The sequence below is a fragment of the Variovorax sp. Soil_C_12 genome (genome assembly GCF_057657375.1).
Map to the genome: position 1 here is coordinate 56,298 of NZ_JBDGIO010000004.1, position 56,300 is coordinate 112,597.

At 69.5% G+C, this 56,300-nt stretch carries 48 protein-coding genes and 1 pseudogene (2 of these 49 cut by a window edge); 29 read left to right on the top strand and 20 right to left on the bottom strand.

Going from position 1 to position 56,300, the window contains the following annotated elements; genetic code table 11:
* Nucleotides 1-291: the 3' end of an N-acyl-D-amino-acid deacylase family protein gene (locus tag AC3A6X_RS12595; RefSeq protein WP_487842491.1), read on the top strand. It extends 1,308 nt beyond the left edge of the window; only the last 291 of its 1,599 coding nucleotides appear in the window; its start codon lies beyond the left edge, outside the window; the stop codon is at nt 289-291.
* A 394-nt stretch (nt 292-685) separates the two neighbouring features.
* Here the strand turns inward: AC3A6X_RS12595 and glmS are convergent, their stop codons facing one another.
* A complete protein-coding gene (gene glmS / locus AC3A6X_RS12600; RefSeq protein ID WP_487842492.1) occupies nt 686-2,566 on the bottom strand; it encodes a glutamine--fructose-6-phosphate transaminase (isomerizing) in 1,881 nt (626 codons plus the stop codon).
* A gap of 136 nt (nt 2,567-2,702) precedes the next feature.
* On the opposite strand from glmS, the gene AC3A6X_RS12605 reads away from it, so the two are divergent.
* Nucleotides 2,703-3,182 carry an Lrp/AsnC family transcriptional regulator gene (locus tag AC3A6X_RS12605; RefSeq protein WP_487842493.1) on the top strand — a complete coding sequence of 160 codons (480 nt, stop codon included), beginning with the start codon at nt 2,703-2,705 and terminating at the stop codon, nt 3,180-3,182.
* Nucleotides 3,183-3,337: 155 nt separating this feature from the next.
* Here AC3A6X_RS12605 and glmU read toward each other — a convergent pair whose 3' ends face one another.
* Nucleotides 3,338-4,771, bottom strand: coding sequence for a bifunctional UDP-N-acetylglucosamine diphosphorylase/glucosamine-1-phosphate N-acetyltransferase GlmU (gene glmU, locus AC3A6X_RS12610; RefSeq protein WP_487842494.1), 1,434 nt, complete (start codon nt 4,769-4,771; stop codon nt 3,338-3,340).
* Here glmU and AC3A6X_RS12615 point away from each other — a divergent pair.
* Nucleotides 4,770-5,654, top strand: coding sequence for a DUF6279 family lipoprotein (locus AC3A6X_RS12615; protein ID WP_487842495.1), 885 nt, complete (start codon nt 4,770-4,772; stop codon nt 5,652-5,654). The genes glmU and AC3A6X_RS12615 overlap by 2 nt on opposite strands.
* A 78-nt stretch (nt 5,655-5,732) precedes the next feature.
* Nucleotides 5,733-6,665: a glycosyltransferase family protein gene (locus AC3A6X_RS12620; protein ID WP_487842496.1), complete on the top strand. Its 933-nt coding sequence runs from the start codon at nt 5,733-5,735 to the stop codon at nt 6,663-6,665.
* Here the strand turns inward: AC3A6X_RS12620 and AC3A6X_RS12625 are convergent.
* Together AC3A6X_RS12625 and AC3A6X_RS12630 are read right to left on the bottom strand one after the other, a co-directional pair.
* The gene (locus AC3A6X_RS12625) at nt 6,650-7,951 is read right to left on the bottom strand and encodes a lipopolysaccharide biosynthesis protein (protein WP_487842497.1); all 1,302 of its coding nucleotides are present in this window, start codon (nt 7,949-7,951) and stop codon (nt 6,650-6,652) included. The two genes, AC3A6X_RS12620 and AC3A6X_RS12625, sit on opposite strands and share 16 nt — an antisense overlap.
* A 118-nt stretch (nt 7,952-8,069) precedes the next feature.
* A complete protein-coding gene (locus tag AC3A6X_RS12630) occupies nt 8,070-8,771 on the bottom strand; it encodes a Crp/Fnr family transcriptional regulator (protein ID WP_487842868.1) in 702 nt (233 codons plus the stop codon).
* A gap of 157 nt (nt 8,772-8,928) precedes the next feature.
* Between AC3A6X_RS12630 and AC3A6X_RS12635 the strand changes: the two genes are divergently transcribed.
* Entirely contained in the window at nt 8,929-9,318 is a 390-nt protein-coding gene (locus tag AC3A6X_RS12635) for a BLUF domain-containing protein (protein WP_487842498.1), read from the top strand.
* Nucleotides 9,319-9,325: 7 nt separating this feature from the next.
* On the opposite strand, the gene AC3A6X_RS12640 is transcribed toward AC3A6X_RS12635, so the two are convergent.
* On the bottom strand, nt 9,326-9,661 hold the full coding sequence (locus AC3A6X_RS12640) for a DUF2917 domain-containing protein (RefSeq protein ID WP_487842499.1): 336 nt from the start codon (nt 9,659-9,661) through the stop codon (nt 9,326-9,328).
* A gap of 150 nt (nt 9,662-9,811) precedes the next feature.
* Here AC3A6X_RS12640 and AC3A6X_RS12645 point away from each other — a divergent pair, with 150 nt between their 5' ends.
* Nucleotides 9,812-10,795, top strand: coding sequence for a LysR substrate-binding domain-containing protein (locus tag AC3A6X_RS12645; RefSeq protein ID WP_487842500.1), 984 nt, complete (start codon nt 9,812-9,814; stop codon nt 10,793-10,795).
* A 3-nt stretch (nt 10,796-10,798) separates the two neighbouring features.
* On the opposite strand, the gene AC3A6X_RS12650 is transcribed toward AC3A6X_RS12645, so the two are convergent.
* Nucleotides 10,799-11,416, bottom strand: a complete 618-nt coding sequence (locus tag AC3A6X_RS12650) for a 5-formyltetrahydrofolate cyclo-ligase (protein WP_487842501.1) — start codon at nt 11,414-11,416, stop codon at nt 10,799-10,801.
* 9 nt (nt 11,417-11,425) lie between these two features.
* Between AC3A6X_RS12650 and AC3A6X_RS12655 the strand changes: the two genes are divergently transcribed.
* The 7 genes from AC3A6X_RS12655 to otsA all read left to right on the top strand — a co-directional run bounded on the left by AC3A6X_RS12655 (nt 11,426) and on the right by otsA (nt 20,254).
* Nucleotides 11,426-13,447: a lytic transglycosylase domain-containing protein gene (locus AC3A6X_RS12655; protein ID WP_487842502.1), complete on the top strand. Its 2,022-nt coding sequence runs from the start codon at nt 11,426-11,428 to the stop codon at nt 13,445-13,447.
* Nucleotides 13,447-14,001: an MgtC/SapB family protein gene (locus tag AC3A6X_RS12660; protein ID WP_487842503.1), complete on the top strand. Its 555-nt coding sequence runs from the start codon at nt 13,447-13,449 to the stop codon at nt 13,999-14,001. The genes AC3A6X_RS12655 and AC3A6X_RS12660 overlap by 1 nt, the downstream gene beginning before the upstream one ends.
* Before the next feature lie 90 nt (nt 14,002-14,091).
* Nucleotides 14,092-14,775: a glutathione S-transferase family protein gene (locus tag AC3A6X_RS12665; RefSeq protein WP_487842504.1), complete on the top strand. Its 684-nt coding sequence runs from the start codon at nt 14,092-14,094 to the stop codon at nt 14,773-14,775.
* 42 nt (nt 14,776-14,817) lie between these two features.
* Complete coding sequence (locus AC3A6X_RS12670; RefSeq protein ID WP_487842505.1) at nt 14,818-16,095, top strand: multifunctional CCA addition/repair protein; 1,278 nt, start codon at nt 14,818-14,820, stop codon at nt 16,093-16,095.
* Between the two features lie 49 nt (nt 16,096-16,144).
* Complete coding sequence (gene otsB, locus AC3A6X_RS12675) at nt 16,145-16,906, top strand: trehalose-phosphatase (RefSeq protein ID WP_487842506.1); 762 nt, start codon at nt 16,145-16,147, stop codon at nt 16,904-16,906.
* On the top strand, nt 16,903-18,846 hold the full coding sequence (locus AC3A6X_RS12680; protein ID WP_487842507.1) for a glycoside hydrolase family 15 protein: 1,944 nt from the start codon (nt 16,903-16,905) through the stop codon (nt 18,844-18,846). The genes otsB and AC3A6X_RS12680 overlap by 4 nt, the downstream gene beginning before the upstream one ends.
* Before the next feature lie 22 nt (nt 18,847-18,868).
* Complete coding sequence (gene otsA, locus AC3A6X_RS12685; RefSeq protein ID WP_487842508.1) at nt 18,869-20,254, top strand: alpha,alpha-trehalose-phosphate synthase (UDP-forming); 1,386 nt, start codon at nt 18,869-18,871, stop codon at nt 20,252-20,254.
* Here the strand turns inward: otsA and AC3A6X_RS12690 are convergent.
* Nucleotides 20,251-20,568, bottom strand: coding sequence for a hypothetical protein (locus AC3A6X_RS12690; protein WP_487842509.1), 318 nt, complete (start codon nt 20,566-20,568; stop codon nt 20,251-20,253). The two genes, otsA and AC3A6X_RS12690, sit on opposite strands and share 4 nt — an antisense overlap.
* Before the next feature lie 175 nt (nt 20,569-20,743).
* On the opposite strand from AC3A6X_RS12690, the pseudogene AC3A6X_RS12695 reads away from it, so the two are divergent.
* A pseudogene (locus AC3A6X_RS12695) lies at nt 20,744-22,183 on the top strand (aminotransferase-like domain-containing protein); the annotation flags it as partial.
* A 7-nt stretch (nt 22,184-22,190) separates the two neighbouring features.
* Here the strand turns inward: AC3A6X_RS12695 and AC3A6X_RS12700 are convergent.
* Nucleotides 22,191-23,087, bottom strand: a complete 897-nt coding sequence (locus AC3A6X_RS12700) for a LysR family transcriptional regulator (RefSeq protein ID WP_487842510.1) — start codon at nt 23,085-23,087, stop codon at nt 22,191-22,193.
* Between the two features lie 124 nt (nt 23,088-23,211).
* Between AC3A6X_RS12700 and AC3A6X_RS12705 the strand changes: the two genes are divergently transcribed.
* Nucleotides 23,212-23,979: an SDR family NAD(P)-dependent oxidoreductase gene (locus AC3A6X_RS12705; protein ID WP_487842511.1), complete on the top strand. Its 768-nt coding sequence runs from the start codon at nt 23,212-23,214 to the stop codon at nt 23,977-23,979.
* On the opposite strand, the gene AC3A6X_RS12710 is transcribed toward AC3A6X_RS12705, so the two are convergent.
* Nucleotides 23,976-24,902, bottom strand: coding sequence for an ROK family protein (locus AC3A6X_RS12710; RefSeq protein ID WP_487842512.1), 927 nt, complete (start codon nt 24,900-24,902; stop codon nt 23,976-23,978). The two genes, AC3A6X_RS12705 and AC3A6X_RS12710, sit on opposite strands and share 4 nt — an antisense overlap.
* Nucleotides 24,903-24,906: 4 nt before the next feature.
* A complete protein-coding gene (locus AC3A6X_RS12715) occupies nt 24,907-25,101 on the bottom strand; it encodes a DUF2905 domain-containing protein (RefSeq protein ID WP_086924150.1) in 195 nt (64 codons plus the stop codon).
* A 104-nt stretch (nt 25,102-25,205) separates the two neighbouring features.
* Here AC3A6X_RS12715 and AC3A6X_RS12720 point away from each other — a divergent pair, with 104 nt between their 5' ends.
* Nucleotides 25,206-25,439 carry a hypothetical protein gene (locus AC3A6X_RS12720; RefSeq protein ID WP_487842513.1) on the top strand — a complete coding sequence of 78 codons (234 nt, stop codon included), beginning with the start codon at nt 25,206-25,208 and terminating at the stop codon, nt 25,437-25,439.
* 22 nt (nt 25,440-25,461) lie between these two features.
* Here AC3A6X_RS12720 and AC3A6X_RS12725 read toward each other — a convergent pair whose 3' ends face one another.
* Nucleotides 25,462-26,370 (bottom strand): helix-turn-helix transcriptional regulator, encoded by a 909-nt coding sequence (locus tag AC3A6X_RS12725; RefSeq protein WP_487842514.1) that lies wholly within the window; start codon nt 26,368-26,370, stop codon nt 25,462-25,464.
* Between the two features lie 179 nt (nt 26,371-26,549).
* Here AC3A6X_RS12725 and petA point away from each other — a divergent pair, with 179 nt between their 5' ends.
* Complete coding sequence (gene petA / locus AC3A6X_RS12730; protein WP_487842515.1) at nt 26,550-27,158, top strand: ubiquinol-cytochrome c reductase iron-sulfur subunit; 609 nt, start codon at nt 26,550-26,552, stop codon at nt 27,156-27,158.
* 17 nt (nt 27,159-27,175) lie between these two features.
* Here the strand turns inward: petA and hisN are convergent, their stop codons facing one another.
* On the bottom strand, nt 27,176-27,958 hold the full coding sequence (gene hisN / locus AC3A6X_RS12735; RefSeq protein ID WP_487842516.1) for a histidinol-phosphatase: 783 nt from the start codon (nt 27,956-27,958) through the stop codon (nt 27,176-27,178).
* Nucleotides 27,959-28,074: 116 nt separating this feature from the next.
* On the opposite strand from hisN, the gene AC3A6X_RS12740 reads away from it, so the two are divergent.
* The gene (locus tag AC3A6X_RS12740; protein WP_487842517.1) at nt 28,075-28,461 is read left to right on the top strand and encodes a DUF5329 family protein; all 387 of its coding nucleotides are present in this window, start codon (nt 28,075-28,077) and stop codon (nt 28,459-28,461) included.
* Nucleotides 28,462-28,491: 30 nt separating this feature from the next.
* Here the strand turns inward: AC3A6X_RS12740 and AC3A6X_RS12745 are convergent, their stop codons facing one another.
* Together AC3A6X_RS12745 and AC3A6X_RS12750 are read right to left on the bottom strand one after the other, a co-directional pair.
* Complete coding sequence (locus AC3A6X_RS12745; protein WP_487842518.1) at nt 28,492-29,376, bottom strand: TauD/TfdA dioxygenase family protein; 885 nt, start codon at nt 29,374-29,376, stop codon at nt 28,492-28,494.
* Between the two features lie 94 nt (nt 29,377-29,470).
* Entirely contained in the window at nt 29,471-30,469 is a 999-nt protein-coding gene (locus AC3A6X_RS12750) for a class I SAM-dependent methyltransferase (protein WP_487842869.1), read from the bottom strand.
* Nucleotides 30,470-30,588: 119 nt separating this feature from the next.
* On the opposite strand from AC3A6X_RS12750, the gene AC3A6X_RS12755 reads away from it, so the two are divergent.
* Genes AC3A6X_RS12755 through AC3A6X_RS12770 form a run of 4 tightly spaced genes read left to right on the top strand, consistent with a single transcriptional unit; the run spans nt 30,589 to nt 33,353 of the window.
* Nucleotides 30,589-31,380, top strand: coding sequence for an SDR family oxidoreductase (locus AC3A6X_RS12755; protein WP_487842519.1), 792 nt, complete (start codon nt 30,589-30,591; stop codon nt 31,378-31,380).
* Nucleotides 31,377-31,766: a dihydroneopterin aldolase gene (locus tag AC3A6X_RS12760; RefSeq protein WP_487842520.1), complete on the top strand. Its 390-nt coding sequence runs from the start codon at nt 31,377-31,379 to the stop codon at nt 31,764-31,766. The genes AC3A6X_RS12755 and AC3A6X_RS12760 overlap by 4 nt, the downstream gene beginning before the upstream one ends.
* Nucleotides 31,766-32,680, top strand: a complete 915-nt coding sequence (gene ttcA / locus AC3A6X_RS12765; RefSeq protein WP_487842521.1) for a tRNA 2-thiocytidine(32) synthetase TtcA — start codon at nt 31,766-31,768, stop codon at nt 32,678-32,680. The genes AC3A6X_RS12760 and ttcA overlap by 1 nt, the downstream gene beginning before the upstream one ends.
* A 40-nt stretch (nt 32,681-32,720) precedes the next feature.
* Nucleotides 32,721-33,353, top strand: a complete 633-nt coding sequence (locus AC3A6X_RS12770; RefSeq protein WP_487842522.1) for a DUF4136 domain-containing protein — start codon at nt 32,721-32,723, stop codon at nt 33,351-33,353.
* An 80-nt stretch (nt 33,354-33,433) separates the two neighbouring features.
* Here the strand turns inward: AC3A6X_RS12770 and AC3A6X_RS12775 are convergent, their stop codons facing one another.
* From AC3A6X_RS12775 to AC3A6X_RS12785, 3 genes are all read right to left on the bottom strand, one after another.
* The gene (locus tag AC3A6X_RS12775) at nt 33,434-33,730 is read right to left on the bottom strand and encodes a hypothetical protein (protein ID WP_487842523.1); all 297 of its coding nucleotides are present in this window, start codon (nt 33,728-33,730) and stop codon (nt 33,434-33,436) included.
* Nucleotides 33,731-34,393: 663 nt separating this feature from the next.
* On the bottom strand, nt 34,394-34,546 hold the full coding sequence (locus AC3A6X_RS12780; protein ID WP_487842524.1) for a hypothetical protein: 153 nt from the start codon (nt 34,544-34,546) through the stop codon (nt 34,394-34,396).
* A 67-nt stretch (nt 34,547-34,613) separates the two neighbouring features.
* Entirely contained in the window at nt 34,614-35,432 is an 819-nt protein-coding gene (locus tag AC3A6X_RS12785) for a transglutaminase family protein (protein WP_487842525.1), read from the bottom strand.
* Between the two features lie 222 nt (nt 35,433-35,654).
* On the opposite strand from AC3A6X_RS12785, the gene AC3A6X_RS12790 reads away from it, so the two are divergent.
* The 6 genes from AC3A6X_RS12790 to AC3A6X_RS12815 all read left to right on the top strand — a co-directional run bounded on the left by AC3A6X_RS12790 (nt 35,655) and on the right by AC3A6X_RS12815 (nt 51,504).
* Nucleotides 35,655-36,293: a histidine phosphatase family protein gene (locus AC3A6X_RS12790; protein WP_487842526.1), complete on the top strand. Its 639-nt coding sequence runs from the start codon at nt 35,655-35,657 to the stop codon at nt 36,291-36,293.
* Between the two features lie 390 nt (nt 36,294-36,683).
* A complete protein-coding gene (locus AC3A6X_RS12795) occupies nt 36,684-44,018 on the top strand; it encodes an amino acid adenylation domain-containing protein (protein WP_487842527.1) in 7,335 nt (2,444 codons plus the stop codon).
* Nucleotides 44,015-49,027, top strand: coding sequence for an amino acid adenylation domain-containing protein (locus AC3A6X_RS12800; RefSeq protein ID WP_487842528.1), 5,013 nt, complete (start codon nt 44,015-44,017; stop codon nt 49,025-49,027). Before AC3A6X_RS12795 ends, AC3A6X_RS12800 begins: the two co-directional genes overlap by 4 nt.
* Before the next feature lie 11 nt (nt 49,028-49,038).
* Nucleotides 49,039-49,755 carry a 4'-phosphopantetheinyl transferase family protein gene (locus AC3A6X_RS12805; RefSeq protein WP_487842529.1) on the top strand — a complete coding sequence of 239 codons (717 nt, stop codon included), beginning with the start codon at nt 49,039-49,041 and terminating at the stop codon, nt 49,753-49,755.
* Nucleotides 49,752-50,558, top strand: a complete 807-nt coding sequence (locus AC3A6X_RS12810; RefSeq protein ID WP_487842530.1) for an alpha/beta fold hydrolase — start codon at nt 49,752-49,754, stop codon at nt 50,556-50,558. Before AC3A6X_RS12805 ends, AC3A6X_RS12810 begins: the two co-directional genes overlap by 4 nt.
* Complete coding sequence (locus tag AC3A6X_RS12815; RefSeq protein ID WP_487842531.1) at nt 50,551-51,504, top strand: alpha/beta fold hydrolase; 954 nt, start codon at nt 50,551-50,553, stop codon at nt 51,502-51,504. Before AC3A6X_RS12810 ends, AC3A6X_RS12815 begins: the two co-directional genes overlap by 8 nt.
* Here the strand turns inward: AC3A6X_RS12815 and AC3A6X_RS12820 are convergent.
* The gene (locus AC3A6X_RS12820) at nt 51,501-52,436 is read right to left on the bottom strand and encodes a LysR family transcriptional regulator (RefSeq protein ID WP_487842532.1); all 936 of its coding nucleotides are present in this window, start codon (nt 52,434-52,436) and stop codon (nt 51,501-51,503) included. The genes AC3A6X_RS12815 and AC3A6X_RS12820 overlap by 4 nt on opposite strands.
* Nucleotides 52,437-52,536: 100 nt before the next feature.
* Here AC3A6X_RS12820 and AC3A6X_RS12825 point away from each other — a divergent pair, with 100 nt between their 5' ends.
* Nucleotides 52,537-52,980: a VOC family protein gene (locus AC3A6X_RS12825; protein WP_487842533.1), complete on the top strand. Its 444-nt coding sequence runs from the start codon at nt 52,537-52,539 to the stop codon at nt 52,978-52,980.
* Nucleotides 52,981-53,060: 80 nt separating this feature from the next.
* Here the strand turns inward: AC3A6X_RS12825 and AC3A6X_RS12830 are convergent, their stop codons facing one another.
* A complete protein-coding gene (locus AC3A6X_RS12830) occupies nt 53,061-56,207 on the bottom strand; it encodes an efflux RND transporter permease subunit (RefSeq protein WP_487842534.1) in 3,147 nt (1,048 codons plus the stop codon).
* Nucleotides 56,208-56,265: 58 nt separating this feature from the next.
* A protein-coding gene (locus tag AC3A6X_RS12835; RefSeq protein ID WP_487842535.1) for an efflux RND transporter periplasmic adaptor subunit crosses the window boundary here: on the bottom strand, nt 56,266-56,300 show its 3' end. Its footprint extends 1,222 nt past the window's final position; 35 of the gene's 1,257 nt are visible here — the last part of the coding sequence; its start codon lies off the right edge, out of view — the gene reads right to left on this strand; its stop codon occupies nt 56,266-56,268.

Here is a 56,300-nt window from a genome sequence, read left to right on the forward strand (position 1 = left end):
CAGAACTACGTGAGAGATCAGCGCGTCCTGGATATTGTCGAGGCGGTAGGGCGACTGACCTGGACTCCCGCACGGCGTTTCCGGCTGGAGCATCGGGGAGAACTCCGGGCTGGATACTACGCGGACCTAGCAGTCTTCGATCTCGATCGAATCCACTGTCACTCCACGTTGGAAAACCCGAACGTCAAGTCGACGGGTGTGACTCACGTTTTTGTCAACGGAACTGCCGTGATGCGCGACGCTTTGATAACCGAGGCACGACCGGGCAAGGTCCTGCGGCGCGGAGCGTAAGCAGCGCCCACACCATGGGCATCGCGAGAGCGTTGCGCTTCTTTCTGCGAATGGGGCGTTTCGCCCCGCCGACCTAGGGCGCCTGAGCGAATGTCATGGCACAGCTGCAGCTTGAACTGCGCAGAGTGCCTGCGATACGGCCCTCTTGAGGACATGGACCTTCTCCTTCCATGAAGGCCCAGCCAGCGTATCAGTTCATCTTTCCGCAGTGGTCCAGTCGATGGGGTTCACTCCATAGCCAGGTCAATTTCGGTGGCAACCAACAGTCTCGGACATTAATGGCAAAGAACACGTGCATCCGGAGTGTTTACGACTGTATTGCCACGTTTGCGACTCTATTTGCACGTTTACGACTTTATTGGGTGAGAACACGCGTGCGCTCCCGGCGCGCCCTCTACTCCACCGTCACACTCTTCGCCAGATTCCGAGGCTTGTCCACATCCGTCCCCCGCGCACAAGCCGTGTGATAGGCCAGCAGCTGCAGCGGCACCACATGCAGCATCGGCGACAGCGCCCCGTAGTGCTCGGGCATGCGGATCACGTGCAGATCCTCGCCGCTCTCGATGTGGGTGTCGCCGTCGGCCAGCACGTAGAGCACGCCGCCGCGCGCGCGCACTTCCTGCAGGTTGCTCTTGAGCTTTTCCAGGAGCGCATCGTTGGGCGCCACCGCAACCACCGGCATCTCGCTGGTCACCAGCGCCAGCGGGCCGTGCTTGAGCTCGCCGGCGGCGTAGGCCTCGGCGTGGATGTAGGTCACTTCCTTGAGCTTGAGCGCGCCCTCCAGCGCAATGGGGTAGTGCAGCCCGCGGCCGAGGAAGAGCGCGTTCTCCTTGCGCGCGAAGTCCTCGGCCCAGCTGATGATCTGCGGCTCCAGCGCCAGCACCGACTGAAGCGCGACGGGCAGGTGCCGCATCTCCTTCAGATAGCGCGCCTCGTCGGCTTCGCCGAGGCGCTCCTTGGCCTGCGCCAGTGCGAGCGTCAGCAGGAACAGGCCCGCCAGCTGCGTGGTGAAAGCCTTGGTGGAAGCCACGCCGATCTCGACGCCGGCACGCGTGATGTAGGCCAGCTTGCACTCGCGCACCATCGCGCTGGTCGCGACGTTGCAGATGGTCAGCGTGTGCTCCATGCCGAGCGAGCGCGCATGCTTGAGCGCGGCCAGCGTGTCGGCCGTTTCGCCCGACTGGCTGATGGTCACGACCAGGGTCTTCGGGTCGGGCACGGAGTCGCGATAGCGGTATTCGCTCGCGATCTCGACCTGGGTCGGGATCTTCGCGATGCCCTCCAGCCAGTACTTGGCGGTGCAGCCGCTGTAGTAGCTGGTGCCGCAGGCCAGGATCAGCACCTTGTCGATCTCCTTGAAGACGCGCCAGGCAGCAGCGCCCGGCGTGCCGTCCTGGCCGACGCCGTCGAAGAGCTCGGGCACGATGCCTTCGATGCCCTCCAGCGTGTCGGCGATGGCGCGCGGCTGCTCGAAGATTTCCTTCTGCATGTAGTGGCGGTACGGGCCCAGTTCGGCGGCGCCGCTGTGTGCAAGCACGGTGCGCACGGGCCGCTCGACGGGCTTGTGGGCCCGGTCCACGATCCAGTAGCGGCCGGGCTGGATGTCGACCAGGTCGCCCTCGTCGAGGTAGACGATCTGGTCAGTCACGCCGGCCAGCGCCATCGCATCGCTGGCCAGGAAGTTCTCGCCGCCCTCCTGCCCCACGCCGAGGATCAGCGGCGAGCCGGCGCGCGCGCCGACCACGCGGTGCGGCTCGTCGCGGCAGATCGCCGCGATCGCGTAGGCGCCCTGCAGCTGCAGCACGCTGGCCTTCAGTGCCTCGAACAGGTCGCCGTCGTAGTGGCTGTCGATCAGGTGGGCGATGACCTCGGTGTCGGTCTGGCTCGCGAAGACATAGCCCTTGGCCTGCAGCTTCGCGCGCAGCGCCTCGTGGTTTTCGATGATGCCGTTGTGCACCAGCGCCACGCGGCTGGGGCGGGTGGACTCGGCACCGGCGCCGGGGCCATGGCTGAAGTGCGGGTGCGCGTTGTGCACGGCGGGTGCGCCGTGCGTGGCCCAGCGCGTGTGGGCGATGCCGGTGCTGCCTTCGATGCGGTCGTCGCGCACCTGGGCCAGCAAGTCAGCCACCCGGGCGGTGGTGCGGGCGCGCTCGAGGCCGCCCGCATGCACGGCCACGCCGCAGGAGTCGTAGCCGCGGTATTCGAGGCGCTGCAAGCCCTGGACGAGGATGGGAACGATGTTGCGGCCGGAGACGGCGCCGACGATGCCACACATGGGATGAGCTCCTGCTGATGAAGTCCGAGGATGGTAGGCAGGCCGTTGTGAAATTTGCAGTCAAATTTCACCGTATTTTTCTTTCATATTTCATCATGGAAGACGTGAGCAAGAATATTTCACTACACTTGCTGTTATGAAATCCGCGGACATGGATACCGTCGACCTACAGCTGCTCGATGCGCTCCAGCAAGACGCCTCCCAGAGCAACCAGTCTTTGGCCGAGCGCTTCGGCCTGTCGCCCGCCACCTGCCTGCGGCGCGTGCGCCGGCTGCGCGAGGCGGGCTGGATCGCGCGCGAGGTCGCGCTTCTCGACCCCGAGCGCGTGGGCGCCCTGCTTACCGCGGTGATCGAGATTTCGCTGGACCGCCAGGATGCCGCGTCACTCGAGGCCTTCGAGGCGCGGGTGGTCGCCGACGAGGCGGTGCAGCAGTGCTACCGCGTCTCGCCCGGCCCGGACTTCGTGCTGATCGCCACCGTGCGCGACATGCCCGGCTACCAGGCGCTCGCACAGCGCCTGTTCACCACCGATGCCAATGTGCGCAACGTGAAGGCCTTCTTCAGCGTCAAGCGCGCGAAGTTCGATCCACGCGTGCCGCTGTCGCCGGCGTCCTAGTGGTCTGCGCCCGATAGCTGCACAAATAAAACTGCGCCATTTGCGTTGTGGCCAGGCGCGAACCGCAGCGATACCCAGTGGTATCGCGAGGATTCGCAACGATGCCACGGCGCGAATGGAGCGGTTTTATGTGTAGCGATCTCGGGCGCAGACCACTAGTCCTTCGGCGCCTTTCGGGGCCGCTTCCAGTTCGCGTAGCTCGCCTGGCGGCCCCGTGCGATGGTCAGCACGCCCGGCTCGGTGCTCTTGGTCACGGTCGAGCCGCCCCCCACCGTGCCGCCGGCGCCGATGGTGATCGGCGCCACCAGCACGCAGTTGCTGCCCACGTGCACGTCGTCGCCGATCACGGTGCGGTGCTTGTTGGCGCCGTCGTAGTTGGCGGTGATGCTGCCGGCGCCGTAGTTGACGCGCGCGCCCACGCTGGCGTCGCCCAGGTAGGCCAGGTGATTGGCCTTGGCGCCGGCGGCCAGCGTGGAATTCTTGACCTCGACGAAGTTGCCGATGTGCACCTCGGCGCCCAGCCGCGCGCCGGGCCGCAGCCGCGCGAAGGGGCCGACGAGCGCGCCGACGCCGACCGTCACGCCGGCCTTCTCGCCGTCGATGTGGGTGAAGGGATGGATCACCGCGCCGGTCTCGATGCGCGCGTTGGCGATCACGCAGTTGGCCCCCACGCGCACACCGGCGCCCAGCGAAACCGCGCCCTCGAAGACGCAGTTGACGTCGATCTCCACGTCCGACTCGCAGGCCAGGGTGCCGCGCACGTCGATGCGCGCCGGGTCGGCCAGGCGCACGCCCTGCGCCATCAGCGCCTCGGCCTGGCGCCGCTGGTAGGCGCGCTCGAGCGCCGCCAGCTGCGCCGGCGTGTTGACGCCGGCCACCTCCAGCGGGTTCTCGATGCGGTGCGCCACGACGGGCACGCCGTCGATGGTGGCCAGGCCCACCACGTCGGTCAGGTAGTACTCGCCCTGGGCGTTCTTGTTGTCCAGCCGCGCCAGCCAGGGCTTGAGCAGCGCCGAGGGCACCGCCATCACGCCGCTGTAGGTCTCGCGGATGGCGCGCTGGGCCTCGCTCGCATCCTTCTCTTCCACGATCGCCTGCACCTCGCCTTCGCCCTCGGCGGCGGGCGCGCGCACGATGCGGCCGTAGCCGGTCGGGTCCTCGACGCGGATGGTGAGCAGCGCGAGCCGGCGGCCGCCGCTCTGCGCGATCAGCGAGCGCAGGGTGGCGTCGCCGATCAGGGGCACGTCGCCCGAGAGCACCACCACCGTGCCGTCGTCGGGCAGGAGCGGCGCCGCCTGCTGCATTGCGTGGCCGGTGCCCAGCTGCGGCACCTGGCGCGCGAATTGCGGGACCACACCCGCCACACCCTCGCCGAGCGCGGCCTCGACATCGGTGGCACCGTGGCCGGTGACCACCACCACCTTGCGCGCGCCGATGCGCGCGGCCGCGTCGACGACGTGCGCCACCAGCGCGCGGCCACCCAAACGATGCAACACTTTGGGCAGGCTGCTTTTCATGCGCGTGCCCTTGCCGGCCGCCATGATGACGACATCGACCGGTTCCTGGTTGTCCTGCGGAGTCTTGTTCATGCCACTTTCTCGAATGCGTTGGGTCAGGCTGGCGCGAATTATCGGCGTGCTGCTCGCGGCCGCGGCGCTCGCGGCCTGCAGCACGCTCAAGCTGGCCTACAACAACCTCCCCGAGCTGAGCTACTGGTGGCTGGACGGCTACCTCGATTTCGACGGCGCCCAGACCCCACGGGTGCGCGACGACCTGGCCGAGCTGCTGGCCTGGCATCGCCGCCACGAGCTGCCGCAGCTGGTCGAACTGCTGCGAGGGGCCCAAGCGCTGGCGCCCGAGGACATCACGCCCCAGCAGGCCTGCGCGTTCGCCGACCAGATCCGCGAGCGGCTGCTCGCGGTGGCCGTGCAGGCCGAAGGCCCCGGTACCGGGCTGGCCCTGAGCCTGGGCGAGGCCCAGCTGCAGCAGCTCGAACGCAAGTACGCGAAAAACAACGCCGAGTACCGCAAGGAGTGGCTGGAGCGCGGCCCTGCGCGCTGGCAGGAGAAGCGCTACGAGCGCATCGTCGAGCGCAACGAGGACTTCTACGGCCGCCTCGAGCCGGCCCAGCGCGAGTTGCTCAAGCAGCAGGTGGCGCAGTCGGGCTTCGACCCCCAGGCCTTCGACGCCGAGCGCCGCAGGCGCCAGCAGGAGGTGCTGGCACTGCTGCGCCGCTTCCAGGCCGAGCGGACGCCGCCGGCCGAGGCGCGCGCGGCCATCCATGCCTACGTCCTGCGCATCGCCGACCCGCCGCCGGGCCCGTGGCGCGAGCGGCAGCAGGCGCTGCAACAGGAGGGCTGCCGCAATGTGGCGGCCCTGCACAACAGCACCAGCGCGGCCCAGCGCGAGCAGGCGGTGCGCCGCCTGCAGGCCTACGAACGCGACCTGGGCGAGCTGTTCGCCGCTCACTGAAAGCGATCATCGAGACCTATGTCACGCGAACATGTAGAACATTTGTTTACACTCAGCCGCAACACTCCCGCACCCTCCATGAACATCACGCTCTGTACGCTCTTCGAGAAAAACTACCACTACGGCGTGGCGGCGCTGGCGAACTCGCTGATCGCCGCCGGCTACCAGGGCGAGTTGTGGGTGGGCTACCGCGGCGCCCTGCCGGGCTGGATCGTCGACGCGCCGGCCTTCGACCGCGCCAGCGGCCGGCTGAAGGTCGCGCCCCAGCTCACGCTGTGCATGCTGGAGTTGGACACGCCGCTGCACTTCACCTACTACAAGCCCACCTTCATCCGCGAGATGCTGGAAAAGCACGCCCCGCAGGCCGACATCTGCGCCTACATCGACCCGGACATCGTGGTGAAGTGCGACTGGCCGTCGCTCACCGGCTGGTTCACCGAGGACGGCATCTCGCTGGCCGAGGACGTCAACTGGTGCTTCCCGGCGCGGCATCCCAAGCGCCTGCTGTGGGCCCGCTTCTTCGCACCGCACGGCGCCACGCCGCGGCGCGGGCTGGACCGCTACTACAACGCCGGCTTCATCGCGGTCTCGCGCGCGCACTTCGAGTTCCTGGACCTGTGGCGCCGGCTTTGCGACCTGGTGGTCGACTACAACAAGGGCGCCAAGCAGCTCAAGGCCGGCGGCTCGGCCGAACTCTTCCACTCGACGGACCAGGACGCGCTGAACTTCGCGCTGACGGTGTGCGAGGCGCCCCTGAACACCGCGGGCCCCGAGGCGATGGACTTCGCGCCCGGCGGCTATTACCTCTCGCACGCCATCGGCTCGGTCAAGCCCTGGCATGGCGGCTTCATCAGCCAGGCCCTGCGCGGGCGGCCGCCGTCAGCCGCGAGCAAGTGGTACTGGCGCTACGCCAACGCCCCGATCCGCGTGTATTCGGACGGCGAGCTGCGCAAGAGCACGCTGGCGCTGAAGATCGCAGCGGCGATCGGGCGGGTCTACAAGCGCGCCTGAGCGTCCTCGGCAGGTTTGTCCTTGCGCCACTCCACCCAGCGCACCGCCAGCAGCGCGTACTGGTAGCCGAAGTTGGCCAGGCTGGTCGCGATGCCGAACCACAGCACCGAGCGCAGGTCGCTCACGCCCACCAGCCACAGGTAGAGCACCTGGGTGATCAGCGTCACCGCGATGCTGTAGGTCTGCCCCGCGGTCGCCCCGCGCACCGACAGGGTGCGGAAGGCAAAGCCCGAGGCATTCATCACGATGGACGCCAGGAAAACCATCCACACCAGCGGCGTCATGCTCTCGTACTGCTTGCCGAGCAGCAGGATCCAGTACTGGGGGAAGAAGAAGGCGGTCAGCAGCACCGCGCCCCCCATCGCGAAATAGGCGAGATGGGCCTGCGCCACGATCGTGCCCAGCCGAGGGCCCATGGGCGCGCGCGCGATGGCGGGGAACAGCAGCACGTTGGTCACTCGGTCCACCACCATCAGCACCATGGCAAGCCGGCCGAAAGCGCCTACCTCGGCCAGCATGCTGGCGGTGCCGAACAGCGACACCAGGAACACCGTGATCACGCCCTGCACCTGGTAGAACACGCCCGGCAGCACCAGCGGCTTGGCGATGCGCAGGATCTCGCCATCCACCTTCTTCGAGTCGCCGGCGTCGAGGTGTGCGTCCACGATCTGCTGCGTGCGGAAGGTCTTGCGGTAGAACATCACGCTGACGAAGCTGGCCGCGGCGGTCGCGGCCACGATGCCGACCATCGACCAGGAGGTGATCGGCAGCAGCAGCACCGCCCCCACGAAGATGATGCGCACGCTGTGCGAGTAGAAGGCGATGCGGTTCAGCGTGTTGATCTGGCTGAGGATCAGCAGCACCGTGCTGCAGTAATGCTCTCGCAGGGTGAGCAGCACCACCGCCAGCATCAGCAACGAGCCCGCCAGGTAGGGCGCGCCGGACCAGCCGTGCTGCTGCGAGCTGTAGAACCAGTAGGGCCCGATGACGGCCAGCCCCAGCCCCAGCAGCACCCAGCGCTTGCGGAAGACCTGGTGGCACACGCCCACCACCCAGGGCTGCTCGTTGGCGCGCTGGCCCACGATCGGCATGGTGCAGTGGGCCAGACCCAGGTCGCTGATTCCCAGGATCAGGGTCATGCAGGCGATCAGGAAGGTGTAGGCGGCGTACTGGTCCTTGGGCAGCACGTTGACGATCAGCAGGCCGGCGATGCCGCCGATGGCCACGCCGAAGGTTTCGACGCTGCCGACCAGGGCGATCTGGCGCAGACGAGGGAGGAGCTTCACGGATGAGCGGCGACGGTCAATGGGGTTGGCCGGCGGCTGCCGGGTCGGGGCTTCGTCCGCGCGGGCGGACAGGCCTCTACGATACGCGATGGACGTGGCGGGTCAGCTCACGGACCGATCAGATCAGCGGCGTGGCCTGCAGCGGCCGCTCGAAGTAGTCGCCCAGCGTCTCCAGCGCATGCGGCTCGAGGATGCGCAGCCAGCCGGCATCGAGCTTGTACAGGCGCAGCTGCTGCAGCCGCCTCAAGGTCTTGTTGGTGTGCACCAGCGACAGGCCCAGCGCATCGGCGATGTGCTGCTGGTTGAAGGGGAACTGCACCCAGCCTTCGCGCGCCATGCCGAGGCGCTCGGCGCGCCGGTAGAGATGCATCAAGAGCATCGCCACCCGCTCGGCCGCGTTGCGGCGGCCGGCGGTCACGAGGTTGTCGTCCACGATCTTCTCCTCGCGCGCCGCGAGCCAGGTGATGTGGTAGCCCAGCTTCGGCTGGGCATGGAACAGCTCCCACAGCCGCTCGCGGGCGAAGACGCAGAGCGTGACGCCAGTCACCGCCTCGACGCCGTGCGTGTGGCTGTCGGCAAACTCGTCCTGCAGGCCGATGAAGTCGCCCGGCAGCAGGAAGCCCAGGATCTGGCGCCGCCCGTCGCTCAGCGTCTTGTAGCGGAAGGCCCAGCCGGAATAGATCGTGTAGAGCAGCGGGCTGGCGCGGTCCTCCTCGATCACCGGCCGGCCCGCCTCGACGGAGCGCGTGCCGGTGCGGAAGGATTCGATGATGCGCAGTTCGTCGATCGTGACGGGAAGGAAGGCGGGGTTGCAGCGCAGCAGGCAGCGGTCGCAGGGATTGGGACCGGTGGGCGGGTGACTGAGCGCTGGATAGTCAAGGGTCACCTTCGGACTATAGGCGCGCGATCTGTGTCTTTTCACATTTCGCGCGCAGCCGGGCGCTCCTAAACTGCGGGCGCCCTCGATTCCGAAGCGAATGACAGAACTGCACGAGATCCTCTACTTCAGCCAGCTGGCGCCGAACCAGCCCACCGACGTCGTGGGCCAGATCGTGGCCCAGGCACGCGCCCGCAACGCGAGGGAAGGGATCACAGGGCTGCTGGTCTTCGACGGCATGCGCTTCTGCCAGCACTTCGAGGGCCCACGCCGGAACGTGCTGCAACTGATGGAACGGCTTGAAGCCGATCCCAGGCACGTGCAGATGCGGGTGGTGTACGAGGGCGAGCTCTTGCAGCGCCGCTACCACGCCTTCGACCTGGGGCTCGCCCAGGTCGAGGACAGCGAGGACATCGCCGTCGTCCAGCAGTTCGACGGGGTGGAGGCGCTGGCGCGCTTCATGGCGCTGCGCCCCCGCCTGGACATCTGATCCAGGTTCAAGCCCGCTCGACGGCCGATGCGAGGTCCCAGCTGTAGGTGGCGCCGTGGCTGTCCCACGGCTCCATCACGATGCGCTCGCCGGCCTCGACCCGCAACGTCTCGCCCGGTGCCAGCACCAGGTCTTCGCTGCCCCATTGGTCGGTGGCATCGCGTGTGACCCAGACCCGGCCCTGCCGCACGCGCAGAATGCTCGCGCCGGATGCCTTGAGGCTGGTCGCCTCGCCTGCGCCCAGCTGCCATGCACCGCGGCGAACGGCCGGCGGTACGTTGGCCGGACGCTGGGCCAGGACCGGGGACGACGGGAACGTGGAGGTGGTGCAGGCGGCGGACATACGAGGCTCCTAAAGAGGGGGGTTTCTCCATCAGCGCAATTTCGCGCTTCGGGAATGAATGATCTGCCTTGCCCCGTTCGCGGTCCAATGAAAACGCGGTACCCTACTGATTCCGCTTTCGCATCAATCCGGACCCCTCGGATTCAGCCCATGCAGCATTCCCAGACCCATCTGCGTTCCCGCCCGATCTCGGCCGGCCACCTGCGCGCCTTCGAGGCCGTGGCCCGGCACCTGAACTTTCGCGCCGCGGCCGAGGAGATGGCGCTGACCCAGTCCGCCGTCAGCCGGCAGATCCAGTCGCTGGAGGAAGAGGTGGGCGTGGGCCTGTTCCTGCGCCACACGCGCGCGGTCGAGCTCACCAGCGCGGGCGCCCAGCTGCTGCTGGCGGTGCAGCAGGCGCTGCCGCGCATCGACGGCGCGGTGCGGCAGATCCGGCAGAGCGCGGGGCGCAAGAGCGTCTCGCTCACCACCTTCGCCTCCTTCGCCTCGATGTGGCTGATCCCGCGGCTGGAGGCCTTCCAGCGCGACAACCCCGACATCGACATCCGCATCGACGCCACCGACACCGCACTCGACATGGACCTCGCGGACATCGACATCGCCCTGCGCTACGGCCCCGGCGAGAGCATGCCGGCCGGCTCGATCCGCCTGTTCGGCGAGAACCTGACGCCCGTGGCCAGCCCCTGGCTGATCAAGAGCAACCCGCCGATCAAGACGCCGGCCGACATCGCGCGCTTCGCCCTGATCGAGGCCGGCGACGCGCACCGCACCCACCTGGAATGGCTGACCTGGCGGCGCTGGTTCGAGGTGAACGACCTGCAGCGCACGCAGCCCAAGCGCTGGCTCTATTTCAACTACGCCTACCAGATGGTGCAGGCCGCACTCACCGGCCAGGGCCTGGTGCTGGCGCGCAGCTCGTTGATCGCCGAGAGCCTGGCCAACGGCGACCTGGTGGAGGTGCTGCCGCAGCACCGCATGGATTCGCCCATGGCCTACTGGCTGATCGTCGGCCCGCGCAGCACGCAGCGGCCCGAGATCCAGGCCTTTCGCGATTGGCTGGAGGCGCAGGCGGCCACCACGCGGGAGACCATCGGGGAGGTGCCCGATCCGGACACCGTGGATCAGATGGACTGAAGCTCAGCCCACCGGCCAGACCACGCCGTTGTCGTTCAGGATGGCATCCAAGGGCAGGTCGTGCGGCTCGGGCTCGAAGTCATCGAGGAAGCCGTTGGTGAAGCCCAGCCCGACCGTGAAGGGCCGCGGCTCCAGCGCCGCCAGCGTGCGGTCGTAGAAGCCGCCGCCATAGCCCAGCCGAAAGCCGCCGGCGCTGTAGCCCAGGCAGGGCACGAACAGCAGGGTGGGCACGATCAGCTCGGTGTCCTTCGGCTTGGGGATGTCGTAGGCGTCCGGCTCCATCGGACAGCCGGGATGCCAGGCGTGGAAAGTCAGCGTCTTGTGTACCTTGTCGACCACCGGCAGGCCGATGCGGCGGCGCTGCGGCTCGCCCTGCAGCTCGCCGTCTTCCTTCCAGCGATGCAGCGCGGGCAGCGGATCGAACTCGCCCTTGATCGGCCAGTAGGCGCCGATCACGGTGTCGGGCCGGCCCACCAGCCAGATGCGCATCACGCGCTGCAGCAGATCGGCGCGCGCCTGGCGGTCGGGCATGGCAAGACGCTGCTCGATCAGTGCGGAACGTAGCTGTTGCTTGAGAAAGTTGGCAGTTGCCGAGGTGTCGGCACCCTTTGACTTGTCCATAATCCCCCGATGCAGTTCGCAAGCATTTTGGCACCTGCGCGCGGCCGTCTGCGCGCCCCCTTCCCCACTCTCCTTCTTTCGCTCGTCTTCGCCGCCACCGCGCTGCTGCAGCAGGCCCGCGCGCAGAACGGCAGCGACGACGTGATCGTGCAGATGAAACAGGCCGCGCAGCGCGGCGACAAGGCGCGCCTGTCCGCCCTGTTGCCGCAGGCGCGCGGCCACCTGCTCGAGCCCTGGGCCGCCTACTGGGAGCTCAGGGCCCGCCTCGGCGAAGCCAGCGCTTCGGAGGTGCAGGACTTTCTCTCGCGCTATGCCGGCACCTACCAGGAGGACCGCCTGCGCAACGACTGGCTCGTCCTGCTCGGCCAGCGCCGCGACTGGGACGGCTTCGCGACGCTGCACCCGGCCTTCCGCATGAACGACGACGCCCAGGTGCGTTGCTACGCGGTGCTGGTCGACGCCTTGCGCTCGACCATCCCCACCGCCGCCCAGGCCGCGGAGGTGCGCCGCAATTGGCTCGGCCAGCGCGAGCTCGACGATGGCTGCCTCACGGCGGCCGACCGCATGATCTCGGCACGGATGATGTCGCCCAACGACGCCTGGAAGAAGGCGCGCTTCGCGATCGAGGCCAACCGGCCGCAGGCCGCGCGCGCCGCGGTGCTGCTGGCCGCGCCCGATGCGGTGCCGCAGTTCGACGAGCTCAACGCCAGCATGGCGAAGTTCCTGGCCGGCCGCGGCATCGCCCCCGGCAAGTCGCGGCGCGAGCTGGTGGTGCTGGCGCTGATCAAGATGGTCATTGCCGACCCGGACATGGCCGCCTCCCAGCTCGAGAGCAAATGGAGCGTGATGCTCTCGCCCGAGGAGCGCAACTGGGTGTGGGGCGCGATTGGCCGCCAGTACGCGGTGAAGCTCTCGCCGGCGGCCGGCGGCGCCTTCGCCAACGTCACCAAGAACGCGGACCTGTCCGACGACATGCTGGCCTGGAAGGCCCGCGCCGCCCTGCGCACCGGCAACTGGAAGGAAGTGCGCGCCGCCATCGCCGGCATGAGCGAATCGACGCAGGAAGACCCGACGTGGGTGTACTGGAAGGCGCGCGCCCTGCACGCGCAGGGTGGCGACGAGCGCCGGGCCGAGGCGCGCACGCTGTACGAGAGCATCGCCGGCACCCGCGGCTTCTACGAGCTGCTGGCGCTCGAGGAGCTGGGCCAGCGCGCCAGCGCGCCCACCCGCCCCGCGCCGCTCACGCCCGAGGAGCGGGCGGCGGCGCGCAGCAACCCCGCGCTCACCCGCGCGCTCTACGCCATCGAGATTGGCCTGCGCTCCGAGGGCGTGCGCGAGTGGAACTACGCGACCAACCTGCACGACAAGGGCGGCATGGGCGACCGCGAGCTGCTGGCCGCCGCCGACCTCGCCTGCCAGCGCGAGATCTGGGACCGCTGCATCAACACCAGCGAGCGCACCAAGGGCATGATCGACGTCGAGCAGCGCTTCCCCATGCCCTTCCGCGAGACGGTGGTCGCCAAGAGCGAGGAGATCGGCCTCGACCCCGCTTACGTCTACGGCCTGATCCGCCAGGAGAGCCGCTTCATCATGGACGCGCGCTCCGGCGTCGGCGCCTCGGGCCTGATGCAGGTGATGCCTGCCACCGCGCGCTGGACCGCGCGCAAGATCGGCCTCTCCGGCTTCACGCCCGGCCAGATCAACGACCGCGACACCAACATCACCATCGGCACCAACTACCTCAAGCTGGCGCTCGACGACTTCGACGGCTCCATGGCCCTGGCCGCCGCGGCCTACAACGCCGGCCCGGGCCGGCCGCGCAACTGGCGCAACGGGCCGGTGATGGAGGCCGCGATCTGGGCCGAGAACGTGCCCTTCAACGAGACCCGCGACTACGTCAAGAAGGTGCTGGCCAACACCACCAACTATGCGGCCCTGATCAGCGGCCGGCCGCAATCGCTCAAGGAGCGCCTCGGCACCGTGGGCCCGCGCGACGCCGCCGAGCCGGAGCCCAACAAGGACCTGCCCTGATGTGGTGGGACCAGTTCGCCGCCACATTCGCCTCCGAATTCTCGGATGTGGACGACGTCGCCCAGGTCACCCGCATCCTGATTCGCCTGGTGCTGGCCTCGGTGCTGGGCTTCGCCCTCGGCTTCGAGCGCGAGCAGCAGGGCAAGGCGGCCGGCGTGCGCACGCACATGCTGGTGGCCGTGGGCTCCGCCCTTTTCGTGCTCGTCCCGCAGCAGTCCGGCATCGATCCGGCCGACATGAGCCGCGTGATTCAGGGCCTGGTGGCGGGCGTCGGCTTCCTCTGCGCCGGCACCATCCTCAAGCAAGGCCGCGACGAGCAGCACGTGCAGGGCCTCACCACCGCGGCCGGCCTGTGGATGACGGCCGCCATCGGCATGGCCTGCGGCCTGGGCCGCGAGCTGACGGCGGTGCTCAGTGCGCTGCTGGCGCTGGCCGTGCTCTCGCTGGTGCCGCATGTGGTGAAGGCCATCGAGCGCGTCGTCGGTCCGCCGTCCGATGGCAACGGCAAGCGCGTGATCGTGCCCGGCAGCGACGACGACACGACCAAGCGCTGAGCATCAATCCCGCGCGCCTTCGGCATCAATCAGGCGACGGCCGGACGCTAGCATCGCAGGCTTTCCGTTCAAGAACCCCCGGAGGTCTCGATGCTCAAGCTCTATATCGCCAACAAGAATTACTCGTCCTGGTCGATGCGCCCGTGGGTGCTGATGAAGCAAACCGGCATTGCCTTCGAGGAGGTGATGGTGCCCTTCGATTCCCTCGATGCCGACTCGCACTTCAAGAAGACCATCGAGGCCCTCAACCCCGCCGGGCGGGTGCCCGTGCTGGTCGACGGCGAGATCGTCGTGTACGACACGCTGGCGATCTGCGAATACCTCGCCGAGACCCACCCCGACAAGAACCTCTGGCCGCGCGACAAGGCTCTGCGAGCCCATGCGCGCAGCGTCTGCGCCGAGATGCACGCGGGCTTCGGCGCCCTGCGCAACCACTGCGGCATGAACATCGAGGCCGACCTGCGCGTGCAGGGCAAGATCATCCTGCGCGACCAGCCGCAGGTGCGCGCCGAGCTCGCGCGCATCGTGCAGATGTGGAGCGGCCTGCTGGAGGCCCACGGCGGGCCGATGCTCTTCGGCGCATTCGGCATCGCGGATGCGTACTTCGCGCCGGTGGGCGTTCGCATCAAGACCTTCGGCCTGCCCGTGCCCGCCCAGATCACGGCCTACATCGAGCGCGTGCAGCAGTTGCCCGGCGTCAAGGCCTGGATCGACGAGGCACTGGTCGAGAAGCGCTTCGTGGTCGTGGACGAGCCGTACCGCATCGAAGGCTGAGACCGCGCCCCTGCATGACGCCCAGCACCTAAACTGCGGCGCATGCAAACCTACCTCGTCGGCGGCGCCATCCGCGATGCCCTGCTGGGCCGGCCCGGCAGCGATCGCGACTGGGTGGTGGTCGGCGCCACGCCCGAGGAGATGACCGCGCAGGGCTACCTGCCGGTGGGCCGCGACTTCCCCGTCTTCCTGCACCCCGAGACGCGCGAGGAATACGCCCTGGCGCGCACCGAGCGCAAGAGCGCGCCCGGCTACCGCGGCTTCGTCGTCCATGCCTCGCCGGAGGTCACGCTGGAGCAGGACCTCGCGCGGCGCGACCTCACGGTCAATGCCATCGCGCTGCCCGCCGACCGGGCCGGCCCCTCGCCCGACCTCGCCCACCTGGTCGATCCCTTCCACGGCCGGCAAGACCTGCAGCACAAGGTGCTGCGCCACGTGACCGACGCCTTCCGCGAGGACCCGGTGCGCATCCTGCGCGTCGCGCGCTTCGCCGCCCGCTTCGCCGACTTCAGCATCGCGCCCGAGACGCTGGCGCTGATGCGCGAGATGGTCGCCGCCGGCGAAGCCGACGCGCTGGTGCCCGAGCGCGTCTGGCAGGAGCTCGCGCGCGGGCTGATGGAAACCAGGCCCTCGCGCATGTTCGAGCTGCTGCGCGAATGCGGCGCGCTCGCCGTGCTGCTGCCCGAGGTGGACCGGCTCTGGGGCATACCGCAGCCCGAGGCCCATCATCCGGAGGTCGACACCGGCCGGCACCTGATGCTGGTGCTGGACATGGCGGCCCGCCTGGATGCGCCGCTCCCGGTGCGCTTCGCCTGCCTGGTCCACGACCTTGGCAAGGGCACCACGCCGGCCGAGGTGCTGCCGCGCCACATCGGCCACGAGCAGCGCAGCGTGGACCTGCTGCGCGAGGTGTGCGAGCGATGGCGCGTGCCGGTGGAACTGCGCGAGCTGGCCGAGGTGGTGGCGCGCGAGCACGGCAACATCCACCGCAGCGCCGCACTCGGCGCGCAGGCACTGGTGCGGCTGCTCGAACGCTGCGACGCCTTTCGCAAGCCGGGGCGCTTCGAGCAGGCGCTGCTGGCCTGCGAGTGCGATGCGCGGGGGCGGCTGGGGATGGAGGAGCGGCCCTATCCGGAACGCGGGCGGCTGCTCGCGGCCCTGGCGGCGGCGCAGTCGGTGCAGACCGAAGCGATCGCCCGGGAAGCGCAGCAGGCCGGCGCCACGGGGCCCCGGATCGGCGAGGCGATCGCGCGTGCGAGGGTGGCAGCGGTCGCCGCCATGCAGCCGCCGTCCGTCGGCATAGAGACAAAAACCGATTGACGGATTTGGCCGACGTGCTCGGCCGCCCGAGTCTGCTATGGTTTTCCCCATGCAGACGCCCCCCCGCCTCACCCCCGACGCTGCGCTATTCCTCGACTTCGACGGCACCCTTGTGGCGATCGCCGAGACGCCGGAGGCGATCGAGGTGCCCAGCGCACTGATCCCACTGCTCAGCGACCTGCGCGATCTGCTGGGCGGAGCACTGGCGGTGGTGTCGGGCCGGCAGATCGACGTGCTCGACCGCTTCCTTGCCCCCCTTCGCCTGCCGGCCGCGGGCGAGCACGGCGTGCAGCGCCGCAGTGCGGAAGGGGAGATGCAGGAAGCACGACCGCCCGATCTCACAGACGTGCTGGACACGGCCAACGAGCTGGCCCGCGTCTACGAGGGCCTGCTGGTGGAGCGCAAGCATGCGGCCATCGCCCTGCACTACCGGCTCGCGCCCCAGTTGGAGGCGGTGTGCCGCGACGCGCTGCTGCGCACCATCACCGACCAGCCGCAACTCGAGCTGATGCACGGCAAGTTCGTGTTCGAGGTCAAGCCCTCAGGCATCAACAAGGGAATCGCGATCGACGCCTTCATGCGGGAGGCGCCCTTCGTCGGCCGCACGCCGGTCTTCGCCGGCGACGACACCACCGACGAGAGCGGTTTTGCGGTCGTGCAGCCGCGCGGCGGCGTCGCGATCAAGGTCGGATCGGGCCCCAGCCTGGCGCTGCACCGGCTGGATTCCCCGCTCGCCGTGTTCGAATGGCTGGTCGAGGCACGCAAAGTGCTGGCCCAATCGCCATCCGAATCCAAAGGAAAACCCGCATGACGAAAAACCCCCAAGAGGTGACGACGACGGAGGAAGAACAGGAGCAGGAAAGCCGGGCCGGCGACTCGATCGCCGGCGCCGCCAGCGCCAGCGACAAGCCCGCCGCCCACCCGGAAGCCGCCACCCAGCCGGCCGCGCGCGGCGGCTTCGGCCCGCCGGCCGAGCCCTCGCTCAACGTCGGCGTGATCGGCAACTGCTCCTTCAGCGCGCTCATCGACGCGCGCGGCCGCGTGGTCTGGTGCTGCCTGCCGCGCTTCGACGGCGAGCCTGTGTTCAATGCCCTGCTGCACACGGGCGAGGACGCGAGCGCCTGGGCCATCGAGATCGAGGACTTCGCCTCCAGCAAGCAGTGGTACGAGCCGAACACCGCCGTGCTGCGCACCCAGCTCTTCGACAGCGCGGGCCAGGGCCTGGAAATCACGGACTTTGCGCCGCGCTTCCACAGCCGTTCGCGCTACTTCCGGCCGCTCACCATCGTGCGCCGGGTGAAGCCGATCCAGGGCACGCCGCGCATCCGCGTCTCGCTGGTGCCGCGCTTCCAGTGGGGCAGCACGCCGCCGCAGATCACGCGCGGCAGCAACCACATCCGCTACGTGGGCCCGGACTTCGCGCTGCGCCTCAACATGGACGCCCCGGTCTCGCACGTGCTCTCGAAGCAGCCCTTCGTGCTGTCGCGCGAGCACAACTTCGTGCTCGGCGCCGACGAGACGCTGATGGACGGCATCGCCGACACGGCGCGTCATTTCGAGCAGGAGACCATCGCCTACTGGCGCACCTGGAGCAAGCGGCTCGCGATCCCCTTCGAGTGGCAGGACGCAGTGATCCGCGCGGCGATCACGCTCAAGATGTCCCTCTACGAGGACACGGGCGCCATCGTCGCCGCCATGACCACCAGCATCCCCGAAGCGCCGGGCAGCCAGCGCAACTGGGACTACCGCTTCTGCTGGCTGCGCGATGCCTTCTTCGTGGTGCGGGCACTCAACAGCCTGTCCGAGGTCGGCACCATGGAAGACTACCTGCGCTGGCTGGCCAACGTGGTGATCGGCTCGCACGGCAAGCACATCCAGCCGCTCTACGGCATCGGCCTGGAGCGCGAGCTGCCCGAGTCTTTCGTCGAGGGGCTGAGCGGCTACCGCGGCATGGGCCCGGTGCGGGTGGGCAACCAGGCGCAAGAGCATTTCCAGCACGACGTCTACGGCAACATCGTGCTGGGCGCTTCGCAGGCCTTCCATGACCACCGGCTGCTCAGCCGCGGCGGCGTGGCCGAGTTCCCGCACCTGGAGGCGGTGGGCGAACAGGCGATCCGCGTCTACGGCACGCCCGACGCCGGCATGTGGGAGCTGCGCACGCGCGCCCGCGTCCACACCAGCTCGGCGCTGATGAGCTGGGCCGCCTGCGACCGGCTCGCCAAGGTGGCGCGCGCGCTGGGGCTGCCGGAGCGCGCGGCCTACTGGCACGGCCACTCCTCGCGCATGCGCGAGGAGATCCTCGCCAAGTCCTGGTGCGAGGAGCGCCAGGCCTTCGCCGAGAGCTTCGGCGGCCACGAGCTCGACGCCAGCATCCTGCTGATGACCGAAGTCGGCCTGATCGACGCGCGCGACCCGCGCTTCATCTCCACCGTCGACGCGATGGAGAAGTCGCTGTGCGACGGCCCCTACATGCGTCGCTACGAGGCGGCCGACGACTTCGGCAAGCCCGAGACCGCCTTCAACATCTGCACCTTCTGGCGCATCGACGCGCTGGCCAAGATCGGCCGCAAGGCCGAGGCGCGCCAGATCTTCGAGACCATGCTGGCCGCGCGCAACCCGCTGGGCCTGCTCTCGGAAGACACCCATCCGGTCACGGGCGAGATGTGGGGCAACTTCCCGCAGACCTATTCGATGGTGGGGATCATCAACGCGGCGGTGCGTTTGTCGGCGCCGTGGGACTCGTGCATCTGAGCGCGAGAAGAACAAGGAGCTCATGAGTCGTCTTGTCGTCATTTCCAATCGCGTCGCCGACCCCCGCAAGCCGGCTGCCGGCGGCCTGGCCGTCGCCCTGGGCGAGAGCCTGCAGCAGACCGGCGGCCTCTGGTTCGGGTGGAGCGGCAACATCGTCGAGGACGGGCCCACCGGCGAAGGCGAGCTGCGCATCCAGCAGGCCGGCAAGGTCACGCTCGCCACCATCGACCTGAGCCGCGAGGACCACGACAGCTACTACCTGGGCTACAGCAACGACGTGCTGTGGCCGGTGTTCCACGACCGGCTGGACCTGGCGAACTTCGATGCCGGCTTCATCGGCGGCTACCGGCGCGTGAACCAGCTGTTCGCGCGCAAGCTGCTGCCGCTCCTGAAGCCGGACGACATCATCTGGATCCACGACTACCACCTGATCCCGCTGGCGGCCGAGCTGCGCGCCATAGGCTGCCGCCAGCGCATCGGCTTCTTCCTGCACATCCCGCTGCCGCCGCACATCATCATGGCGGCGATCCCGCAGCACGAGTGGCTGATGCGCTCGCTGTTCGCCTACGACCTGATCGGCTTCCAGGCCCGGCAGGACGTGCAGCACTTCGAGCAATACGTGCGCAACGAGGCCAACGGCGAGTTCGTGGGCCGCGACCTGTACCGCGCCTATGGCCAGACGGTGCGCTGCGGCGCCTTCCCGATCGGCATCGACGTCGACGAGTTCGCGGCGCTCACGCACGCCAAGGAATCGCGCGACATGTTCGAGACCATGCGGCGCGAATACTCCAGCCGGCGCCTGCTGCTGGGCATCGACCGGCTGGACTATTCCAAGGGCATCCCGAACCGGGTGCGTTCCTTCCGCGAACTGCTCGCCAACTACCCCGAGAACCGCCGCAGCGCGACGCTGATCCAGATCGCCTCGCCCACCCGCGAGACGGTGGATGCCTACGCCGACATCCGGCGCGAGCTCGAGTCGCTGTGCGGTGCCATCAACGGCGACTACGGCGAGCTCGACTGGATGCCGGTGCGCTACATCCACCGCATGGTGGCGCGCAAGCGCGTGCCGGGCCTGTGTCGCGCGGCAGCGGTCGGGTTGGTGACGCCCCTGCGCGACGGCATGAACCTGGTGGCCAAGGAATACATCGCAGCCCAGGACCCTGCCGATCCGGGCGTGCTGGTGCTGTCGCGTTTCGCCGGCGCGGCCGAGCAGCTGAAGGAAGCCTTGCTGGTCAACCCCTACGACACCCACGGCACCGCCGAAACGGTGCAGCAGGCGCTGCAGATGCCGCTGGAGGAGCGGCGCGAGCGCCATCAGATGCTGCTGTCGCACATCCGCGCGCAGGACGTGCACTGGTGGCGGCGCACCTTCCTCGAGGCGCTGCGCGAGGCGGAGAGCGTGCGTTAGGCGAGCAGCAGACGCAGCAGCCGCGCCACGGGCGAAGGGCGTAGCGCCGTGACCGGCGCCGGCTGCGGCAGGCCCCGGATCAGCGCCGGCGTGAGCGCCTCGACCTCGACCCAGCCGCCGCGCTCGGCGACGTAGACCTCGCCCTCCTGGTAGTCGTTCTTCACGGTGAACGCGGTCTCACCGAACCATGACGGCGGCGAGACCACGCGCACGTTTCCTTCCAGCACCATCAGAGCCGCGCCGGCATCGAGGGCGAGGCGCAGCGACTGGCCCGGCTGGAGGCGGGTGGGAGAAGAAAAATCGGTGGATTTCATGACGGACCTCGGTGTGGAGTGGGTGCTGAAATCGTAGGCAGCGGGCCGCTCGAAAAACAGGCACAACCAGGGATGTTCGAAGGCAGAACAGCCCACCCCGCGCGGCGTCTGTTATGGTGGTTTTCGCCGCCATCTGCATCTGTTGCGGCCCCCGTCCTTCCCGGAGGATCGCCCCATGGACTCCACCCCGCTCTACCGCCAGCTGGCCGCGCACTACCTCGACGCGATCCGCGCGGGCTCGCTCAAGCCGGGCGACAAGCTGCCCTCGCTGCGCCACCTGATGCGGCAGCACGGCATCAGCCTGTCGACCGCGCTGCAGCTGTGCCGCTCGATGGAAAGCGAAGGCTGGGTCGAGGCGCGCGAGCGCTCGGGCTACTTCGTGCGCCGGCCGCGGCGCCTCTCGATGGCGCCCATGGACGAGCCCGCGGCCGACCGGGCGCCCGACCCGGCGCAGTACGTGGGCATCCACGCCAAAGTGTCGGACTTCGTGGCGCGCCGCCGGCAGGTGCCCGACAAGCTCGACCTCTCCATCGCGCGCGGCGCGCCGGAGCTCTACCCCGCCGAGGCGCTGCGCAACGCCATGACGCGCGCGCTGCGCCACCGCCCCGAGATGCTGGCGGTGGCTGCGCCGCTCAAGGGCCATCGCCAGTTTCGCGAGGTGCTCGCGCAGCGCAGCCTGCGCGTGGGCATGACGCTCTCGCCGGAGGACATCCTGGTGACCAACGGCTGCATCGAGGCGCTGAACCTCGCGCTGCGCGCGGTCGCGCAGCCGGGCGACACGGTCGCGGTGGAGTCGCCCACCTTCTACGGCCTGCTGCAGGTGCTCGAAAGCCTGGGGCTGCAGGCGCTGGAGATCCCGACCAGCCCCCAGACCGGCCTGTCGATCGAGGCCCTGGACCTCGCCATTCGCACCTACGACAACATCAAGGCCGTGGTGGTGGTGCCGCACCTGCAGAACCCGCTGGGCAGCGTGATGCCCGACACCCACAAGGCGCGGCTCGCGCAGCTGTGCGAGCAGCATGCGATCCCGCTGATCGAGGACGACACCTACAGCGAGCTGGTCGACGCGCCGATGCCGCCGCGCGCGCTCAAGTCCTTCGACGCATCGGGCAACGTGATTCACTGCGCCTCGCTGCACAAGATCCTCGCGCCCGGCCTGCGGCTGGGCTGGATGACGGCCGGGCGCTGGCAGGCGCGGGTGGAAATGCTCAAGTTCGCGCAGACCCGCAACAACGAAGCGCTCTCGCAGGCCGCGGCCGGCGAGTTCATGGCCACCGGCGGCTACGAGCGCCATCTGCGCCACCTGCGCCAATGCCTGAAGACGCAGCGCGAGCAGACCGCCGATGCGATCGCCGGCTTCTTTCCGACGGGCACGCGCATCAACCTGCCGCCCGGCGGACTGCAGCTGTGGGTCGAGCTGCCCGAACGGCTGTCCTCGTGGCGGGTCTTCGAGACGGCCCTTGCCGAGCGCATCGTGGTGGCGCCCGGCACGCTGTTCTCGAACTCCTCGCGCTTCGACCACTACCTGCGCATCAACTGCGGCTGGCCCTATGGCGAGGCGGTGGATGGGGCGCTGCGACGGCTGGGCGCCATCGCCACCGATCTGTGCCGCGCAGGCGCCGCTAGTGCAGCAAGGGCCCCAGCGTCTGCGCCAGCCAGTCCAGCACGCCCTGCACCCGCTTGGACAGGTTCCGCCGGTGCGGATAAAGCAGCGTCACCGGCATCGGCTCACCCGTCGCCTGCGGCATGACCTCCTCCAGCAGCCCCTGCTCGATCAGCGGCCGCAGGCCCAGCACCGGCGCCTGGATCAGGCCCAGGCCCGCGAGGCAGGCGGCTTCGTAGGCCTCCGAGCTGTTCACCGTGATCTGCCCGCCCATGGGCTGGAAGCGGTAGCGCTCGCCGTCGTGGTACTCCCACCCCGGCGGCTGCCCGCCGAGCGTGGGCGAGTAGTGGACCAGCCGATGCCCCGCCAGGTCCTCCAGCGTCCGCGGAACACCGTGCGCGCGCAGGTAGCCGGGGCTGGCGCAGTTGATGAGTCGCAGCCGCCCCAGCGGACGCGCCACCAGCCCCGACTCGCGCAGCGCACCGATGCGCAGCACGCAATCGAAGCCCTCGTGCACCGGGTCCACCAGCCGGTCGGTGGTGCTGAGCTCCAGCGCCAGCTGCGGATGGACGGCGAAGAACTCGGGCAGGCGCGGGATCACGATGCTGCGCGCGATGCCCACCGGCAGGTCGACGCGCAGCCGCCCGCGCAGGGCGCTGGGCGCCTGCTGGAACATGGACTGCAGGTCCTCCGCGTCCGCCAGCAGTTCCTTGCAGCGTTCCAGGAACTGCTCGCCGTCCTGCGTCAGGCGCACGCTGCGGGTGGTTCGGTGCAGCAGCCGGGTGCCGAGTTGCGCCTCCAGCTGCTGCACGGCGGTGGAGACGCGCGCCTTGGGATGGCCGAGCTGGTCGGCGGCGCGGGTGAAGCTGGCCAGTTCGGCCACCTTGGCAAAGATGCGAAGCGTGTCGAGGTCCATCGGTGGTGTGGCGCTTGATTGTTCTCCTCACCTGAACAGTCCTCTCTTTTTCTGGCAGTTTATCGGTTCATTGTTCTTCCCTAAAGTCCACTCCACCCACCCACTGTCTTTCAAAGGAAGCGACATGACCACCAGCACCACCCCCATCGCCCTGATCACCGGCGGCAGCCGCGGCCTGGGCAAGAACACCGCGCTGAAGCTCGCCGAGCGCGGCGTCGACATCGTGCTGACCTACCGCAGCGCCGCCGAAGAGGCCCAGCAGGTCGTCCGGCAGATCGAGGCCTTGGGCCGGCGCGCCGTGGCGCTGCCCCTCGACGTCGGCGACAGCCGGGGCTTCGCGGACTTCGCCGCACAGGTGAAGGCCGCGCTGGCGCAGCACTGGCAGCGCGAGCGCTTCGACCACCTGGTCAACAACGCCGGCATCGGCCTGCGCGCGAGCTTCGAGGAGACCAGCGAGGAGCAGTTCGACCAGCTGATGAACATCCAGCTCAAGGGGCCCTTCTTCCTCACGCAGAAGCTGCTGCCGCTGATCGCCGACGGCGGGCGCATCCTCAACGTGTCGACCGGCCTCGCGCGCTTCGCGCTGCCGGGCTATGCCGCCTACGCAGCGATGAAGGGCGGCATCGAGGTGCTGACGCGCTACCAGGCCAAGGAGCTGGGCGCGCGCGGCATCACGGTGAACGTGGTGGCGCCGGGCGCGATCGAGACCGACTTCGGCGGCGGGCTGACGCGCGACAACGCGCAGGTCAACAGCTTCGTCGCCTCCCAGACGGCGCTGGGGCGGGCAGGGCTGCCGGACGACATCGGCGGGGCGATCTCTTCGCTGCTGCAGCCGGAGAACCGCTGGATCACCGGGCAGCGCATCGAGGTCTCGGGCGGGATGTTCCTTTAATCGAGCAGCGCAAGCGCGGCAAAGTCGCCGACCTTGTCGCCCAAGCCCGCAGGCACCAGCACCGCGCCGCGTGTCAGCGGCACCAGCTTGCCCTCGACCTCGGCCTGCAGGCGCGGCAGCAGGAAATCGCGGTTGTGCCAGAACACGCTGCCGCCCAGGCTGATGCGCTCGAGGTCGAGCGTGGCGATCAGGTTGAAGAGCATGCGGCCCATCACCCGGCACGCCGCCTCGGTGGTGGCCAGCGCCTTCGGCTCGCCGGCCACGGCGGCGGCGAACAGTTCCGGCGGCGGCCGGCCGAAGCGGCGGGCGATCGCGTTGCCTGCGGCCAGGGCCTCGACATCGCCGACGTTGCCGCAGCCGCACAGCGCATGGCTGTCGTCGTCGGACACGAAGCTGTGGCCCGCATGGCCCGCATTGCCGTTCTTGCCGTGCAGGATGCGGCCGTCCACGCACAGGCCGACGCCGACGCCGGTGCTCCAGGTGACGTAGGCACAGTGGTCCGTGCCCTGCAGCGCGCCCCAGGTGCGCTCGGCCTCGAGGGCAGCCACGGCGTCGTTCTCGACCCGGACATGGCGGAAGCGCTGTTTGAGCGGCGCCTCGACGATGGCCGTCATCCAGTCGTTGGGCAGGCCGCGCGCCGGGCCCGCGATGCCGCCGCAGATGTTGGGCGTGGCCAGCTCGACCAGGCCGTCCCGCAGCACGAAGGGGCCGGCCGTAGAGACGCCCACGCGATCGATCGAGGCGGAATCGATGCCCTGCTCGGCACAGATCTCGTCGACGAGCCGCAGGATCTGCAGCGCCACGGCGTCGTTGTTGCCGGTCTTGGCGGTGGGTTCGGTGCGGCGGCCGATCAGCGGCGAGGTGCTGTCGGCCGACAGGCTCACGGCCACCTTGGTGCCGCCGATATCGACGCAGGCTCTCATGGGGTTAGATCCATCGTGCAATCAGGGCCGCGATCAGGCTGAGCACGACGGTGCTTCCGATCGGCAGCTGCCACTCGCGCCCGAAGGCGCGGAACTCGAAGTCGCCGGGCAGGCGCCCGAAGCCGAAGCGCCGCAGCCATTGCGTCAGGCCGCTCATCAGGAGCAGCGCGAGCACGACGACGATCAGCCAGCGAATCATGCGGCGAGTCTAGCGCTCGGACCCGCAAGGTGTCGCAAAACTGCAAGACCCGAAGGGCCCTTGCGCGGAACATCGATCACTCGATCCGACGCAAGGAGATGAGCATGTTCGACAAGGCGCTTCGCGCCGGCCTGGCCGGCCTGCTGCTGGTGCTGGCAGCTGCCGGCATCGCCGCCTGCGACATGCGGGCCACCATCCGCTCGGCCGCCCTCGCGGCCGAGGCGTGGAGCGACAGCGGCAAGGTGCTCGCCTGGCCGCTTGCGCGCGAGCCGCTGGATCGGCAAGCGGCCACGCCGGTCGAAAGAAGCGCAGGCGCGCCGCGCGCCGGGGCCCTTTGAGCCCCGTGCGGCGCGCAGCCTCTCAGGCCGCCAGCCGCAGGGCTTCGGCCTCGCCGGCCGCGGGGAGCATGATCATCCGCTGCGCAAAGACCGAGCGCAGGGCAGCCGCGGGACCGCCGCCCTCGCGCAGCTGGCGCGGCGTGACGCCGGCCGTCTCGGAGAAGGCACGTGTCATGTGGGCCTGGTCGGCATAGCCCTGCTCCGCCGCCACATGGGCCAGCGGCGTCCCCTCGGCGATCGCGCAGGCCGCGCGCTGGAAACGCACCAGCCGCGCGTAGCCGGCCGGCGCCACGCCCAGCCAGTGGCGGAAGTCGCGCTCCAGCTGGCGCCGGCTCACGCGATGCTGGCCGGCCAGTTCGTCGACCGACAGCTCCGGCGCCTCGAGCAGCGACATCGCCGCCGCCGCCACACGCTCGGCCTGCCAGCCCAGCGGGCGGCGCTCGCCGATGCGGGTCTCGAGCCAGCGCCCGAAGACCGCGCAGCGCTCGGGCCCGGACGGGGCATCGACCAGTGCGCCGTGCAGCATCGCCTCCTGCCATGCCGGGACGATCTCGCGCAGCGGCAGGCGCTCGTTGCACAGGCGGTCCCAGGGCCGGCCGAAGGCGCGCAGCAGGCCCAGCGGCGTCAGCATGGCGATCGCCAGCTGGCCCCGGCCCTGCGTCTGGAAGTTCACGGCCTGCGTGCGCAGCGCCGAGACCATCACGCGCAGCGCGCCGCCGTCGCCGGCGCTGCGGCAGTCCAGCCGCTCGTCGCAATAGGCCGTGACCATGAAGAGCTCATGCGGCAGCCCCCGGTGTACGCCGCCCCCGAGGGCCTCGACGTCGACGAGGCCCAGCGAGGCCACATGCCGTGTCGGCAGGGCGGCGGCGGCGCAGGCATGCGCAACATGGAAGCGCTTGGCGGGCGCGGCGTGGATCGCGTAGACGGACATCGGAGCCTCCCACGAAAAACATGAAGGGGAGCTTCTATTGTTCGGTGCGCGGCGCCGGCCGTCCCGGGGCCTTTGTCCCGTCCGGGCCACCCCCGACGCCATTGTTAGCTGTGGGGACCGGGACCTGTGTCCCGGGCGAGCTTAAGGATCGCCTAAGCATCGGTGTCGATAGTGAAGCGATGAGCGCGATCCGCGAATTCGTCCGCCAGGTCGACGAGGGCGCCGTGCCCGATGCGACGCGGCGCCGGCTGCTGCGCACGGCCACCGGCGTCGTCGGCGGTGCCGGCCTACTGGCAGCGGCCTATCCCTTCGTCGCCAGCCTGGAGCCCTCCGAACGTGCCAGGGCGTTCGGCGGGCCGGTGCAGGTCGACCTCGCCACGCTGGCGGTGGGCGAACTGCGCACCGTGGAATGGCGCGGCAAGCCGGTCTGGCTGATGCGCCGCAGCGACGAAATGGTGCGGGCACTTCGCTGGCCCGACCCGGAACTCGCGGACCCGCAGTCCAAGCGGTCCGAGCAACCGGCGTCGTGCGCCAATCCCACCCGCTCGGAGCGGGCGGATCTCTTTGTCGCGATCGGCATCTGCACCCACCTGGGCTGCACGCCGACACTGCGGCTGGACGACGCCGCATTGAACGCGGAGCTACACGCCCCCGGAGGATTCGTGTGCCCTTGCCACGGCTCGCGCTACGACCTGGCGGGCCGGGTCGTGAAGAACGTGCCGGCCCCGACCAACCTGGAGATTCCGGACTATGCGTTCACGGGCGCGTCGACGCTGCGAATCGGCTGAGCCGCGCGATCAGGGCGCTACGGATTGAGGATCGCCAGCGCCTCCTGGTGCAGCGCAGGCGTGGCCGCGGCGATCACGCGCCCGTCGGAGCCCAGCCCCAGCGGCCGGCCCGCCCAGTCGGTGATGACGCCGCCCGCGGCCTCGATCAGGCCGGCAGGGCCCAGGTAGTCGTAGGGCTGCAGTCCGGTCTCCACCACCAGGTCGACGGTGCCGCCGGCCAGCTGGGCGTAGCTGTAGCAGTCGCCCCCGAAACGGCGCATCGCGCAGCGCCGGCTCAGCCGGTCGAAGGCCTGCCAGTCGGCGGCGCCGAAGATGTCGGGCGAGGTGGTGAAGATGCGCGCCGCCTCGACGGCGCTGCAGGCGCTCACGCGCACCGCCTGGCCGTTGCGCTGCGCGCCCAGGCCGGCCTGGCCGACCCAGCGCTCGCCCAGCACCGGCATGTCGACCATGCCCAGTTCGACGCGGCCGCCGCGCACCAGGCCGATCAGCGTGCCCCACAGCGGCGAACCGGTGATGAAGCTGCGCGTGCCGTCGATCGGGTCGAGCACCCAGACGCTGGCGGCGTCCACGCGTTCCAGGCCGTGCTCCTCGCCGTAGATGCCATCGGCCGGGCGTTCCCGGCCCAGGATCTCGCGCATGGCGGCCTCGGCCGCGCGGTCGGCCTGCGTGACCGGGCTTTCATCGGCCTTGGCGATCACCTCCAGCGGCGTGCGGAACAGGCGCAGCGAATGGGAGGCAGCGGCATCGGCGAGGGCGTTGGCGATGCGCAGGTCGTCTTGGGGTATGGCGGGGGAGCTCATGGGGCGGAAAACGCAAAAGAGTGGATTAAACCTGACGCCAAGCCGCTTCGACGACGCACGCACGGCGTTGCCGGGATCGGTTGGACTTGGGACGACCAGATCCTGGAGCCCAAGCCATGCACCTGATCCGATTCCTGCAACGCCTGCTGGCCGCGACAGCGGTCGCACTCTGTGCGGCCGGCCTGGCCTATGCGACGCCCTCGCCCTCCGAGCAGAAGGTCATCGAGACGCTGATTGCGCGCGTCGCCGACCAAAAGTCGATGAGGTTCGTGCGCAACGGCGAGGAGCATGATTCGGCGGAAGCCGCGCGGCACCTGCGCGCCAAGTACGACCATTTCAAGGACAAGATCGTGACCGCGGAGGACTTCATCCGGCTCTGCGGCACGCGCTCCGAAATGACCAGGAAGCCTTACAAGGTCCAAACCGCGAACAAGGGCACGCGCAACTCCGCCGACTTCCTGCACGAGGAGCTTCGCCGGGTGAGGCGGCAGGCCAAGGGCTGAGCGTTCTCGCTTGCCGCAGCGCGCAGCAGGTCAGAACGGCGCATCGCCCTCGACGGTGGTGCGGTAGAGCTTGCGCCGCAGGTGGTCGGGCGTGCCCGCCGCGAGGTGCATCAGCGAACGGTTGTCCCAGAACACCAGGTCGTGCGGCGCCCAGCGGTGGCGGTACACGTACTCGGGCTTGACGCTGTGCGCGAACAGCTCGGCCAGCAGCGCATCGCCCTCCTCCTGCGGCAGGCCGACGATACGGGTCGTGAAATGCTCGCTGACGAAGAGCGCCTTGCGGCCGGTCTCCGGATGGGTGCGCACCACCGGCTGCACGGCCGGCGCGACCTGGTCGATCTGGGCCTGCGACAGCTTGGGGCGCCAAGGGTTCTTCGCGCGCAGCTCTTCGTATTTCGCAAGGTAGCTGTGCTCGGCCTTCAGCGGCAGGATGCGCTGCTGCAGCGCGGGCGGAAGGCCTTCCCAGGCCAGGTGCTGGTCGGCGAACAGCGTGTCGCCGCCCTCGCTCGGCAGTTCCTGCGCATGCAGCAGCGAGCCCAGGCTGGGCTTGGGCTTGTACGACAGATCGGAGTGCCAGTAGGCGCCGGCATCGCCCAGGCCCAGCGGCTCGCCGTCGGGCTTCTTGATGTTGGAGACGATCAGGATCTCCGGATGGCCCGCCAGATGGAACTGGTGCAGCACATGGATCTCGAGCGGGCCGAAGCGGCGGCTGAAGGCGATGTGCGCTTCGGGCGTGACGCGCTGGTCGCGGAAGACCAGCACATGGTGGTCCAGGTGCGCGCGGTGGATGCGCGCGAAGTCGGCGGCGTTGAAGGGCTTGCCGATGTCCAGGCCGAGCACCTCGGCGCCGACCGGTGCGTCGAAGCGGCGGATCTCGAAATCCTGGGGCGGCGGGGTATCAGGGAAAGCAGTCATTCGAACGATTCATCGAGTAACCGGCCACTGTAGGAGCATGGCCGGCGATTGCCAAGGAACCGCTGGTTGCTAGCTTATGGCCCTCGTAGGCGCATCACAGCGTATGGCTGCGGTCGCCCTCGGCGAAACCCAAGGCGTCCCAGCCCTCCCCGACCGCGAAGCCGATCACCTTGAACAGCTCGCCCATCTCGTGCTCGTGGATCAGCCGCGCCGCCAGCGTGCGCTCGGCCAGCGATGCCGATTCCATCATCGGCAGGATGCCGGCATTGAGCAGGAACCTCGCCTGGCTGGTGTAGCCCAGCACCGCCAGCCCGGCGTCCTGCCCGGCCAGCGCGATGCCGGTGAAGTCGACGTGGGCCGTGATGTCCTTGACGCCGACATCGGCCAGCGGATCGGCATCGGCCAGGTGGCCGCGGTGGCACATCACGGTGCCCATGTGGCGCTGCGGGTGGTAGTACTCGGCCTCGGGAAAGCCGTAGTCGATGAAGAAGGCGGCGCCCTGCTGCAGGCGTTCCGCCAGGGTGGCGATGAAGGCGCGGGCCTGCGGGTGGATCTCGGTCAGGTAGTCGTGCGCGCCGGCGATCTCGACGGGCGGGCGCAGCTCGGTCGGGCGGTCGTCCCAGCCGAAGCCCTCGCCTTGCCGCACGACGCCGCGCTCGAACCACTGCCCGCCGCGCCGCGCCAGCAGCTGCACGGGCATGGCGTCGAGCACCTCGTTGCCCACCACCACGCCGCGCATGTGTGCCGGCAGCTCGGACAGCCACTCGACCTTGGCGTGCCAGGGCGCGAGCGCCTGCTGCTGGCGCTCGCGCAGCGTGCCCGACAGGTCGACGATGCGGTAGCGCGCGACGCGCTCGCCCAACGCCCCGAGCAACTGTGCGGCCAGCGCGCCCGAGCCGGCGCCGAACTCCCAGATCGCGTCGGTGCCGGTGCGCTCCAGCGCCTCGGCCAGCTGCAGCGCCAGCGTGCGGCCGAACAGCGGCGTGAGCTCGGGCGCGGTGACGAAGTCGCTGCCCGATTCGGGCATGTGGCCGAACTTGCGGCTCGCGTTGGCGTAATAGCCCAGCCCCGGCGCGTACAAGGCGAGGGCCATGAAGCGGTCGAAGGGCAGCCAGCCGCCGTCGCGCTGCAGGGCGGCGTCGATAATCCGGGTCAGGGGGTTGGCGCGCGCGGCGCCCGGCTCCACTTTCATAAGACAGGAAATCTATCAGCATGCGCGAATTCCCCCCACGCCCCGGCGTGCTCGTGACCGGCGGCGGCCGACGGCTCGGCGCCGCGACCTGCGAAGCCTTCGCGCGCGCGGGCTGGCCGGTGTGGTGCCAGTACCGCGCCTCGCGCGAGGAAGCCGAGGCCCTGTGCGCGCGGCTGCGCGGCGAAGGGCTGCGGGCCACGGCGGTCGAGGCCGACATCGGCAGCGCCGCCGGCCGGCGCGCCCTGCTCGAGCGGATCGAGGGCCCGCTGGCCTGCGTGGTCAACAACGCCTCGGCCTTCGAGCCCGATACCGGGCTGGACTTCGACGAGGACGCCGCGCTGCGCCAGATCGGCGTGAACCTGATCGCGCCGCTGGACTTCGCGCGCCTGCTGGCGCAGCGGGCGGTGGCGGGCGACGGCATCGACCGCTGCGCGATCCACATCCTCGACCAGAAGGTCTACAACCTGAATCCCGACTACTTCTCCTACACGGTGTCCAAGCTGGCGCTGGAGCGCGCGGTGGCGCTGCAGGCGCAGTCGCTGGCGCCGGCCGTGCGCGTGTGCGGCGTGGCGCCGGGCATCCTCTACCCGAGCGGGCCGCAGGACCAGGCCAACTTCCAACTGGCGGCGCGCGCCAACCCGATGCGCCGGCCCATCGACCCGGCCGACGTCGCGCGCGCCTGCGTCTTCCTCGCCGGCACGCCCAGCGTGACCGGCACCACCCTCAGCGTGGACAACGGCCAGCACCTGGTGCCGCTGCCGCGCGACATCATGTTCGTCGTCGACGAGCTGCTGAAAGCCCCCAAGCCATGAGCCATGCATCCATCGACCCGCTGCTGAGCACCTGCCGGCGCGTCTTCCTGAGCGACTACGAGGTCTGGATCAACATCGGCGTGCACGAGTTCGAAAAGCGCGCCGAGCAGCGCGTCATCATCAACGTCGACCTCTACGTGCCGCTGGATGTCTCCACGCCCAAGGCCGACGAGCTCGACGAGGTGGTCGACTACGACTTCATCCGCCGCACCGTCGCCACGCGCCTGTCCAAGGGCCACATCCACTTGCAGGAAACGCTGTGCGACGACATCCTCGACCAGGTGCTGATGCATCCGAAGGTGCAGGCGGCGCGGGTGTCGACCGCCAAGCCTGACGTGTACCCCGATTGCGCGGCAGTCGGTGTGGAAGTTTTCAGGAGCAAGTGATGAGCGCTGTATGGATCGACGACGAGGCCGCTTCGTCTGCCGGCAACGGCCTGAAGATCGAGCGCGAGACCCACAAGCTCGAGAAGCGCCTGTGCCGCGAGGTCGGCCGCGCGATCTTCGACTACAACATGATCGAAGAGGGCGACAAGGTCATGGTCTGCGTCTCGGGCGGCAAGGACAGCTATGCGCTGCTCGACATCCTGCTCAAGCTGCGCGCCCGCGCCCCGGTGCATTTCGACATCGTCGCGGTCAACCTCGACCAGAAGCAGCCCGGCTTTCCCGAGGAGGTGCTGCCCACCTACCTGAAGGCGCTGGGCGTGCCCTTCCACATCGAGGAGCAGGACACCTACTCGATCGTCAAGCGCGTCATCCCGGAAGGCAAGACCACCTGCGGCCTGTGCAGCCGGCTGCGTCGCGGCATCCTCTACCGCGTGGCCGACGAGCTGGGCGCCACCAAGGTCGCGCTCGGCCATCACCGCGACGACATGCTGCAGACCTTCTTCCTCAACATGTTCTTCGCCGGCAAGCTCAAGTCCATGCCGCCCAAGCTGGTGAGCGACGACGGCCGCCACATCGTCATCCGGCCGCTGGCTTACGTGGCCGAGAAGGACTTGGTGCGCTGGGCCCAGCACCGCGCCTTCCCCATCATTCCCTGCACCCTCTGCGGCAGCCAGGAGAACCTGCAGCGCAAGCAGGTCGGCGAGATGCTGCGCGAGTGGGAGCGCAAGCACCCGGGGCGCATCGAGAACATGTTCAACGCGCTGCAGAACGTGGTGCCCTCGCACCTGCTGGACGGAACGTCGTTCGACTTCAAGGGTCTGAGGACGACCGGCGTGGCCGACGAGGAAGGCGACAAGGCCTTCGACCCGCCGGACTTCCCGCCGCCGTCGCCGCTTCGCGTCGTGCAGCTTTGAGAGCGGGGGCCGCGCCCCCCCCCCGGACGAGGAGATTCGCGTGAAACACGTCCTTGCCATCCTCGCGCTGTGCGCCGGCCTTGCCGGCTGCGCCACCTGGGTGGTCGACAGCGACGTCCGCAGCTTCTCCAGCCTCGGCACCGTGCCGGCCGGCGCCACCTACCGCTTCGAGCGCCTCCCCTCGCAGCAGGCCGGCGAGGCGCAGCAACAGCAGCTGGAGGCGATGGCCGGCGCCGCGCTCGAACGCGTCGGCCTGCGCCGCGACGAGGTCAGCCCGAAGTACACGGCGCAGATCGCCGCCCGCGTGACCGCCGAGCTCTCGCCCTGGGCCGACCCTTGGTACTACCACGGCGCCTGGGGCCCGGGCTACTACCGCATGCGGCCCTGGGGCTACGGCGGCGGGGGCTGGTACGGGCGCGGTTGGCATGGCGGGGGCTGGTACGGGACGGCCTTCCCGCCGGCCAACCCCTGGTATGCGCGCGAGGTCAGCATCGTGCTGCGCGAGCTGCCCTCCAACCGCGTGGTCTACGAAACGCACGCGCGCAACGACGGCCCCTACACCGCGAGCGCAGCCGTGCTGCCGGTGATGTTCCAGGCCGCGCTGCAGGGCTTCCCGAACCCGCCTGCGGGCGAACGCCGGGTGGACATCGAGATCCCAACCGCGAAGAATTGACTGCAGGAAGGCAGTTCAACTGAACGAAGCGATCGAAGCCCGGCAACTGCAAGAGCGAGCCCTCGTGATTGACGGCCTCCTCAACCGGATCGCCTCTCCGCCTCATGCCGTATTCCTTCCTTGTTGATTCGACAGCACCATTTCGCCGCGACGGCCCAGCTTGCAGTGCTCACATTTCGCTCTACCGTTCCGTCGGCAATCAAATTGTCTGGCTTGCCATCCGCATCAGAGTCGGCCTCATAGACATGGACAGCCAGCCCCTCATGAAGAATGATTGTTTCGCCTGCGGAGTTTGTTCGGGCGTCCGTCTTCGATAGCAGCACCAGGTCAGGTGCCAGCATTTCATTGAAGTCCACTGGAATCCGAGCTTGTTCCACTTCGTGCTCCTTTCACCTGCGCATTTCGGGTGGCACAGGATTAGGGATCGTCGGCGTAAAGAGCCGCTCCAGCTGCGTTGGAGTCAATCCGTCGATGGTCGCGTGGTTGGGGTTGCCCGGCCTACCGTCCAACGTTAGGCGACCACCCGATGCCCGAATCTCGCCAGCGGTGGTCACGCCTACTTGATTGTGTTTGAACGCACCCGTGAGTTCATCGACTGTCGCTCCCGGTTTGCATTGCGTAGACACCCCGTTCAAGGTTCCGTCGGCCGATCTGCCCACCCCCGAGCCATTGGCAAAGTTCTCGGCCCGGCAGGCGCCTCCTCGGCATACGAGCGCCGAGTCGGGCGGCAAATTTGAGCTACCGCCTGCCCGCCCAGGCGACAACGAACCGCCCGCCCTCGCACCACCCCCTGCGATACCACCTCCACCTCCACCGCCGCCCATGCCGGCGCCGCCTTCCAGCGTGACGAGGTCTCTCGGATCCGGATCTCTTTGACCAAACCTTCCGGATCCGTGTAGCTCAATGGATTGCCGTCGACGTAGACTGCATGAGCGACATTCATCAGTCCGATCAACAGCGCTGCCGCGGCGCCCAGCCTTCTCACCCAGTTGCTCATTGCTTTCCTCCTTGGTTGAAGTTCGTTTTACGAGTTCAGTGCATCAACGGTCCATGCCAGCCTTGGCCCGTTTGATCCGCTCGCGGTACGCGGCCTGCTCTTCGGCGGTAGGCGCCTTGAAGCCAAGCGCCTTGGCCCTGTTGCCCCAGTACTGCCAGCCGTCACTCAACTGCTCGAACCGCGGGCGCAGGCTCACCGGGATATCGAATGGCCGAGGGTACTTGTCGATGAACTGCCGCTGCCGCAGGCCCCTGTAGCCCAGGTTAGGCGTTGACGATGGCCCCCATGTCCTTCGGGTAGTGCTCGACCAGCAGCATGGCCAACTTGATGCGCGCCTCGTCGGCTGCATCGGTGTTCTGGGCTTGGTAGTGCTCCAGCAACGAACCGATGGTGGCGACGGCCGCTTCCTTTCGGCTCAGGGGCTGCAGGTAGACCCCGTTCGCTATGGACTCGGGCGTGATCGAGGGGAAGGTCTTGCGCTGCCACTCGTCATCGGCCCAGCCACCGCCATTGGTCGCTTCGACGCCGTACCACTGCCCGTTGTCGCCGCGGAACTTCAGGTAGAGGTGCTCGGGTGCCGAGGCCAGGGCCACGGGTATCCCGAGCTTCTGGCCCAGGATCACGAACAGCGTGGGCATCGAAATGCAGTTGCCGCGGCGCGTGTTCAGGTACACCGGCAGCAGCTTGGCCCGGGGGCTGTGGTCGTCTTCAAGGTTGTAGAGATAGGGTTGGCGCCCGCTGAGCAGGGGCGGCCGGTACAGGTAGTCGCGCAGCGCCTTGAACTTCACCAGGTTCGAGGCGCCAAGTGGAAAGGTGGCTCGGACGTCTTCGGCCAGTTGATCGATCTGCTTCGCGGTGGCCGCCACATCGATGGAGGGATCGATCATCTGATCGACCGCCAGCTTGATGACACCCAGGTCCATCCGCGACTCGGGCTGCTGCAGCAGCGCGCGAACCGTCTTGAGGTCGGAGTCGTAGGAGGCGGGAGTGAGGCGCTGCGCGTGGGCGTGCGATGCCATGAGCAGCATCAGCAACACCCATGGCAGTGCCGCCCGCATGGCGGTACTGACGAAGGCTTTCACCGTTCTTGTTCTGTGTAAGTGAGTGTGACGGCGCGGAGGATATATCGCAGTGCGAGGCCGCCTCTCGGGGCCAACCCTTATGCGGGCGCGCCATCGCCTCGATGGGTCTCCGACGCAAAAGAGACAGCTAACCATTTTGGTTTTCCTTTTGCGTCCTTCGCGAAACTTCGCATCCACTGCGTACGAACGTCCGATTTCAGACCCACCTCTAGAATCGTCCCGATGGAGGTCACCCGACTCATCGCCGTGCGCCACGGCGAAACCGCCTGGAACGTCGACACGCGCATCCAGGGCCAGCTCGACATCGCGCTCAACGACACCGGCCTGTGGCAGGCCCGGCGCGTCGGGGAGGCGCTGGCGGACGAGCCCATCGCGGCCATCTATGCCAGCGACCTGGCGCGCGCCTGGCAGACCGCGCTCGAGATCGCCCGCCCGCTCGGCATCGAGGTGCAGGCCGAGCCCGGGTTGCGCGAGCGGGCCTTCGGCCACTTCGAGGGCCGCACCTTCGCCGACATCGACGCCTCCCTGCCCGAGCAGGCCCGGCTGTGGCGCACGCGCGACCCGGAATTCGCACCGGAAGGCGGTGAGTCGCTGATCACCTTCAGGGAAAGGGTGACGGGCATCGCGGGGGAGCTGGCGCAACGGCACCCGGGCGAGCTGGTGGTGCTGGTGGCGCACGGCGGGGTGATGGACGTTCTCTATCGCGCCGCTACCGGCCAGGAACTGCAGGCCCCGCGAACGTGGCACCTGGGCAACGCCGCCATCAACCGCCTTCTCTGGACCCCCCAGGGCTTCACGCTCGTCGGCTGGGGCGATACGGGACACCTCGATCAGGGCTCGCTGGACGAAGCAACGGCCTGATCGACTACCTCGACCCGAGGCGCCTTGAAAATAGAACTTTTCTATGAGTTCCTACCCATTTCGAGGCATTGTCAGTAGCCCGTTTGTATTCAAATTGTAAAAAGGCGTGCAGAATCGTCACCGCACGAGCTTCTGGCTGACACGCCAACCGCAACTGAATGCGTCAAGGTGTTGCAGAGCTTTCCAAACGGCATAGGCGACCGACATGGCTTTCGTAAGGTGGCGTTACACGTCCCCAAAGAGCAATATCGGCCCCAAGCGGTTTGAATGCTTTGTGATTAACTTGCCGCAGGAACGGATACAACATGTGTCGCCAAACAAACGTGGCGACATCGACACACATACGGGGTTACGAAGGGCAAGGCCTGTTCAATGCGGAGTCACCAATACATGGAGCAAGAACCTCTCCCCTCATCGACCGAACTCGCCGCGCCTTCGCTGGCCGACCTGTTCGCTCCCCGTTCCAGCAAGCCCGCGCAGACAGCGGTGCAAGTTTCCAGTCTCGACGTCCCGCAGGCGCTGGCCTCGCGCTGGGCGACGGAGGCCCAGCAAGGCGGCTACCTTCCCGACACGCTTTTCGCCGCGGCCTGGGTGCTGCTGCAATCCCGCTGGCTGGGCACGCCGACGGTGGAATTCCATGAGTCGCTGGGCACCGGATCCTCGACCCGGCTCGAACTGCACTGCGATGGCGATCAATCGGCCTGGCAATGGATCGCCCAGGTCGACCGCGCGCGCCGGGACGCCCGGCCTGCCGCGGCCTCCGCGCCCCCTTTTGCGCATTGGCTGCGCGAAGGCGCTGCCCATGACGCCGGCGCCACAGTCATGCTCCAGCTGGGCTTCCAGGCCCCGGCCTCGCTGCGCCTGACCGGCGCCGCCGCGCTGATGGACAGCGCAATCGAAATCAGCCTGCTGCTGGCGCTGGCCGATGCGGCTGCCGACCTGCTCGACCACCCCGAGGCCCGACTGCGCGAGATCCGCACCCTGCCGGCGGCCGACCGCCGGTGGCAGCTCGATGAATGGAACACCGCGCCCGGCGCCTTCGACCCGGCGCTGACCGTCCACGCCCTGTTCGCGCGCCAGGTGGCCGCTCGCGGCGACGCGGTCGCCCTGATCGGCGAGACCGGTTCGCTGACTTACAGCACGCTCGACCAGGAGGCCGAACGCCTGGCCCGCCGGCTGCAGGCCCGGGGCGTGCGCGCCGGTGACACGGTGGGCGTGCTCCTCGACCGCTCGAGCGCCGCCGTCGTGGCCCTGCTCGGCATCCTGAAGGCCGGCGCGGCCTATGTGCCGGTACAGCCCGATTTCCCGGCCGAGCGCATCGCCTTCATGCTGGCGCATTCCGATGTAGTCCTGGTCCTGACGCAGGCCGCCTACAAGGCGCTGGTGCCCGCCGAGCGGCCGCTGCTGGCCATCGACGACGAGAGCATGGGCGCCGAAGCCGCGCTGCCGCCCTTCGTGCCGGCCGCCGCGGACGGCGAATCGGTCGCCTATGTGATGTACACCTCCGGCTCGACCGGCACGCCCAAGGGCATCGAGATCTGCCACCGCTCGATCCTGCGGCTGGTGGTGGACGCGAACTATGTCGAGCTGCCGCCCGGCGAGGCCATGCTGCATGCGGCGCCGCTGGGCTTCGATGCCTCGACGCTGGAGATCTGGGGCCCGCTCCTCAACGGCGGCGTGTGCGTGGTGCATGACGAGAAGGTGCCCAGCGGCCCCGGCCTCGCGCGCACCATCGCCCGGCACGAGGTGAAGACCGCCTGGCTCACGGCCGGCCTCTTCAACGCCGTGGTCGACGACGACCCGGCCCAGCTTGCCGGCCTGCGCCAGCTGCTGACCGGCGGCGAGGCGCTGTCGGTGCCACATGTGCGGCGCGCGCTGGAAGCCTTGCCGGGCACCACGCTGATCAACGGCTACGGCCCGACCGAGTGCACCACCTTCGCGGCCACCCACCGCATTCCGCGCGACCTGCCGGCCGATGCGCGCTCGGTGCCCATCGGCCGCCCCATCAACGAGACTGCGCTGCGCGTGCTGAGCCCCTCGATGGCGCTGCTGCCCGCAGGCCTGGTCGGCGAGCTGTGCATCGGCGGCCGCGGCGTGGCGCGCGGCTACCTGCAGAGCCCCGAACTCACGGCCGCGCGCTTCGTGGCCGACCCCTACGCCCCCAGCGAGCGCCTCTACCGCACCGGCGACCAGGTGCGCTGGCTGCCGGACGGCACCATCGAATACATCGGCCGCATCGACGGCCAGGTGAAGATCCGCGGCCACCGCATCGAGACCGGCGAGATCGAGGCCGCGCTGCTGGCCCACCCCGCCCTCAAGTCGTGCGCGGTCGTGCCGCAGAAAGACCCGGCCGGGCGCCTGCGCCTGGTCGCCTACCTGGTGGCACGCAGTGCCGAACTGCCGTGGAGCGCGCTGCGCCAGCACCTGGCCGAGCACCTGCCCGAGGCCATGATCCCGTCGGCGGCCGTCTGGCTCGCGCAACTGCCCGTCACCACCAACGGCAAGCTGGACCGCCGCGCCCTGCCGGAGCCCGCGCGCCAGCGTCCCGAGCTCGCGCAGCCTTATGCCGAAGCACGCAACGAGGCGGAGCGCCGCGTCTGCGCCGCCTTCGCCCGCGTGCTGGGCATCGACCCCATCGGGCGCGACGACAACTTCTTCGACCTGGGTGGCGATTCGCTGCTGGTGCTGCGGATACTCAAGGAGCTGCAGCAGGGCAGCGCGCGCCGCCTCACGACCACCCTGTTCTTCCGCCAGCCCACGCCGGCCGCGCTGGCCGCCGACATGCAGGCCGCCGAGGCGCCGGTGCCGGTGCCCGCCGAACCTGCGCCCGCCCGCCCCGCTGCCCGCAACGACAGCGAAGCCGTGGCCCTGATCGCGATGGCCGGCCGCTTCCCGGGCGCCGCCGACGTCGAGCAGTTCTGGGACAACCTGATGGCCGGGCGCGAGTCGATCAGCTTCTTCGACGATGCGACGCTGGACGCCGGCGTCAGCGCCGCGCTGCGCGCCGACCCGCTCTATGTGCGCGCCCGCGGCGTGCTCGACGGCATCGAGAACTTCGACGCGGCCTTCTTCGGCATCAACCCCAAGGAAGCCGAGCTGATGGACCCGCAGCAGCGGGTCTTCCTCGAGATCTGCTGGGAATGCCTGGAGCGCGGCGGCTACGCGCCCGACCAGGCGCCCGGCCCGGTCGGCGTGTACGCCGGCATGTACAACGCCACCTACTTCCAGCGCCACGTGGCCACGCGGCCCGACCTGGTGGAGATGGTGGGCGACTTCCAGGTGATGCTGGCCAACGAGAAGGACTACATCACCACCCGCGTGGCTAACAAGCTCAACCTCACCGGCCCGGCCGTCAGCGTGCACACCGCCTGCTCGACCTCGCTGGTGGCGGTGGCCCAGGCCTTCCACGCGCTGCGCACCGGCCAGTGCCGCATGGCGCTGGCCGGCGGCGCCTCGGTGACCTGCCCGCCCCGCAGCGGCTATCTCTACAACGAGGGCTCGATGCTCTCGCCCGACGGCCACACGCGCAGCTTCGATGCCAAGGCCAAGGGCACCGTCTTCAGCGACGGCGCGACGGTGGTGCTGCTCAAGCGCCTGTCGGATGCGATCGCCGACGGCGACACCATCTACGCCGTGCTGCGCGGCGCAGCCGTCAACAACGACGGCGGCGCCAAGGCCAGCTTTACCGCGCCCAGCGTGGACGGCCAGGCGGCGGTGATCGAGGCTGCGCTGGCGCAGTCCGGCGTGCCCGCGCGCAGCATCTCCTACGTCGAGACGCACGGCACCGCGACGCCGATGGGCGACCCGATCGAGGTCGAGGGCCTGGTGCGCGCCTATGCGGCGCACACGGCCGACAAGGGCTTCTGCACCATCGGCTCGCTCAAGAGCAATGTCGGCCACATGGTCACCGCCGCCGGCGCGGCGGGGCTGATCAAGACCGCGCTCGCGCTGCACAGCGAGGCGATCCCGGCCAGCCTGCACTACGAGGCGCCGAACCCGGCCATCGACTTCGACTCGACGCCCTTCAGCGTCAACAGCCAGCTGCGCCCCTGGCCGCGCGAAGCCGCGCCGCGGCGCGCGGGCGTCAGCAGCTTCGGCGTGGGCGGCACCAATGCGCACGTGATCGTGGAAGAGGCGCCGCTGCGCGAGCCCTCCGACCCCGCCACCGGCCCGCAGCTGCTGATGCTGTCGGCCCGCTCGCCGGCCGCGCTCGCAACCGCCGCAGCCCAGCTGGCCGAGCATCTCGACGCCCACCGCGAAGTTCCGCTGGCCGACGTCGCCCACACGCTGCGCGTCGGCCGCAAGGCCTTTGCCCAGCGCGCCTGCGTGGTCGCCGAATCGATCGACGAAGCCGTGGCCGCCTTGCGCACCGCGGATTCACCGGCCCGCGCCGGCGCCGCCGCGCCGGCCTGGATGCCGCAGCCGGTCTTCATGTTCCCCGGCCAGGGCGCGCAGTACGCCGGCATGGGCCTCGCCCTGCATGCGGCCGAGCCGGTGTTCCGCGCCGCCTTCGACGAGTGCCTCGCGGCCTTCGAAGGCGTGCTGGACTACGACCTGCGCGAGCGCATCGCCTCGAACGACGCCGCGGCGCTCTCGCCCACCTCGGTCACCCAGCCCGCCACCTTCGCGCTCGAATACGCGCTGGCCCGCCAGCTGATGTCGCTGGGCGTGACGCCCGTGGCGATGATCGGCCACAGCGTGGGCGAGTTCGCCGCCGCCGTGCTGGCCGGCGTGATGCGCCTGGAAGACGCCGCCCGCCTGGTCGCACGCCGCGGCGCGCTGATGCAGGCGCAGCCGGCGGGCATCATGCTCTCCGTCCGCATGGCCGCTGCCGAGCTGCTGCCGCTCCTGCCCGAAGGCATCTCGCTGGCCGCCGACAACGGCCCCGCCGTCTCGGTCGCCGCCGGGCCCGCCGAGGCCATCGAGCAGCTGCGCGCCGCACTGGAAGCCAAGGGCATCGTCGCCAAGGCGCTGCAGACCTCGCATGCCTTCCACTCCGCGATGATGGAACCGGCCGTCGCGCCCTTCGAGGCGCTGGTCGGCGAGCTCACGCTCTCGGCGCCGCGCCTGCCGATCTACTCGACCCTCACCGGCCGTCTGCTGACGGCCGAGGAAGCGACCGACCCGCGCTACTGGGCCCGCCACCTGCGCGAGACGGTGCGCTTCTCGCCCGCCGTGCGCGAGGTGCTGGCCCAACTCGCGCATCCGCTCTTCATCGAACTCGGCCCGCGCAACACCCTGGCCACGCTGGTGCGCCAGCATGCGACCAAGGCCCAGCCCGCGCCCGCCGTCTCGCTCTTGGCCGACCAGCCCGCGAGCGAGTGCGCCGCCTGGCGCCTGGCCGCCGGCCGGCTCTGGGCGCAAGGCGTCGAGATCGATCTTTCGCCGCTGGACCGGCGCGCGCGCAAGCACCGCGTGCGCCTGCCCACCACCCCCTTCGAGCGCAAGCGCTTCTGGGTCGACATCGCATCGTCGGCACCGGTCGCGCCTGCGCTTGTTTCTTCTCCCGCCCCCGCCGTCCCGCCCTCACCGATCCCGGAGTTGTCCATGACAGTTGCTGTTGCAGCCGCCACATCCGCGCCGCCCGCCCGCCGCGCCTCGCTCGTCACCCGCCTGCGCGAGCTGTTCGAGAACCTCTCCGGTGCCGACATGGCCGAGGTCGACGGGTCCGCGCCCTTCGTGGAGATCGGGCTGGACTCGCTCACGCTCACGCAAGCCGCGCTGCAGGTCAAGAAGACCTTCAAGGTCAACCTGACCTTCCGCCAGCTGATGGAGAGCTATCGCAGCTTCGACGCGCTGGCCGAGTTCCTCGATGCCACCCTGCCGCCCGAGGCCGCACCCGCGGCGCCGGTCGCCGCGGCAATGCCCGCGGCCGTGGCGCCGCAGCAAGCGGCGGCCGCCGTGCCGGCGGCAGCGATGCCGGCCCTGCAGCCGGTGCAGGTCCTGCAGCCCGTGCCCATGGCCACGGCGGCCGGCGGCACCCTGGTCCAGCAGGTCATCGCGCAACAGATGCAACTGATGCAACAGCAACTCGTATTGCTGTCGGCGGCGCCGACGGTGCCGGTCAGCCTGGGGCTGCCGGTCCCGGCGGTGGAGCAACCTACGCCCATGGCCACCGCCGCGGCCACGGCGTCCAACACCACGCCCGAGCCGGCGGCCGAGGAGCCGGTCCCGGCGCCGAAGTACGACGTCAAGAAGGCCTTCGGCGCGATCGCGCGCATCCACACGCAGAGCAAGGAGCCCACCGAGCGCCAGAAGGCGCGGCTGGCTGCCTTCATGCGCCGCTACGTGGAACGCACGAAGAAGAGCAAGGCCTTCACCGAGCACAACCGGGCGCACATGGCCGACCCGCGCGTGGTGAACGGCTTCCGCCCGGCCACCAAGGAGATCACCTACCAGATCGTGATCGAGCGCTCCAAGGGCTCGCGGATGTGGGACATCGACGGCAACGAGTACGTCGACACGCTCAACGGCTTCGGCATGAATCTCTTCGGCTGGACGCCGGACTTCATCAACGAGGCGGTGAAGAAGCAGCTCGAGCTGGGCTACGAGATCGGCCCGCAGCACCCGCTGGCGGCCGACGTGACCAGGCTCCTGTGCGAGCTCACCGGCTTCGACCGCGCGGGCCTGTGCAACACCGGCTCCGAGGCCGTGATGGCGGCGCTGCGCATCGCGCGCACCGTGACCGGCCGCAGCACGGTGGTGCTGTTCACCGGCTCCTACCACGGCACCTTCGACGAGGTGCTGGTGCGCGCCGGCCGCAGCGCCAGGGGCATGTCGGCCGCGCCCGGCGTGCTGCAGGGCATGTTCGGCGATGTGCGCGTGCTGGACTACGGCACGCCCGAGGCGCTGGAGTTTATCCGCGCCAACGCCGACGACCTGGCCGCGGTGCTGGTCGAGCCGGTGCAGAGCCGCCGGCCCGATTTCCAGCCGCGCGAGTTCCTGCGCGAGGTGCGCGCCATCACCGAGAAGTCCGAGACCTGCCTGATCTTCGACGAGGTCATCACCGGCTTCCGCTGCGACCTGGGCGGGGCGCAGGCGCTGTTCGGCATCCGCGCCGACCTCGCCACCTACGGCAAGGTGCTGGGCGGCGGCATGCCCGTCGGCGTGATCGCCGGCAAGCGCACCTACATGGATGCGCTGGACGGCGGTCCCTGGCAGTACGGCGACGACTCGGTGCCCACCGTGGGCGTGACCTACTTCGCCGGCACCTTCGTGCGCCATCCGCTGGCGCTGGCCGCCTCCAAGGCCGCGCTGGAGCACCTCAAGCAGGACAACAACAAGCTGCAGACCCAGCTCAACCTGCACACCGCGGCCATGGCCGACGAGCTCACGGCCTTCTGCCGCGAGGTCGGCGCGCCGCTGGAGATCCGCTACTTCTCGTCGCTGTGGCGCGTGAGCTGGCTGGAAGACCATCCGCTGCAGGACCTGCTGTTCGCGATGATGCGCAGCCGCGGCGTCCACATCCTGGACAACTTCCCCTGCTTCATGACCACCGCGCATTCGCAGCAGGACATCGCGACCATCAAGTCCGCCTTCAAGGAATCGATCGCCGAGATGCAGGAAGCCGAGCTGCTGCCGCGCCGCGCCGCGCCCAAGATGGCGCTCGATCCGGCACATCCTCCTACGCCGAATGCGCGCCTCGGACGGGACAAAGACGGGCAGCCCGCCTGGTTCGTGCCCGATCCCAAGGCCCAAGGCAAGTTCACCAAGTACCAAGCATGAGCAACGCTGCCGTCGCCATCCTGTCCCCCGAGGACACCGCCGAGGACTTCGATCCCTTTGCCTCGGGCCTGATCGAGCGCATCGTTCCGACGACCGAGGCGCAGCGCGAGGTCTGGCTCGGCGATCGCCTCAGCCCCGAGTCCTCGCTGGCCTACAACGAGTCGATGCGCCTGCGCCTGAAGGGCGCGCTGGACACGGCCGCGCTGACCCTGGCGCTGGACCGGCTGGTGGCGCGCCACGAGTCGCTGCGCGCCACCATCTCGCCGGACGGCACGCAGCTGCTGATCGGCGAGCCGGCCCCGGTCGCACTGGTGGAGCATGACCTGGGCACGCTCGATCCGGCTGCCCAGAAGCGCCGCCTGGAGGACGACGGCGTGGCCGTGGTGCTGGAGCGCTTCGACCTGGAGCACGGTCCGCTGTTCCGCGCCGCGCTCTACCGCCTCTCGCCCATCGACCACGTGCTGGTGCTGAGCGCCCACCACGCGATCTGCGACGGCTGGTCCTGGGGCGTGATCAGCCAGGACCTGGGCGCGCTCTATGCCGAGCAGACCGGCGCCGGCCCGGCGCTGGAGCCGGCCGCCCAATACTCCGACTACGCCGCCTGGGAGGTCCAGGAGGCCAACAGCCCCGAGATGGACGCCCACATCGGCTACTGGCTCGCGCGCTACGCCGGCGGCAGCCTGCCGGTGCTGGAGCTGCCGCTGGACCGCCCGCGTCCGCCGGTGCGCACCTTCAATGCCTACCGCATCGACCAGGTGCTGGACCAGGACCTGATCGAAGGCCTGCGCAAGTTCGGCGCCAAGACCGGCACCAGCCTCTTCGCCACCATGTTCAGCGCCTTCGCGGCCATGCTGCACCGCCTGACGGCGCAGGACGACCTGGTGGTCGGCATCGCCGCCGCCGGCCAGATGCCGAGCGACATGCCCTCGCTGGTGGGCCACTGCGTCAACCTGCTGCCGATCCGCGTCGCGGTCGATGCGCAGGCCCCCTTCGACCAGCTGGCGCGCGCCTGCGGCAGCGTCTTGCTCGACGCCTTCGAGCACCAGACCCTGGGCTACGGCGCGCTGCTCAAGAAGCTGCCGGTGCCGCGCGACCCCAGCCGCCTGCCGCTGGTGAACGTGCTGTTCAACGTCGACCGCGATGCGGCGCCCAACGACGGCAACTTCCCCGAGCTCAAGGTCGAGCAGAGCACCATCGGCCGGCGCTACGAGAACTTCGAGCTGTTCCTGAACATCACGCCCGTGGTGGGCGGCATGCAGATGGAGGCCCAGTACAACGCCGACCTCTACGACGACGCGACCGTGCGCCGCTGGCTGGGCATGTACGAGCAGCTGCTGCGCGACGTGGTGCGCCAGCCTTCTCAGCCCGTGGGCCGGCTCGCGCTGCTGTCGCACGAGCAGGCGCACGCCCTGGCGGCCCTGCAGCCGGCGCCGACGCCGATCGAAGGCGCGCCGCTGATGCATGCGGGCTTCCTGGCGCACGCGGCCTCGCAGCCCGGGCGCCCCGCGCTGCGCGACGGCGCCCAGCGCCTGAGCTACCGAGAGCTCGACGAGCGCGCCAACCGCCTGGCCCACGCGCTGCGCGCACGCGGCATGGGCCGCGGCGAACGCGTCGGCCTCTGCCTGGACCGCGGCTTCGACATGTTCGTGGCGCTGCTCGCGGTGCTCAAGAGCGGCGCGGCCTACGTGCCGCTGGACCCGGCCTTCCCGCAGGCCCGGCTCGACTACTACGCCGAGGATGCGAAGCTCGGCCTGCTGCTGACCTCCTCCACCATCGCCGCCGCGCCCAAGGCCTGGCGCGAGGACGCCGCCGAGCGCGTGCTCCTGCTCGACCGCGACACGGCCTGGCTCGAGCAGCCCGCCACGGCCCTGCCGCCCGGCCCGCAGGACGCGCAGGCCGAAGACACGGCCTACGTGATCTACACCTCCGGCTCCACCGGCAAGCCCAAGGGCGTGTGCGTGCCGCACCGCGCGGTCGCCAACCTGATGCAGACCATGCAGCGCGAGCCCGGCATCGGCCCGGACGACCGGCTCGCCGCCGTCACCACCCTGTCCTTCGACATGGCGGTGCCCGAGGTCATGCTGCCGCTGGCCGCCGGCGCCGAGATCGTGATCGTGCAGCGCGAGGTCGCGATGGACGGCAACCGCCTGCGCGCCACGCTCGAATCCGAAGCCATCACCATCCTGCAGGCCACGCCCGGCATGTGGCGCCTGCTGCTCGATGCGCAGTGGTCCGGCCCGCGCGGCTTCCGCGCCTGGATCGGCGCCGAGCCGGTGCCGGCCGAGCTTTCGCTCGAGCTGATGGACCGCACCAGCGAGCTGTGGAACCTCTACGGCCCGACCGAGACCACCGTCTGGTCCACCGTCTGGCGCATGGAGCGCCCGATCGTGGCGGCGCGCGGCGTCTCCATCGGCAAGCCGATGGCCAACACCGGCGTCTGGATCCTCGACGCCAACCTGCAGCCCTGCCCCATCGGCGTGCCGGGCGAGATCTGCATCAGCGGCCTGGGCGTGACCCTGGGCTACCTGGAGCGCCCCGAGCTGACGGCCGAGCGCTTCGTCACGACGGCGATCGACGGCGTGCCAACGCTGATCTACCGCAGCGGCGACCGCGGCCGCTGGCGCAACGACGGCCTGCTGGAGCACATGGGCCGCTTCGACTTCCAGGTGAAGGTGCGGGGCTACCGCATCGAGTTGGGCGAGATCGAGGCCCGCTGCAACGAGGTCGAGGGCGTGGCGCGCAGCGTGGTGATCACGCGCGAGGACCAGCCGGGCGACGTGCGCCTGGTGGCCTACCTCGCACCTTCGCCGGGCGCCACCGTGGACCTGGCCGCAGTCGACCGCCACCTGCGCAGCCGCCTGCCGCAGTACATGGTGCCGCAGCATGTGGTGCCGCTGGACGCCATCCCGCTGCTGCCCAACGGCAAGGTGGACCGCAAGGCCCTGCCCAAGCCCAGCGCCACGCACCAGGACGCGGGCGAGCGCCTCGCTCCGCGCAACGAGCGCGAGGCGCTGGTGCTGCAGACCATGGAGCGCGTGCTCAACCTGCCGGGCCTGGGCATCCGCGACGATTTCTTCTCGCTGGGCGGCCACTCGCTGCTGGCGGCGCGGCTGACGACGCTGCTGAGCCGCGAGTTGAATCTGACGGTGCCGCTGCGCCTGCTCTTCGAGGCGCCGACCGCCGAGCGCCTGGCCGCCGCCATCGAGGGCTTGAACGGCAGCAATGCGCCGCGCAGCGCGCCGATCGCGCACATGGCCGATCGCCGCAGCGCGCCGCTCACGCCGATGCAGGAGCGCATCCGCTTCGTCGAGGAGCTGCACCCGGGCCGGCCGACCTACAACGCACCCTCGGCGCACCGCCTCGGCGGGCCGCTGGACGTGCAGAAGTTCAAGGCCGCGCTTGCGATGATCATCGAGCGCCAGCCCTCGCTGCGCACCGCCATCGGACCCGACCCGGCCACCGGCGAGCCCGCCGCGCTGATCGCGAGCAAGGTGAACTACGAGCTGCCGGTCATCGACCTGGGCACGCTGCCGGAAGACCAGCGCGAGGCCGAGCTGGTCGAGCGCATGCACGCGCTGGCCGAGCGGCCGATCGACATCCACCAGGCGCCCATGTTCCACGCGGCGCTGTTCCGCATCGCCGAGAACGACCACGCCTTCGTGTTCGTGCCGCACCACCTGGTCTGGGACGGCTGGTCCTTCGACGTGCTGCAGAGCGAGCTCTCCACGATCTACGGCGCCCTGGTGCGCGGCGAGCAGCACGGCCTGCCACCGCTGGCCGTGACCCACGGCGACTATGCCGACTGGTATGCGAAGTGGCTGACCGAGCCCGAGTTCGAGTCGCAGCTGCGCTACTGGAAGGACCGCTTCGCCAACTCGCCCACGCCCAAGGCGCCGCGCACCGACATGCCGCGCAAGGCCGGCATGAGCGGCCAGGGCGGCGCGCACTGGATCAACGTCGACAAGGCGCTCACCGAGCGGCTGCGCGAGATCGGCCAGCGCAACGACGTCACGCTCAACATGCTGACGCTGGGCATCTACATTCTGATGATGAGCAGCATCATCGACAGCCGCGCCATCGTCATCGCGACGCCGGTGCGCGGCCGCGAGGCGCCCGAGCTGGAGCCGGTGATGGGCTTCTTCAACAACGTGCTGCCGCTGTCCTTCCAGGTCGACCCCTCCCTGCGCTTCGGCGAGTTCATGCGCTACGTGAAGCAGGAGCTGATCGCGGTGATGAGCCACCAGCAGATTCCCTTCGAGCGCCTCGTGAGCGAGCCCGAGTTCGTGGAGCGGGCACAGGGCGTGGGGCTGTACCAGGCGCTGTTCTCCTTCCAGGACGCCCGCGAGCGGCCGCGCGACATCGGCGGCCTCGCGCACCGGCAGATGCACCTGCCGCAGCGCGGCGCGACCGACGACCTCGGCATCTGGCTGATGGACAAGCCCCAGGGCCTGGAAGGCGCCGTGGTCTACAACGCCGACATCTACCAGCGCGAGACCGGCGCCGCCTTCAAGGAGCGCTACATGGAGCTGCTGCGCCAGGTGGCCCAGCAGCCGGATGCGACGCTGGCGGCGATCTCCTCGCCGGAAGGCTCGGAGAGCGCGGTCTACCTGCAGCGCCTGGCTGCGGGCGCGGCACCGGCGCCCAGTGCGGCCGAGACCGTGGCCGCGCGGCCCGCGCAGGCACAGCCGGTGCTGCTCCTGCCCGAGCAGGCCAAGCTGGCGCAGATCTGGGCCAGCGCGCTGGCCGTCGACGTCAACGACATCCGCGCCAACGACAACTTCTTCGACCTGGGCGGCGACTCGCTGCTGGCGATGCGCGTGGTGCAGCAGGCCGAGCAGGTGATGGGCTTCCGCGTGGAGCCGCGGCGCTACGTGTTCGAGAGCCTGGGGCAGCTGGCCTCGGCCGCCGCGGGAACGGCGATCGAGGCGGTCTCCGCCCAGGCCGCCGACAGCGGCGCCAAGCGCGGCGGGCTGCTCGGCCGTGTGCTGGGCTGGGGCCGCAAGGGCTGAAGGAAAGCGCCATGACGACCGTGCAGCTCCCCTCCTCGATGCACTGCCGGCTGTGGCAGGTGGACCTGGACGCCACGCCGGCGCCGCAGGCCGTGGCTTCGCTCTCGGAAGCGGAATGGGAGCGCGCACGGCGCTTCGTCTTCAAGCGCGATCGCAACCGCTTCATTGCGGCCCATGCGGCGCTGCGCGAGACGCTCTCGTCGCAATGCGGCATCCCGGCCTCGATGCTGGAGTTCGCGCTGGGCCCCTTCGGCAAGCCGACCCTGGTCGAGCACGGCGGCCTGCGCTTCAACCTCAGCCACAGCGAGTCGCTGGCCCTGATCGCCGTCTGCGACGATGCCGAGGTGGGCGCCGACATCGAGCTGCTGCGCCCGATGCCCGACGCCGAGGCCCTGGCCGAGACCTACTTCACCCCCGCCGAGCGGCTCGCGCTGGCGGCGTTGCCAGCCGAGGCGCGCGAGCGCGCCTTCCTCTGCTGCTGGACGCGCAAGGAGGCCTGCCTCAAGGCCACCGGCATGGGCCTGTCGGTGGACACGCGCAGCTTCGAGGTGGGCGTCGCGCCCGACGCGCGCGAAGTGAAGATCGACGCGGCGGACGGCGTTGCGCGCCTCGCGCTGTCCTCTTTCCACGATGTCCAGGGAGCGCTGTGCGCCGTGGCCCGCGTGCTGGCCTGCGGGCCCGCCGCGGCGGCGTGCCGGCCCCTGGTCGACAACGAGATCTACGCATGACCCCGATGCTCTTCGGCCCGGCCTCCAGGCAGCTGTTCGGGCTCTTCCACGCACCCGAGCGCGACGGCAAGCTCGCGGTGCTGATCTGCATGCCCCTGGGCCAGGAGGCCGTGCGCGGGCACCGGCTGTTCCGCGTGCTGTCCGACCGGCTCGCGCGGGCCGGCGTGGCGGTGCTGCGCTTCGACTACCACGGCAGCGGCGACTCGCCCGGCGAGGACACCGACGGCGACCTCGAGGGCTGGCGACGCGACGTCTGCACTGCGCACGAGGAGCTGCGGCGCCGCACCGGCGCCCGGCGCATCATCTGGCTCGGCGCGCGTCTGGGCGCGACGCTGGCGGTGATGGCGGCCAAGAGCGGCCGCTGCGACCCGGCGCGGCTCATCCTGTGGGACCCGATCGTGGACGGCGCGCGCTACCTCGAAACGCTGCGCGCCGGCCATGTCGATGCGCTGGAGCGTTCCTTCTGCGTGCCCGACCCGGCCTGGCGCCGCCAGCTGGCCCGCGACCCCGATGCCTTCACCGGGGAGATCTTCGGCTTCGGTGTGTCGCCGCTGATGCGCGATCAAATGCGCGCGCTCGCGCCGGCAACCTTGCAGCTCACCGCGCTGCACGAGACAGTCGTCCTCGCCGATGCCGAGGACCACGCAGCACAACAATGGGCGGCCCAGGAGACGGCCCGCCACATGCCGGTGCGGGCTTCGACCTTCGCGCATCCCCTGATATGGACGTCCGATCCGCACCCCAATAATGCAATGGTTCCCACGGAGGCGCTGCAGAGACTGCTGGCGGCAATACATGAGTGACTACAAAGAGACACCTGTCCAGTTCGGGCCCGACGGCTCGCTGATCGGCATCATCACCACGCCGGCCGAGGGGCCGCTGGCGCCGGTAGCTTGCCTGATGCTCAATATGGGCGCGAACCATCACATCGGCCCGCGGCGCATCAACGTCAAGCTCGCGCGCGAGATGGCGGGGCGCGGCATCAGCTGCATCCGCATGGACCTCGCGGGCTTGGGCGACAGCGGCCCGGCCAGCGGCTCCGAGCACTTCCTCACGCAGGCGGTGCTGGACCTGCAAGCGGCGATGAACCTGATCCAGACCATGCTGGGCGTGCGCCGCTTCATCGTGATCGGCCTGTGCTCCGGCGCGACCAACGGCCTGTCGCTGGCGGTGGCCGACTCCCGCGTGGTGGGCCTGCTGATGTTCGACGGCTATGCCTTCCCCGGCCGGCGCGCGCAGCTGGAGCGCCAGTTCCGCCGCGCGCTGGCGGCGCCCACCAACCCGGCGGTGATCGGCAAGACGGCGCGCTGGCTGCAGCGCAAGTTCTCCGCCAAGGCGGCCGCGGCGGCTGCGCCGCACATTTTCGAGCCCGACCCGCCGGAGGTCACGGCCGCGGTGTTCCGCCGTTCGATGACGCAGGTCGCGGAGCGCAACGTGGCGGTGCTCCTGTTCTACACCGGCACCATGCACGTGACCGACCGCAAGCGCGACCAGCTCGGCCCCTTCGCGAACGAGGCCTTCACGCAGCGCTTCGAGTACCGCTTCATCGGCGAGATCGACCACAGCCTGACCTCGATGGAATCGCAGCGGATCTTCATGGAGGTGGTGTGCGACTGGGCGCTGCGGGTGGTGCAGGGTGCAGCGGCCACCTCGTCGTCGACGCATGCCGCGGCGGCGGCACGCACCGGCGGCGGGCAGTTCGCGGGCAGCAGGCCGGCGGTGGCCTTGCAGCGGGATCCGGTGATCTAGGCGCCCGGGCCCGACGGCCCTTTGCGGCGCTTGCCCTCGGCCGAGGTGCCGGCAGCCGTGCCCCTGAATTCGTAGGCGGCGCAGATCTGCTTCTGGAGCAAGCCGGCCGGTCCGGTCAGCGGCCGGCTGCCGCGATTCACCAGCCCGATGTCGCGATAAAAAGTGTGGCGGCCCAGGTCGATCGCGCGGACCGATGCGGGCCAGCGCCGGTGCGTGGCGGTCTGCGGCACCAGGGCCATGCCAACGCCCTTGGCCACCAGGGCCACGATGGCGTCCAGTTCGTCGAGCTCGCAGATGTCCTGCACGTCCACGTGCGCCGCGCGCAGGAAGCGGTCGACCTGCCGGCCGCCGAAGGACGAGCGGTCGTAGCGCACGAATGGATGGCGGGACAGCAGCGCCGCCCAGTCGTCGCCTTCGACCCGCCGCGGAACCAGCAGTCGGAAGGGCTCGTGGGCCAGCGTGGTCCAGCGCAGGTCGCTTTGCAGCGCGAAGGGCGGGCGGATGATGACCGCCATGTCGATATCGCCGGCATCCACGCGGTTGAGCAGCTCCATCGACACCCCGGGCAGCACGCGGGTGCGGCAGCCCGGGGCCTGCCGGTGGAAGGCTGCCAGCGCTTCGGCCAGTAGCAGGCGCTGCGCGGACGCGATCGCGCCGATGTGGAGCACCTCTGCCGCGCGCGATGCGGCGTGGCGCGAGCCCAGCTGGCCGTAGAGCCCGATCAGCTCCGTGGCCTGCGCCAGCGTCTCCTGGCCCATCGCATTCAGGCGCGCAGAGCGGCCGGTGCGGTCGAAGAGCACGAAGCCGAGCTCCGTCTCCAGCCGCTGCATCTGGGCGCTGACCGCCGCTTGCGTCAGGCCGATCTTCTGGCCGGCGGCGGCGAAGGTGCCTTCGCGGGCGACGGCGATGAAGGTCTTCAGCTCGCGGATCATTCACAAATTCTGTTGATGCTTCGGGCAAATATATATTGATTTTCTTTCTTCTCCTGCGCCCCTAGGATCACGCATCCTCCTCCACACCAGCCCCGCCGCGATGCTCACCCCGACCACCAACCCCGCCCTGCTGTCCCCGTTCCACCTCGCCTTCCCGGTGCATGACCTGGTGCTGGCCCGCCGGTTCTACGGCGAGCTGCTGGGCTGCCCCGAGGGCCGCAGTGCGGACGACTGGGTGGACTTCAACTTCTACGGCCACCAGATCGTGGCCCACCTCGCGCCGGGCGAGACCGGCGCGTCGCAGCGCAATGCGGTCGACGGGCACGGCGTGCCGGTACGGCATTTCGGCATCGTGCTGCCGATGCCCGACTGGGAGGCGATGGCGGCTCGGCTGAAGGCGCACGGCGTCGAATTCGTGATCGAGCCGTACATCCGCTTCAAGGGCGAGCCGGGCGAGCAGGCGACGATGTTCTTCCTCGACCCGTCGGGGAATGCGCTGGAGTTGAAAGCCTTCGCCGATATCGGCCGCCTGTTCGCGAAGTAGCGAAACCGAAGCTGCGCTCGGTCGAAGGGCCGGTGCCCTCACCCCTGCCCTCTGCCGGAGGGAGAGGGAGCAAAGCGGGTTCAGGCGGGCGTGGCGGCCCGGAGCTTCTCGCCCGGCAGCTCCTGCATCGGCCCGCTCCCGCTGTAGCGGTCCAGCGCCAGGTAGATGGCCGGCGTGATGTACAGCGTGATCACCTGCGAGAACAGCAACCCGCCGACCACCGCGACGCCCAACGGCTGGCGCAGCTCGGCACCGGCGCCCAGACCCAGCGCGAGCGGCAGCGCGCCCATCAGGGCAGCCAAGGTGGTCATCAGGATCGGGCGGAAGCGCAGCCGGCAGGCCTCGCGGATCGCCTCCACCGGCTGCATGCCCTGGGTGCGCTGCGCGTCGAGCGCGAAGTCGATCATCATGATCGCGTTCTTCTTGACGATGCCGATCAAGAGCAGGATGCCGATGGTCGCGATCAGCGTCAGGTCGAAGCCGAAGAGCTTGAGCGAGAGCAGCGCTCCCACCGCCGCCGAGGGCAGGCCCGCGAGGATGGTGAGCGGGTGGATGTAGCTCTCGTAGAGCACGCCCAGCAGCACGTAGATGACCAGCACCGCCAGCACGAGCAGCACCGCCTGGCTGGCCTGCGAGCTCTGGAACACGGCCGCGTCGCCGCCGTAGCTGGTGATGATCGAGGGCGGGACCTTGAGCTCGGCCTTGAAGCGATCGATCTTGGCGGTCGCGTTGCCCAAGGGCACCTCGGGCGCCAGGTTGAAGGACACCGTCACGGCCTGCAACTGGCCCTGGTGGTTGACCGAGGTCGGGCCCACAGTGCGCTTGACCGTCGAGAAGGCCGACAGCGGCACGAGCTGCCCGGCCTTGTTGCGCACCGACAGGCGCGACATGTCCTCCTCGAAGCGGCGGTCGTCGTCGGCCGCCGAGAGGATCACCTGGTAGGTGTTGCTGGGCGCGTAGATGCTGCCGATCTGGCGGTCGCCGTAGGCGTTGTAGAGCGCGGTGCGCAGGTCGCCGACGGCGACGCCGAGCACGCCGGCCTTGTCGCGGTCGATCTCCAGCGTGGCCTGCAGGCCGCGGTTCTGCGAGTCGCTGGTGACGTCGCGGAACTCCGGCTCGGCGCGCATGCGCTCCATCAGCTTCTCGGCCCACTCGTTGATCGCGCCGGCGTTCACGCTCTGCAGGGTGTACTGGAAGCGCGCCTTGCTCTGCCGGCCACCCAGGCGCAGGTTCTGCACCGGCTGCATGTAGACGGCGACGCCGGGGATCTCGCGGAAGCGCTTGCGCAGCTGCTCCAGCACCTGCGGCATGCGCGGCCGCTCGCCGCGCGGCTTGAGCACCGCGAACAGGCGGCCGGCGTTCTGCGTGGCGGTGGGGCCGCCGACGCCGATGAAGGAGTTGACGTAGGCCACGCTCGGGTCGGCCATCAGCGCATCGGCGACGCGGTCCTGCAGCACCTTCATCGCCGGGAAAGAGATGTCCTCGGCGGCCTCGGTCGTGATCTGGATCTGGCCGATGTCCTCCTCGGGGAAGAAGCCCTTCGGAATGCTGATGAACATCCAGGCCGTGAGCGCGAAGGTCGCGGCCGCCAACCCCAGCATCAGATTGCGGTGGTGCAGCGTCCAGTCGAGCGTGCGCATGTAGTTGCCGTGAACCCAGCGGTAGCCGCGCTCGAAGCCGCGGCCAATCGCGGTGCCGGGCTCGGGATGCGTTTCTTCGTGGTCCTCGGCCACGCCGCCTTCGCGCGGCTGGTGCCGCAGGAGCCGGCTCGCCAGCATCGGCACAAGGGTGAGCGAGACCACGGCCGACACCATGACCGCCAGGCCCACCACCACCGCGAATTCGTGGAACAGCAGGCCAATCACGCCGGGCATGAAGAAGATCGGGATGAACACCGCCACCAGCGAGATCGAGATCGAGATGATGGTGAAGCCCACCTCGCGCGAACCGCGCAGCGCGGCCGCCATCGGCTCCATGCCCTTCTCGACGTAGCGCATGATGTTTTCCAGCACCACGATGGCGTCGTCCACCACCAGGCCCACCGCCAGCGTGATGCCCAGCAGCGAGACGTTGTCCAGGCTGTAGCCGAAGGCGTAGAGCAGCGCCACGGCGCCGATCAGCGAGATGGGGATGGTGGCCGCGGGAATCAGCGTGGCGACCACGCGGTGCAGGAACAGGAAGATCACCAGCACCACCAGCAGCACGGTGCCCAGCAGCGTGAGCTGCACGTCGTGCACCGCCTCGCGGATGGAGATGGAGCGGTCGTTGACCATGTTGATCTCGACCGACTGCGGCAGCTCGTCGCGGAAGCGCGGCATCAGCGCGCGCACGGCGTCCACCACCTGCACCGTGTTGGCATTGGGCTGGCGCAGCACGGCCAGCGAGATCGAGCTCTCGCCGTTGAAGCTGCTGGCGGTCTTGACGGACTCGAAGCTGTCCTCGATGGTGGCCACCTCGTCCAGCCGCACCGGGGCGCCGTTGCGCTGGCCGACGATCACCTTGGCGAAATCGGCCGCCTTGAGCATCTGCTCGTTGGCCTGGATGGTGAGCGTCTGGCGCGGGCCGTCGAGCACGCCCACCGGCGTGTTCGCATTGGCCAGGCGCACCGCGTTGGCCAGCTCGTCGAGGGTGATGTTGCGGGCGTTGAGCAGGTCGGCATCGGCCTTCACGCGCACGGCGAAGGCCTTGCGGCCGTAGACCGCGACCTGGGCCACGCCGTCGATGGTGGAGAGCGTGGGCGAGATCAGGTTCTCGGCATAGTCGTTGAGCTCCGACGGCGTCATCGAGGGCGAGACCAGCGAGATGAAGAGCACCGGCGCATCGGCCGGGTTGACCTTGCGGTACGAGGGCATCTGCGTCAGCTCGACCGGCAGCTGGCGCTGCGCGCGCAGCAGCGCCGCCTGCACGTCGACCGCGGCGGCATCGATGTCGCGGCTGCTGACGAATTCCAGCGTGATCGAGCTCACGCCCTGGGTGTTGACCGAGCTGATGGTCTGCAGCCCGGGGATGGTGGAGAACTGCTTTTCCAGCGGCAGCGCGACCGAGGAGGCCATGGTGTCGGGACTGGCGCCCGGCAGCTGCGCATTGACGTTGATGACCGGCGTGTTGTAGCTGGGCAGTGCCGCGACCGGGATCTGGAAGTAGGCGAAGATGCCCGCCACCACCGCGGCGGCCGAGAGCAGCACCGTCATCGCGGGACGACGGATGCAGAGCTCGGAGATGTTCACTGGATAACCTCCGCCCTGCGGGCTGCGGTGCTATGAGCCTTCGGGACGGCCGTGCGGCTCATGTGCGCTCCCGCTCCGCGACCACGCTGGCGT

Excerpts from the sequence above, each read along its gene's own strand:
- AC3A6X_RS12605 (WP_487842493.1), top strand. The coding sequence starts at position 2,703 with ATGAAATCCGCGGACATGGATACCGTCGACCTACAGCTGCTCGATGCG.
- AC3A6X_RS12705 (WP_487842511.1), top strand. The coding sequence starts at position 23,212 with ATGACCACCAGCACCACCCCCATCGCCCTGATCACCGGCGGCAGCCGC.
- petA (WP_487842515.1), top strand. The coding sequence starts at position 26,550 with ATGAGCGCGATCCGCGAATTCGTCCGCCAGGTCGACGAGGGCGCCGTG.
- AC3A6X_RS12655 (WP_487842502.1), top strand. The coding sequence starts at position 11,426 with ATGCAGTTCGCAAGCATTTTGGCACCTGCGCGCGGCCGTCTGCGCGCC.
- hisN (WP_487842516.1), bottom strand. The coding sequence starts at position 27,958 with ATGAGCTCCCCCGCCATACCCCAAGACGACCTGCGCATCGCCAACGCC.
- AC3A6X_RS12640 (WP_487842499.1), bottom strand. The coding sequence starts at position 9,661 with ATGTCCGCCGCCTGCACCACCTCCACGTTCCCGTCGTCCCCGGTCCTG.
- AC3A6X_RS12810 (WP_487842530.1), top strand. The coding sequence starts at position 49,752 with ATGACCCCGATGCTCTTCGGCCCGGCCTCCAGGCAGCTGTTCGGGCTC.
- AC3A6X_RS12670 (WP_487842505.1), top strand. The coding sequence starts at position 14,818 with ATGCAAACCTACCTCGTCGGCGGCGCCATCCGCGATGCCCTGCTGGGC.
- AC3A6X_RS12720 (WP_487842513.1), top strand. The coding sequence starts at position 25,206 with ATGTTCGACAAGGCGCTTCGCGCCGGCCTGGCCGGCCTGCTGCTGGTG.
- AC3A6X_RS12815 (WP_487842531.1), top strand. The coding sequence starts at position 50,551 with ATGAGTGACTACAAAGAGACACCTGTCCAGTTCGGGCCCGACGGCTCG.
- AC3A6X_RS12740 (WP_487842517.1), top strand. The coding sequence starts at position 28,075 with ATGCACCTGATCCGATTCCTGCAACGCCTGCTGGCCGCGACAGCGGTC.
- otsB (WP_487842506.1), top strand. The coding sequence starts at position 16,145 with ATGCAGACGCCCCCCCGCCTCACCCCCGACGCTGCGCTATTCCTCGAC.
- otsA (WP_487842508.1), top strand. The coding sequence starts at position 18,869 with ATGAGTCGTCTTGTCGTCATTTCCAATCGCGTCGCCGACCCCCGCAAG.
- AC3A6X_RS12725 (WP_487842514.1), bottom strand. The coding sequence starts at position 26,370 with ATGTCCGTCTACGCGATCCACGCCGCGCCCGCCAAGCGCTTCCATGTT.
- AC3A6X_RS12645 (WP_487842500.1), top strand. The coding sequence starts at position 9,812 with ATGCAGCATTCCCAGACCCATCTGCGTTCCCGCCCGATCTCGGCCGGC.
- AC3A6X_RS12760 (WP_487842520.1), top strand. The coding sequence starts at position 31,377 with ATGAGCCATGCATCCATCGACCCGCTGCTGAGCACCTGCCGGCGCGTC.
- AC3A6X_RS12715 (WP_086924150.1), bottom strand. The coding sequence starts at position 25,101 with ATGATTCGCTGGCTGATCGTCGTCGTGCTCGCGCTGCTCCTGATGAGC.
- AC3A6X_RS12710 (WP_487842512.1), bottom strand. The coding sequence starts at position 24,902 with ATGAGAGCCTGCGTCGATATCGGCGGCACCAAGGTGGCCGTGAGCCTG.
- AC3A6X_RS12650 (WP_487842501.1), bottom strand. The coding sequence starts at position 11,416 with ATGGACAAGTCAAAGGGTGCCGACACCTCGGCAACTGCCAACTTTCTC.
- AC3A6X_RS12755 (WP_487842519.1), top strand. The coding sequence starts at position 30,589 with ATGCGCGAATTCCCCCCACGCCCCGGCGTGCTCGTGACCGGCGGCGGC.
- AC3A6X_RS12700 (WP_487842510.1), bottom strand. The coding sequence starts at position 23,087 with ATGGACCTCGACACGCTTCGCATCTTTGCCAAGGTGGCCGAACTGGCC.
- AC3A6X_RS12620 (WP_487842496.1), top strand. The coding sequence starts at position 5,733 with ATGAACATCACGCTCTGTACGCTCTTCGAGAAAAACTACCACTACGGC.
- AC3A6X_RS12615 (WP_487842495.1), top strand. The coding sequence starts at position 4,770 with ATGCCACTTTCTCGAATGCGTTGGGTCAGGCTGGCGCGAATTATCGGC.
- AC3A6X_RS12820 (WP_487842532.1), bottom strand. The coding sequence starts at position 52,436 with ATGATCCGCGAGCTGAAGACCTTCATCGCCGTCGCCCGCGAAGGCACC.
- AC3A6X_RS12665 (WP_487842504.1), top strand. The coding sequence starts at position 14,092 with ATGCTCAAGCTCTATATCGCCAACAAGAATTACTCGTCCTGGTCGATG.
- AC3A6X_RS12750 (WP_487842869.1), bottom strand. The coding sequence starts at position 30,469 with ATGGCCCTCGCCTTGTACGCGCCGGGGCTGGGCTATTACGCCAACGCG.
- AC3A6X_RS12690 (WP_487842509.1), bottom strand. The coding sequence starts at position 20,568 with ATGAAATCCACCGATTTTTCTTCTCCCACCCGCCTCCAGCCGGGCCAG.
- glmU (WP_487842494.1), bottom strand. The coding sequence starts at position 4,771 with ATGAACAAGACTCCGCAGGACAACCAGGAACCGGTCGATGTCGTCATC.
- AC3A6X_RS12680 (WP_487842507.1), top strand. The coding sequence starts at position 16,903 with ATGACGAAAAACCCCCAAGAGGTGACGACGACGGAGGAAGAACAGGAG.
- ttcA (WP_487842521.1), top strand. The coding sequence starts at position 31,766 with ATGAGCGCTGTATGGATCGACGACGAGGCCGCTTCGTCTGCCGGCAAC.
- AC3A6X_RS12825 (WP_487842533.1), top strand. The coding sequence starts at position 52,537 with ATGCTCACCCCGACCACCAACCCCGCCCTGCTGTCCCCGTTCCACCTC.
- AC3A6X_RS12660 (WP_487842503.1), top strand. The coding sequence starts at position 13,447 with ATGTGGTGGGACCAGTTCGCCGCCACATTCGCCTCCGAATTCTCGGAT.
- glmS (WP_487842492.1), bottom strand. The coding sequence starts at position 2,566 with ATGTGTGGCATCGTCGGCGCCGTCTCCGGCCGCAACATCGTTCCCATC.
- AC3A6X_RS12745 (WP_487842518.1), bottom strand. The coding sequence starts at position 29,376 with ATGACTGCTTTCCCTGATACCCCGCCGCCCCAGGATTTCGAGATCCGC.
- AC3A6X_RS12790 (WP_487842526.1), top strand. The coding sequence starts at position 35,655 with ATGGAGGTCACCCGACTCATCGCCGTGCGCCACGGCGAAACCGCCTGG.
- AC3A6X_RS12635 (WP_487842498.1), top strand. The coding sequence starts at position 8,929 with ATGACAGAACTGCACGAGATCCTCTACTTCAGCCAGCTGGCGCCGAAC.
- AC3A6X_RS12800 (WP_487842528.1), top strand. The coding sequence starts at position 44,015 with ATGAGCAACGCTGCCGTCGCCATCCTGTCCCCCGAGGACACCGCCGAG.
- AC3A6X_RS12805 (WP_487842529.1), top strand. The coding sequence starts at position 49,039 with ATGACGACCGTGCAGCTCCCCTCCTCGATGCACTGCCGGCTGTGGCAG.
- AC3A6X_RS12795 (WP_487842527.1), top strand. The coding sequence starts at position 36,684 with ATGGAGCAAGAACCTCTCCCCTCATCGACCGAACTCGCCGCGCCTTCG.